Here is a 56973-nt window from a genome sequence, read left to right as displayed (position 1 = left end):
AGCCGTCACCCACCACGGGAGCTCGCCGAGGATCGAGAGGGAGACGAGGGCCCCGCCGATGAGGACCTTGTCGGCGATCGGGTCGACGATCTTGCCGAAGTCGGTGACGAGGTCGAGACCCCGGGCGAGCATGCCGTCGAGGCTGTCGGTGAGGATGGCGACCACGAACAGCGCGGCCGCGGCGATGCGCAACGAGCCGTCGGCGCCGTCGTCGATGAGGAGCCACGCCATGAACAGCGGCGCCATGAGGATGCGCACCACGGTGATGATGTTGGCGATGTTGGCTGTGCTCGCCGGGCCGGGGCCTCGGCGGGCCACCCGGCCTCGGAAGGGGAAGGTCGCGCCGCGGGGGGCGCCGTCGCTGCGGTCGCTGTCGGTCACGTCAGTCTCTCCCGGTGAGGTTCCAGGCGTCTTCCGACCCCTCGTCGTCGTCGACCTCGGCGTAACCCCGCGTCATCGCCTCGACGGGGTCGTCGTCGATGGCCGCCCCGGCTCCGCCTCGACCGGGCTGCGCCGGACCGGCATCGCCGCCGCCGCGGATCTTCGTCAGGACACCCGACAGCTGCTCGGTCGTCACGAGGACGTCGCGGGCCTTCGACCCCTCGGAAGGACCCACGATGTCGCGGGACTCCATGAGGTCCATCAGGCGCCCCGCCTTGGCGAAGCCCACCCGCAGCTTCCGCTGCAGCATCGAGGTCGATCCGAACTGCGTGCTGACCACCAGTTCGACGGCGGCGAGCAGCAGCTCGAGGTCGTCGCCGATGTCGCCGTCGATCTCCTTCTTCTCGACGACGGCCGCGACGTCCGGTCGGTAGTCGGGACGGGCCTGACGGGTCACGTGCGCGACCACCTGGGCGATCTCGCTCTCTTGCACCCAGGCGCCCTGCACACGCATCGCCTTGGACGCACCCATCGGGAGGAACAGCCCGTCACCCTGGCCGATGAGCTTGTCGGCGCCGGGCTGGTCGAGGATGACGCGGGAGTCGGTGACGCTCGAGACGGCGAACGCGAACCGCGAGGGGACGTTGGCCTTGATCAGGCCCGTCACGACGTCGACCGACGGACGCTGGGTCGCGAGCACCAGGTGGATGCCGGAGGCGCGGGCCAGCTGGGTGATGCGCACGATGCTGTCTTCGACGTCACGCGGCGCGACCATCATGAGGTCGGCCAGCTCGTCGACGACGACGAGGAGATAGGGGTAGGGCTTCAACGTGCGAGCGCTGCCCGCAGGCAGCACGATCTCGTCGTTGACCACGGCGCGGTTGAAGTCGTCGATGTGCCTGAACCCGAAGCTGGCCAGGTCGTCGTAACGCATGTCCATCTCTTTGACGACCCACTGCAGCGCCTCGGCCGCCTTCTTCGGGTTCGTGATGATGGGGGTGATGAGATGCGGCACGCCGGCGTAGATCGAGAGCTCGACGCGCTTCGGGTCGATGAGCACCATGCGGACGTCGGCCGGCTTGGCGCGCATCAGCAGCGAGGTGATCATCGAGTTGACGAAGCTCGACTTGCCCGAGCCGGTGGCACCCGCGACCAGGAGGTGCGGCATCTTCGCGAGGTTCGCGACGACGTAACCGCCCTCGACGTCCTTGCCCACGCCGATGGTCATGGGGTGGGTGCTCTTGGCGGCGGCCGACGACCGGAGCACGTCGCCGAGGGCGACGATCTCCTTGTCGGTGTTCGGGATCTCCACCCCGATGGCGCTCTTGCCAGGGATGGGCGACAGGATGCGCACCTCGTTCGAGGCGACGGCGTACGCGAGGTTCTTGGTGAGCGCTGTCACTCGCTCGACCTTGACGCCGGGACCGAGTTCGATCTCGTAGCGGGTGACCGTGGGGCCGCGCTTGAGACCGGTCACCTTGGCGTCGACGTTGAACTGGTCGAGCACAGAGGTGATCGAGGCGACGATGGCGTCGTTGGCCTCGCTGCGGGCCTTCGCGGGCTCGCCGACGGCGAGGGTCGTCACGGCCGGTAGACGATAGGGCACGTCGTCGGCGGACGGGTCGACGGACTCGAGCGACGGAGGCGCCGGCTCGTCGAGGTCGGGGGCGAGGAACGCGGAGGCGGCGTCGCTCTCGCCCTCGGCGGGGATGGCCTCGGGGACGGGGACAGGGACGGGGAGGACGGTCGTCGCCGGGGTGGGCTCGGGGTGCAGGGGGATGTCGATGCCCTGGGCGCGGACGGCGTCTTCGGCCCGGTCGAGATCGGCCAGGAGGTCGGAGGAGAAGACGTCGGTCTCGGCCGTGGCGGGAGACGCCTGGGGAACGGGCGGTGCGGCCGGGGTCGTGTCGAGCTCTTCGAACGCCGGTCGGCGCTTCTTGCGGCGGCCGATCACCTCGGTCGGAGCGGTCGCGGCGGCGGGCCGGACGAGCGGGGTGTCGTACGCCGGGTCGTCTTCGCGCTGCCGGGGGTTGCCCCGCCACCAGGGCAACGCCTCCGGCTCGCCGCCCGCGTCGGCGGACCCGGCGGCGGCCGCCGCCGCAGCCGCCCGGTCGTCGACGGTCTCGCCGAAGAGGTACGAGTAGAGCTCGCCGAGTCGACGACCGATGCGGTTCGGCGGCGTCTTGGTGATGATCAGGATCGAGAAGGCGAGCAGGACGACGACCAGCGGGACCGCCACCCACTCGGTGGCCAGGGCGACGAGCCAGGATGCGACGACCCAGCCGAGGACCCCTCCCCCGGTGGCGAGGGCCGGCATGCCGTCGGAGGCCTCGGGCTGACCCCCGAAGATGTGGCAGAGGGCGCTGATCGACACGAGCGACAGACCCAGCCCGATGCCGATGCGCGTGTTGTCGTGGACCGAGGAGGGATGCCGGAAGAGCCACCCCGCGAAGAGGATCATGATGACCGGCAGGGCGTAGGCCACCCGGCCGAAGAGACCGCCGAACGTGTACGCGTCGAAGCCGATCGCGAGGGGACTGGTCGGGTTCAGCCACTCGACGACACCCCCGGCGATCGCCAGGAGCACGAGGAAGAACGGCACGCCGTCTCGACGCTCGCTCTTGTCGAGCGTCTCGCGGCCCAGCAGCCGGAATGCGGCGCCGGTCATGTGCGCCAGCCCCATCCAGGCCGCCGCGAGCGGGTTCGGCCCCTCTCGGGCGGGCGCGGGCGCCGGCGTGGTGGGCAGCTTCTTGGTGGCCTTGGTCGCGTCACGCGCCGAGGACGCACGCGAGCCCGAGCGGGAGCGCGGGGTCGACTTCGTGGGCGTGGCCATGGGCTCCACGGTACCGCCCACCACCGACGCCGGTCGGATCCGGTCGCGTGTGTCCGGGTGCCCGACCGGGAGGCGACCTCAGACGGCGATGACGACCGGCACGATCATCGGTCGGCGCCGGTGCTTCGTGTTGACCCAGCGACCCACCGTCCGTCGCACGACCTGACTGAAGGCGTGGGTGTCGCGCACGCCGTTCTCAGCCGCCTCGGCGAGGGCCGCGACGATCTTCGGGGCGACGTCGTCGAAGACCCGGTCGTCTTCGGCGAACCCTCGCGACTGGATCTCGGGGCCGACGACGACCTGGCCGGTGGACGCGTCGATGGCGACGAAGACCGAGATGAAGCCCTCTTCGGACAGGATGCGTCGGTCTTTCAGATCGGCGTCGGTTATCTCGCCCACGGTCGAGCCGTCGACGTAGACGAAGCCCAGGTCGAGCTGCCCGACGACTCGGGCGATCCCGTCGCGGAGGTCGACGACGACGCCGTCCTGGCCGAGGATCGTGTTGCCGGGCGCCACACCCGTTCGTTGAGCCAGGGCGGCGTTGGCGTACAGGTGGCGGTGCTCCCCGTGCACGGGCAGGACGTTCTTCGGCCGGAGCACGTTGTAGCAGTACAGCAGCTCGCCCGCCGAGGCGTGCCCTGACACGTGCACCTTCGCGTTGCCCTTGTGGACGACCTTCGCCCCGAGCTTCGTCAGCCCGTCGATCACGCGGTACACCGCGTTCTCGTTGCCCGGGATGAGGCTCGACGCGAGGATGATCGTGTCGTCGGCGCCGATCTCGATCTGGTGCTCGAGGTTGGCCATGCGAGCCAGCACGGCCATCGGCTCGCCCTGCGATCCCGTGCTCATGTAGACGATGCGGTCGTCGGGCAGGTCTCGCGCCTTCTTCGCGTCGATCAGCACCCCGTCGGGCACCGTCAGGTACCCGAGGTCGGCCGCGATGCCCATGTTGCGGACCATCGACCGACCCATGAACGCGACCCGGCGACCGTTGGCGTGGGCCGCGTCGAGCACCTGCTGCACGCGGTGCACGTGACTGGAGAAGCTCGCCACGACCACGCGCCGGGGAGCCCGCCGGATGACGTCGTCGAGCACCGGTCCGATGTCGCGCTCGAGAGCGGTGAAACCGGGCACGTCGGCGTTCGTCGAGTCGGGGAGGAAGAGATCGACCCCCTCTTCGCCGAGCCGGGCGAAGGCGCGCAGGTCGGTGATCCGCCCGTCGAGGGGCAGCTGGTCCATCTTGAAGTCGCCGGTGTGCAGCACCAGACCGGCGGAGGTGCGGATGGCGACGGCGAGGGCGTCGGGGATCGAGTGGTTGACCGCCACGAACTCGAGCTCGAACGGCCCGAGCGTCTCGCGTCCGCCCTCGGCGACCGTGAGGGTGTACGGGCTGATGCGATGCTCCTTGAGCTTCGCCTCGATCAACGCGAGCGTCAGCTGCGAGCCGATCAGCGGGATGTCGGCCCGCAGCCGCAGAAGATACGGCACGGCGCCGATGTGGTCTTCGTGACCGTGCGTCAGCACCACGGCCAGGATGTCGTCGAGCCGGTCGCGGATCGGCGCGAAGTCGGGGAGGATCAGATCGACGCCCGGCTGGTGCTCTTCGGGGAAGAGCACCCCGCAGTCGACCACGAGCAGCTTGCCGTCGATCTCGTAGACGGTCATGTTGCGACCGATCTCGCCCAGACCGCCCACCGGGATGACGCGGAGCGTGCCGTCTTCGAGCGGCGGCGGGGTCTGGATCGTGACGGGCATGAGGTCCTTCGGGAGTGGTGGGGCTCGAGCCCCGGGATGTCGCGGCGACCGAGGAGGCGCGGCTCAGCGGGTCGTGCCGTGCACCTTGGGCAGGGCGCCACCCGCCGCGGCGTTGCGATCGGGTCGGAACCGGCTGAGGTCGAGCCCCGGGATGGCGCCGACGTGCGCGAGCTCGTCTTCGATGAGGGCGGCCTCGCTGTCTTCGGGGCCGACGAGGGGCAGTCGGACGCGCGGGCTCGAGATGCGACCCAGCCCGTGCAGGATGTACTTGGCCGCGACCGTGCCGGGCACGTGCGTCATGACCGCGCGGACGAGCGGTTCGAGCATCTGGTGGGCCTGGGTCGCCGTGTGCAGGTCGCCAGCGTTGACCGCGTCGACGATGGTGCGGTACGGGGCCGCGGCGATGTTGGCCGTGACGCCGATGAGGCCCGAGGCGCCGATGGCCAGGTGCGGCAGCACGTTGGCGTCGTCGCCGGAGAAGTAGAGCAGGTCGGTCTGGTTCAGCACCCGGCTGACCTCGGAGAAGTCGCCCTTCGCGTCTTTGACCGCGACGATGTTCGGGTGCTTGGCCGCGCGGAGGATCGTCTCGTACTTGATCGGGATGCCGGTGCGACCGGGGATGTCGTAGAGGATGACGGGCAGGTCGGTCGCGTCGGCGATCATGCGGAAGTGCGTGAGCACACCGGCCTGCGTCGGCTTGTTGTAGTACGGGGTGACGATCATGACGCCGTCGGCGCCGGCCTTCTCGCTGGCCTTGTAGAGCTGGATCGCGTGGGCGGTCTCGTTCGACCCGCCGCCCGTGATGATCTTGGCGCGCCCAGCCGAGACGGACTTGCCGACCTCGACGAGACGGAGCTTCTCGGGGTCGGTCAGGGTGCTGGTCTCGCCCGTGGTGCCGGTGACCACGATGCCGTCCGCCCCGGCGGTGATGCAGTCGTCGATGTGCTTCTCGACGGCCGGCCAGTCGACCTCCCCGTCTGCGGTGAAGGGGGTGACGAGGGCCACGAGGACCTGACCGAAGGGGTTGATGATGTTCGACACGGAACCAGCGTACTTGCTCTCGTCGGCGGCGAGGCGGGGACGGGCCGGAGCGCCGTCCCCGCCTCTCGGCGCTCAGGGCGCGACGCGACCGTTCGTGCCGAACGCGGCGTACGTGAGCGGCATGAGCTCCGCCCAGATGTCTTCCATCTTCTCGGCGCACATCTCGATCTCGCGCTGAGGGAACGACGGGAAGTGCGTGCCCTCGCGCTTGGTCCGCAGGCTGAGGAAGTTCATCAGCGACCGCGCGTTGACCGTGACGTACATCGACGAGTAGATGTTCAGCGGCAGGACGATGCGGGCGACCTCGCGGGCGACCCCGGCGTCGAGCATGCGCTTGTACGAGGCGTACGCCTCGCGCGAGGTGCGCTCGGTCTCGGCGCGCACGAGCTCGCTCTGCTCGGGGGTGCCGGGCAGGAAGTCGTAGGCGCCGGGCTTGCCGACCTGCTGCAGGTTGCGCTGCGCGGAGGGGACGTAGAAGACCGGGTTCAGCTCGCGGTAGCGGCCGCTCTCCTCGTTGTAGCTCGCCATGCGGTGCCGCATGAACTCGCGGAAGACGAAGATCGGCGCCTGGACGTAGAAGGTCATCGAGTTGTGCTCGAACGGCGAACCGTGGCGGTCGCGCATCAGGTAGTTGATGAGCCCGGCGCCCTTGGTCGCCTGGGCGCCGTCGGCGGACGCCTGCGCGCCGTCGAGGGTCAGCTCGCCCATGGTCGAGACGCGGGCGGCGAAGAGGACGTCGGAGTCGTGGGCGCTCGACCGGACCAGCTCGACGGTCACGTCGGAGCGGAACTCGACGGCGGATTCGGGGGTGGACGGGGCGAGGGGTTCGGCATCGGTCACGGCGTCGACTCTACAACCGGTGACGGGGTGCTCCGAGGGCGACCGACGGACCCGCACCGCGCCTCCTCGGCACCCGGTCGACACCGAGGAGGCGCGCCTAGGCTCTCGAGGAGGGCGCGGTCGCGCCTCGCCGCCGATCGAGAGCAGGACCCATGAACGACGCCCCCCGGACGGTCCTGATCGCCGGAGCCTCCGGCCTGATCGGCACCGAGCTCTCGACCCAGCTGCGCGCCGCCGGTCACACCGTGCTCTCGCTCGTCCGCGGCGAACCGCGCGACGACACGCAGTTCACCTGGATCCCCTCGGCCGGAGTCGTCGACACGACCCTGTTCGACCGAGCGGACGTCGTCGTGAACCTGTCGGGCGCCTCCCTGGGCCGTCTGCCCTGGACCCGCGGTTACAAGCGCGAGATCGTCGGCTCGAGGGTCGACGCCACCCGGACTCTCGTCGCGGGCATGCGCGCCGCGTCGACGCCGCCCACGGTTTTCCTCAGCGGCTCGGCCGTCGGGATCTACGGCGACCGCCCCGGCGACCGGCTGACCGAGTCGAGCCCACGCGGCACCGGGTTCCTCAGCGACGTCGTCGCCGAATGGGAGCGGACCGCGCTGACCGCACCCGACGGCGTGCGGGTCGCGCTGATGCGCACCGGGCTCGTCGTGGGCCCCGGCGGCGCGCTCGCGCCCCTGCTCCCCCTCACCCGCTTCGGTCTCGGCTCGCGGCTCGGCACCGGCGATCAGTTCTGGCCGTGGATCAGCCTGCACGACGAGGCGGCCGCGTTCGTCCACGTGATGGCCTCCGAGCTCGACGGCCCGATCAACCTGGCCGGACCCACCCCGGCGACGAGCGACGCCCTGACGCGTCGACTCGCGCACGACCTGTCGAAGCCGTACGCCCTCACGGTGCCCGAGTTCGTCATCTCGACCGCGATGCAGGAGGCCGGTCGCGAACTGCTGCTGCTCAGCCAGCAGGTCGTGCCCGAGAAGCTGCTCGCCGACGGCTTCGTGTTCCGTCACCGGACGGTCGACGAAGCCGTCGACGCGCTCGCCGCCGGTCTCTGACGGGTCGACGACGAGGCGCAGGCCGGAGAGCCGAGGAGGCGCGGGTCAGGCCCTGCCGCGCCGACGCAGCGTGATGGCCCAGCGGATCGCCTGTCGTGCCCGACGCCGATCACCGCATGCATCGTAGGCGAGACCCAGCCGGAACCAGGCGCGGTAGTCGTCGGGGGCCTGCTCGACCGCCTCGCGGTAGGCCGGGAAGGCCTCGTCGGCGGCGGCGCGGTCGTACCGGCCCGAGGGCCTGCGCGGCACGTCGTCGACGGGCAGCTGGTCGGCGGCGCCCAGCTCGCGCACGATCGCCTGGGTCGCCAGACCGAAGCGGATCTCGGCCACGAGGGCGAAGACCCCGAGGAGCGGCAGGACCACGAGACCCACGCCGAGACCGACGGCGACCGCCTCGCCCGTGGCGAAGAGGGCGACGGCCCGCTGACCGACCAGCACGATGTAGAGCACGAGCAGGGCGGCCATCACGAGGGCCGCGACACGGCCCTTCACGGGCAGACGCGCATCGGTCGGCGGGCGCGCAGGGGTCGGCGGGCGCGCATCAGTCGAGGGGCAGGACGCTGTCGAGCCCCACGACGACACCGCTGACGGTCGGCGCGGCCGACATCGCGACGAGCAGCCCCTGCTCGTAGGCGCGCTGAGACAGCGTGTCGTGCGTGAGCGTGAGGGTCTCGCCCTCGCCGCCGAAGACGACCTCCTGCTTGGCGACGACCCCGCGGAGGCGGAGGCTGTGCACCGGCACGCTCGCCACCTGCTGCCCGCGGGCCCTCTGATCGGACGAGGGGGCCGAGACCGGCCCGAGATCACGACGCGCCTCGGCGATCAGCTCGGCGGTCCGCACCGCCGTGCCCGACGGGGAGTCGACCTTGCCCTGGTGGTGGGTCTCGACGATCTCGACCGACTCGTAGAACCGGGCGGCCATCGTCGCGAAGCGGGTCGCGAGCACCGATCCGAGCGAGAAGTTGGGGACGACCAGCACACCGGGGCCGTCGACGTCGGCGACGATCGTCGAGAGGCGGGCGATGCGCTCGGCGCTCCAGCCCGACGTGCCGACGAGCACGGGGATGCCCGCCCGCACGACGTGCTCGACGATGCCGGGGCTCACGGCCGGGTGCGTGACGTCGACGACGAGATCGGCCCCGACGACACGGTCGAGATCGTCTCGGGACGAGAGCCCGGCGTGGAGCTCGAGGTCGGGCGTGCGCTCGATGAGATCGACGATGAAGCCCCCGAGCGTGCCCGTGGCCCCGACGACGGCGATGCGGGAAGTCATTGGTCAAACCTACCGGGCGACGGACCGTCGAATACGATCGGGGGATGCCTCGATTCCGCGAGATGCCCGTGAGCTCGACCCCCGTCTCCTCGTTGCTGTCGGAGTACTTCGACGAGCGGGCCGCGACGTTCCCGGTCGCGCAGGGCAGCTATCACACGGCCACGCCGGTCGACGCGACCTTCACTCCCCCGGCCGGCGTGTTCGTCGTGGCCGTCGCCGACGGGGCGGCCGACGCGAGCGTCCGCGACGCGGGAGGCGTCGGCGACGTCACACCCGACGGCGACCACGCGCTGGCCTGCGGCGGTGTCCGCCGACTCGAGCCGGGCGCCGACGGTCGGGTCCGCTACGAGGTCAAGCACCTCTTCGTGCGACCCGTCGCCCGCGGTCGGGGTCTCGGTCGTCTCGTGCTCGCCGAGCTCGAGCGCCGCGCGATCGACCTCGGCGCCGAGCAGCTCGTGCTCGACACGAACGACAGCCTGGAGGCGGCCGGCGCCCTCTACCGCGCAGCGGGCTACTCGCTGATCGAGCCGTACAACGACAACCCGAACGCGACCGCCTGGTACGGCAAGACCGCCCGCTGACCGGTCGGTCGAGCGATCGGACCGAGGGCTCTGACCGACCGCTGGGACCGTTCGGTCAGATCGACTGGTCGACGGGCAGGCCCGTCCGCAGCTCGACGGGCAAATGCCCGAGGTCGTTGTGGGTGACCAGCTCGGGCGGCTTCGCCGAGCGCACGCGGATGATCGTCAGACCGGCGTTGGCCTGGTTGACGCCCATCCAGCGCCAGGCCGGCGCCCCGAAGACCTCGCGGACGAACCAGCCGATGACGAAGTTGTGGGTGATCAGCAGATCGTGCCGGTCGTCGCGCGCGGGCGTCAGCCACTCGGAGACGGCGTCGGCCATCTGCGCCTGACCGGCTTCGATCTCGTCTTCGGTGACTCCGCCGAAGAACGGCTTGTACGCCGCCGGCATGTCGGGGGTCGGCCCCGACGGCACACAGTCGAAGAGCAGCGTCGACGGCTGGGATTCGAGGGCGGGCAGTCGCTCGGTCATGATGCGCGCGGTCTCGGCCGCCCGCTCGAGGGGCGAGTGCCAGGCCGCGTCGAACGGCACGCCGCCGAGGCGCTCGGCGATGAGTCGCGCCTGACGCTTGCCGCGCTCGGAGAGCGGACCGTCGGGCAGCCCGTGCTCGGCGTCCTGCTGTTCGCCGTGGCGCACGAGGTAGAGGTAGTGGGACACCGTCGTCTCCTGGTTCATCGGATGGCGGACGACGTCGGGACCGTCGCCGCTCGGGTGGGGAGCGTCGTCTCGTCGACCTCGCCGACGACCACGGTCGACAGCGGGCCCGAGCGCAGGGCGGCGGCCAGGTCGCGGACGTCGTCGGTCGGCACGGCCGCGAGTCGGGCCAGCGAGGCGTCGAGATCGACGAACTCGCCCATCGACAGCTCGGCGCGACCGAGGCGGTTCATCCGGGTGTCGCTGTCTTCGAGAGCGAGAGCCGCGGCGCCGCCCAGCTGACCGAGCGCACGGCGGTGCTCGTCGGCCGTGATGCCGTCGGTCGCGACCTCGTCGAGCTGCTCGAGCATCAGGCGGGCCACGTCGCCCGCGTTGGCCGGCGCGCACCCCGCGTAGAGGCCGAACAGACCGGCGTCGGAGTAGCTCGGGGCGAACGAGTACACCGAGTAGGCCAGACCGCGGCGCTCTCGCACCTCTTGGAAGAGCCTCGAGGACATGCCGCCGCCGAGCACGGAGTTCAGCACGGCCATGGCCGAGCGGCGGTCGTCGGTCACCGGGAGGCCCGGGAAGCCGAGGAGGAGCGTCGTCTGCTCGAGGGGTCGGCGCACGACGACGAGGGGCTCGCCCTGCTGCGGCGCCGTCTCGGCGCCGGTCGCCGGACGACGGGGCACGGGAGGCGCGGTGTCGGTGGACCAGTCGGACCGCCCGATCGCGGCCTGGAGACGCTGGACGAGGTGATCGTGGTCGACGGCGCCCGCGACCGTCACGACGAGGTCGCGCGGGCGGTACGTGCGGAGGTAGTGCCGGTGGACCTCGTCTCGTGAGGCCCTCCGGATGCTGTCGGGCGACCCGCCGATCGGTCGACCGAGCGAGTGGTCGCCGAAGACCGACTCGAAGAGGCGCTCGCCGCCGACGTCGCTCGGGTCGTCGTCGGCCATCGCGAGCTCGTCGAGGATGACGCCGCGCTCGGTCTCGAACTCGAGGGGATCGAGGACCGACGAGGTCACCATGTCGGCGAGGGAGTCGACCGCGTCGTCGAGGTCGACGTCGCGGACCCTGGCGTAATAGCAGGTGCTCTCTTTGCCGGTGGCGGCGTTGTGCTCGCCCCCGACGGACTCGAAGGCCACGGCGATGTCGAGGGCCGACCGGGTGGGTGTGCCCTTGAAGAGCAGATGCTCGAGGAAGTGGGTCGACCCCCGGTCGCCGTCGCCCTCGTCACGGCTGCCGACGGCGACCCAGAAGCCGACCGTGGCGCTGCGGGCCCCGGGCATGCTCTCGCTGAGGATGCGCACCCCCGTGGGGAGCACCGTCCGCCGCACGAGCGAGCCGCCCGTCGCCTCGAAGGAGAGCTCGACCTCGTCGAGGGGCAGTGCGACCGGTCCGTTCATCGTGGTGAGCCTACCGCCCGCCCCTGACACCCGAATTGGGGGACGGAATGCGGACAAACAGACGGGTTGGTCTGTCCTCATCGGTGTTACAGTCGTCACACCGCAGTCGACCCGTCCCCCCACGAGAGACGGCTGCGGCGGCTGGTCGGACATCATCGCAAGGTCCGGAGCGCGCGTCCCCCACGCGGCTCTAAGCCGATATGTTCCAAGGAGCCACGCTGTGACGGTCGATTCCCCCCAACCGGCCGTCCAGCGTCTCCCTGGCCGACCCCGCGCCGACCAGAAGACGCCCGGCGCCCGCGCCCGCGTCCTCACGACCGCCGACCGCCTCTTCTACGACGAGGGCATCCGCGTCGTGGGCGTCGACCGCCTCATCGCCGAGTCGTCGGTCACGAAGGCGACCTTCTACAAGCACTTCGGCGCGAAGGACACCCTCGTGCTCCAGTTCCTCGCCGTGCGGCACGATCGCGACGTGGCCGCTCTCGCCGAGACCGTGTCGTCCGCTCCCGACGGCGTCGCCGCCGTCCGCAGCTTCGTCGACGCCTTCGCGACCCGACTCCAGGAGCCCGGCTTCCGCGGCTCCGCCTACGCCAACGCGGCGGCCGAGTTCAGCGACCCGACCCACCCCGTCCGCGTCGCCATCAGCGAGCACCGCGAATGGCTCACCGACGCGCTCGTCGAGCTCTTCAAGAACGCCGGCCACCCGATGCCGGGCGATGCCGCCGACGACTTCCAGCTCGCACTCGACGGCGCCGAGGTCGGCGCCTACGCCGGTGACGCCATCGCCGCCTCCGCGTCACTGCGCCGCACCGCGGACCGCCTGCTCGACGCCTGACGCGCGCCGCACCTCCTCGGCCCTCCCCCGACCTCTCCCCCGCTCACGTCACGCACGCGATCCCGCGCCTGACCGGAAGGGTGTGCAGATCGCGACCGTTTCGTCTCGCGAGGGGGCTCAGGGCGCTGCTGGTCGGTGTTTTCGGCACGATCGGTCGGGTTCGGCACGCCGGAGCGAGCCGCGCCGGTCGGGTTCGGCACGCCGAAGCGAGCCGCGCCGGTCGGGTTCGGCACGCCGAAGCGCCTCGCGCCGGTCGCCTCTGTGAGCCGACGCCGGAACCGCCGGTGCACCCCGGGAGCGGACCGTGCCCGAGGTGGGCGGTCGTCTTACGCGGAGACCCGATCGAGGTCGAGCACCTGGAGGCGCGTCAACTGCACGCGGACGGCCTGCGCCAGCTCGTACACCTGCTTCGCATTCGTCGCGCTCGCGACCGGGGCCACGACGTTGGGCTTCGTGAGCAGCCAGGCCAACGAGATCGCGGCGGTCGACACCTCGTGCACCGAGGCGATCCGGTCGAGCTCGTGCAGGATGCGCAGCCCGCGTTTGGTCAGCTGCTTCGCGAGATCCGGACGACGCTGCGACCCGGCGAAGTCGGCACGGGTGCGGTACTTGCCGGAGAGGAATCCGCTCGCCAGGGCGAAGCGCGGCATCACACCGAGACCCAGCTGCCCGGCCACCCGGGCCAGACCCTTCTCGTACTCGCCGCGGTTCAGCAGGTTGTACTGGTTCTGGAGCGCGACCATCGGCGCGACCCCGAGCATTCCCGCGGCGATCCGGGCCTCGTAGAGCCGGTTGCCCGAATGATGGGAACCGCCGAAGTACCGGACCTTGCCGGCGCGGATCAGGTGGTCGACGGCGAGGAGGGTGCGCTCGAACGCCACCTCGGTGTCGTCGACGTGGAGGTACAGCAGATCGATGCGGTCGGTGCCGAGGCGCTCGAGCGAGGCCTCGACGGCGCGCTCGATCGCCTTCGGCGTGAGACCCGGGTTGTCGGCGCTCTTGCCGACCTTCGTCGAGACGACCATGTCGTCACGCGATCGGCGATCGCGCATCCAGGAGCCGATCATGATCTCGCTGCGCCCCCCGGCGTACGAGTCGGCGGTGTCGACGAAGTTGCCGCCGAGATCGAAGTAGGTGTCGAGGACCGCGCGCGTCTCGGTCTGGTCGGCCGTCCAGCCGAAGACGTTGCCGCCGAGAGCGAGGGGGAACACCCGGAGATCGGACGTGCCGAGTCGACGGCGCGGCTGGATGATGCCCAGATCGACCGGAACAGTCGCCTGGTCGACCGTGGCGGCGTGCTGCGACCCGGCGCGGACGGCATGGGAGGGGACGACTTCGGAGCGGACGGCCGCGTCGGGCTCGGCGGCGGCCGCCTGTGCGGTCGTGGCCGTCGAGTCGGTCACCGACAGTCCTCCTCCGCTGGCGCACCCTCACCCGTCTGAGCTGGACGGATGCCAGGGTCTGCGCCTCATCGTCAGAATACGACCCCGGCCCTCGTCGCGCGCGCCGCCGCACCGAATCGTTACGTGAAGAATCGTCCTATTTCCACTCGAGCCTGAGACGACCCGCTCATGGGCCCGGAACGCCGACGAGCCCGCCGCGACACGAGGTCGCGACGGGCTCGTCGGTTCAGGCGGGTGCTACGCGTCGACCGATTCGTCGGTCGACGTCTCGGTGGCGCCGCTCGAGTCGGTGTCGGCCGACTCGGCGACGACCGGAGCGAGCGAGAGCTTGCCGCGGTCGTCCGTCTTCGTGATCTCGACCAGGATCTTCTGGCCGACTCCGAGCACGTCCTCGACGTTCTCGACGCGCTTGCCACCGGCGAGCTTGCGGACCTCGCTGATGTGCAGCAGGCCGTCCTTGCCGGGGAGGAGCGAGACGAAGGCACCGAACGACGCGATCTTGACGACGGTTCCGAGGAACTGCTCGCCGACCTCGGGGTTGGTGGGGTTCGCGATCGCGTTGACCTGGGCACGCGCAGCCTCGGCCGACGGGCCGTCGACGGCACCGATGTAGACGGTTCCGTCTTCTTCGATGCTGATGTCGGCGCCGGTGGTGTCCTGGATGGAGTTGATCGTCTTGCCCTTCGGGCCGATCAGCTCGCCGATCTTGTCCTGCGGGATCTGGACCGAGATCACGCGGGGCGCGGTCGGGGCCATCTCGTCGGGAGCGTCGATCGCGGAGTTCAGGACGCCGAGGATGGCGGTGCGCGCCTCCTTGGCCTGCTTCAGCGCGGCGTCGAGTACGGCGGTCGGCAGACCGTCGAGCTTCGTGTCGAGCTGGATGGCCGTGACGAACTCGGACGTGCCGGCGACCTTGAAGTCCATGTCGCCCAGGGCGTCCTCGGCGCCGAGGATGTCGGTCAGCGCCGCGTAGCGCGTCTGGCCGTCGACCTCGTCGGAGACGAGGCCCATGGCGATGCCGGCGACGGGGGCCTTGAGGGGCACACCGGCGTTCAGCAGCGACAGGGTCGAGGCGCAGACGGAGCCCATCGACGTCGAACCGTTCGAACCGAGGGCCTCGGACACCTGACGGATGGCGTAGGGGAACTCCTCGCGGCTCGGCAGCACCGGCACGAGGGCGCGCTCGGCCAGGAAGCCGTGCCCGATCTCGCGACGCTTCGGCGAACCGACGCGGCCGGTCTCACCGGTCGAGTAGGGCGGGAAGTTGTAGTGGTGCAGGTAGCGCTTCTTGGTGACGGGGCTCAGCGAGTCGATCTGCTGCTCCATCTTGAGCATGTTCAGCGTGGTGACGCCCATGATCTGGGTCTCGCCGCGCTGGAAGATGGCCGAGCCGTGAACGCGCGGGATGACCTGGACCTCGGCGTCGAGCGGGCGGATGTCGGCCAGGCCGCGCCCGTCCATGCGGATCTGCTCGGTGAGGATGCGGTCGCGGACGACCTTCTTCGTCGCCGACTTGTAGGCGGCGCCCACCTGGCCGTTGGCCGTCTCGGGCAGCTCGCCCGCGGCGACCTTGGCCGCGATGGCGTCCTTGACGGTCGCCTTGAGGGCGTCGTCGGCGTCCTGGCGCTCGATCTTGCCGGCGATCTTGTAGACCTCGGCGAGCTCGGTGCCCGCGGCGGCCGTGACGGCCTCGAGGACCTCGTCGGTGTAGGGCAGGAAGACCGGGTAGTCGGCGATCTCCTTGGCGGCCTGCGCGGCCATCTGGGCCTGGGCCTCGACGAGCTGCTTGAGGAACGGCTTGGCGGCTTCGAGACCCTGGGCGACGACGGCCTCGTCGGGCTTCGTCGCGCCGCCCTGGATGAGACCCCAGGCGTGCTCGGTGGCCTCGGCCTCGACCATCATGATCGCGACGTCGTCGTTGCCGGCGGCGTCGGTGACGACGCGACCCGCGACCGTGAGGTCGAAGACGGCGTCGGCCAGCTGCGAGGCCTTCGGGAAGGCGACCCACTGGTCGCCGATCAGCGCGAGGCGCACACCGGCGATGGGGCCGGAGAACGGCAGACCGGAGATCTGGGTGGAGGCGCTGGCCGCGTTGATCGCGAGAGCGTCGTAGAACTCGTCGGGAGCGATGCTGAGCACCGTGATGACGACCTGGACCTCGTTGCGGAGACCCTCGACGAACGAGGGACGCAGGGGCCGGTCGATGAGACGGCAGACGAGGATGGCCTCGGTCGAGGGGCGGCCCTCGCGACGGAAGAACGAGCCGGGGATCTTGCCCGCGGCGTACGAGCGCTCTTCGACGTCGATGGTCAGCGGGAAGAAGTCGAAGTTGTCCTTCGGCTTCTTGCTGGCGCTGGTGGCGGACAGCAGCATGGTGTCGTCGTCGAGGTAGGCGGCGACGGCTCCCTGGGCCTGCTGGGCGAGACGACCGGTCTCGAATCGGATGGTGCGCTTGCCGAACTTGCCGTTGTCGAGCACGGCTTCGCCGAACTTGATCTCTGGACCCTCCATGTGGGGGTTTCTCCTCTTTGTTTTGAATCGATGCCCCGTGTGGGCCTCGATGTCGTACCGGGAGCGGGCGGCGTGGGCGGCATGAGGACATGCACGTGCAGCAACGCGACGGAGGCGGTGGCACGTCTGGCCAACAGTGAAGACGGTCGGACCCCGCCTCCGATCGCGACTCGATGCGTCGATCGGGGCATTCCGCCTGCCACCACCGGTGACCAGCAGCCGTACCGGCCTGCTCCGAGCGCGATCCTAGCACCCGGGTGTGATCGCCTCACGGAGCCGGAGCGGGCGGCGCGCCCCGAGGACGCGGAACGACCCGGGGAGAAAGACCGCCCCCCGCCCGGCTGAGCGGGACGGGGGCCGTCGTCGAGACGTTCGGAGCGCGAAGACTAGCGGCGCAGGCCGAGACGACCGATGAGCGTGCGGTAGCGCTCGATGTCGACCCGGGACAGGTAGCCCAGGAGTCGGCGGCGCTGACCCACGAGGAGCAGCAGACCACGACGCGAGTGGTGGTCGTGCTTGTGCTCTTTGAGGTGCTCGGTGAGGTCGAGGATGCGCTGCGTCATCATGGCGACCTGGACCTCGGGGGATCCGGTGTCGCCGGGGTGGGTCGCGTATTCTTCGATGATCCGGGTCTTGACGTCAGGTGCGAGTGCCATAGGTGGATCCCCTTTCAGTTCGTTGCGCGGTGCCCGTCACCGGATGTGCGAGCTCTCTTATTCCGCGGCCGTTCAGACGGCAACCTGAGGAGCTTACCAGACAGGGGCGGCGGACTGGGCGCCCGCGGGTCGACGCCGGCGGCGACGGGGCAGGGCCAGACCCACGAACACGGCGCCGATGACCGCGCCCAGCGTGTTCATGACCAGGTCTTGCGGGTCGGAGAACCGGGTGGCCGACAGGTAGGCCGCCTGGTACCACTCGATGCCCACGGTCGCCGCGAAGCCGACCACGATGCCGACCCACCAGAACCGCCTGGGCAGCAGCAGCGCCGGGAACATGCCCATCGGCACGAACATGGCGACGTTCGCCGCGGCCTCGACCCGGGCGAAGGTGATCCACGACGTCTCGTCGTGCCGGGCGAAGAGGTCGAGGGCGCGCCAGAGCAGCTCGGTCGTGCCGGGCCCGTAGACGCTGGGGCGCAGCGTCATCCATGCGACACCCGCCAGATAGACGAGGGTGAGCAGGAGGAGGACGGCACGACGCATGACTCCATGGTGACGGACGCGACCTGGGGATCGGGGCCGCGGCGGCGGAGTTCATCCTCCAGGACGACGCCGGGCGGGCGGGTGCGGGGCCGGCGACCCGAGGAGGTGCGGTGCCAGGGAGCCGCGCACCGCGCCTCCTAGGCTCGTCGCGTGGACCTCGTCGCCGAACTCTGGAGCCGCGTCACCCTCGTGGCGCAGCCGCTCCCCCTCCCCTGGCTGCTCGCGGCCGTCGCCGCCGGCCTCGCGGCCGTGCTCGTGCCGGGCGCCTGGCACACCGTGCGGCACGCCGTGACCGTCGTGCACGAGGGCGGCCACGGACTCGCCGCGGTGCTCACGGGGCGGCGGCTGTCGGGGATCCGCCTGCACTCGGACACCTCCGGGCTGACCGTGTCGCGCGGGCCGCGCACCGGCCCCGGCATGGTGCTGACGCTGCTCGCGGGCTACACCGCGCCGGCGATCGCGTCGCTCGGCGCGGCCTGGCTGCTGTCGGCCGGGTACGCCGCCGGGCTGCTCTGGGCGCTGCTGCTGCTGTTGGCGCTGATGCTCGTGCAGATCCGCAACTGGTTCGGTCTCTGGGTGGTGCTCGTCGGGGCGGCCATCGTCGTCGCCGTCACCTTCTTCGCCTCGCCGCCCTGGCAGAGCGCCTTCGGCCTCGCCCTGACGGCCGTGCTCGGCTTCGGCGCCCTGCGGACCTCGCTCGAGCTGCAGCGGAGTCGCCGCCGCTCGCGCACGACGGGATCGGACGCCGACCAGCTGGCCGCCCTGACCCGCGTGCCCGGGGTCGTCTGGGTCGGCGTGTTCGTGATCGTCGCCCTGGTCTGCCTGGGCGGCTCGGCCGGGCTGATCTTCCCCCAGACGATCGAGCTGGCGCGCTCGCTCGGCTGAGCCGGGTCTCCGGCGGCTGAGTCGGGTCTCGGCCGCTCGGGTCAGGCCGGGCGGGTCGGGCCGGGCCGGGCCGGCGCGGATCAGGCCGGGGCGGAGCCGAGCGCGTGGACGGGGAGGCGCGGCGCCAGGCGGTCGCGCCCGCCGAGACCGTCCAGCTCGAGCAGCACGGCCAGCCCGACGACCTCGTACCCGGCGCGCTCGAGCAGCGTGACGGTCGCCTCGGCGGTGCCGCCGGTGGCCAGGACGTCGTCGACGACCAGCACCCGCGTGCCCTTCGGCAGCTGACTGGGGCGCAGCTCGAGGGTCGCCTCGCCGTACTCGAGGGCGTAGCTCTCGCTCAGCACCTCGCCGGGCAGCTTGCCCGCCTTGCGGACGGTGAGGACTCCGACGCCCTGCTCGATCGCGATGCCGCCGGCGAGCGCGAAGCCGCGGGCCTCGATGCCTGCGACCGCCTGGAACGACCCGTCGAACGGTTCGCTGAGGGCCGTGGTCACGGTCGCGAAGGCGTCGGCGTGGGAGAAGAGCGGGGTCACGTCGCGGAAGAGGATGCCCGGTTTCGGGAAGTCGGGGACGACGGCGATGAGGTCGTCGAGGAGGGCGGAGACGTCGGTGGTGGACATTCACACGAATGTACCGGGCGTAGCATCGCGCCATGAATGTGGGACAGTCCCCCCGCCTGCTGGGCCTCGTCGCCGCCGCCGTCGTCATCGCCGGCGGCGTCGCGATCGGGGTCGTCCAGTCCGGCCTGCCGAACCGGGTCTCGGGTGCGGACACCGCGCCTCCCTGGCCGGTTCCCGCCGTGGCCGATCGACCCGCCCGCGCGGCGGCGGCCGGTCTGACGAACGTCTGGGGCGAGGACCTCGCGATGCACGTGCACAGCCACCTGTCGATCACGGTCGACGGCGAGCCCGTCACCCTGCCCGGCGACATCGGCCACGACGCCGATACGAAGTTCGCGGCGCCGCTGCACACCCACGACACGACGGGCATCGTCCACGTCGAGTCGCCCCGGCGGGAGACCCTCGTGCTCGGGCAGCTCTTCACCGAGTGGGACGTCGACCTCGACGCGACGAGCATCGGCTCGCTGGGCGCGGACGACGGGTACGCGCTGACGACATTCGTCGGCGGTTCCCGCTACCCGGGCGACCCGGCGGGCATCCCCCTCGGCGACTTCGACGACATCGCGCTGGTGCTCGCGCCGACGGGCGAGACCGTCACCGCGCCTCCCGCCTTCGACTGGCCCGACGAGTACCGCTGACGCCCGCCGCCGCCCGACCTCACCCGGGGCCGGGAGCGCCGGGCCAGCGGACCGGGACGGGGAGACGGAGCGGCGTCGCCTCGGCGGGCGCACCGGAGGCGATCGCCGCGATGAGTCGTGAGGCGGCGACACGGCCGAGGTGCTCGCCGTCGACGTCGATCGCGGGGACGCCCTGCAGACCGAGGGCGTCGACGACCATCCGCTCGGAGCTGACGACGGGCGCCGCGGTGACGCCTGCCCCTCCGCCGCGGAGGACGAACATCACGCCGAGGCCGATGGCCGTGGCGTAGGGCACGACGGCATCGGCGCCCGAGGCCATGACGTCGGCCGCCGCCCGCACGCCGGCCTCGAACGTCGCCGGGTACGGACCGAGGACGGTCAGCTCGGCCCGGCCCCGGGCGGCCTCGACGACCGCGACCGTCCGCTGCAGGTTCTGCCACGAGCCGTCGGGGCCGCCGAGGTAGACGATGCGCCGGCGGCCCTCGTCGGCGAACCGCGAGACGAGCGACCCGAAGGCCGTGGCCGTGTCGGCGACCACCGAGGAGGCGCCGGTCACCTCCCGATCGACCAGCACGGTGGGCTTGTGGGCGATCGCCGCCCGCACGACGTCGTCGGGCCCGCGGGGCGCCACGACGATGAATCCGTCGACCTGGTGCGACAGGCGCTCGAACGCCGTGAGCTCGGCGACCCCGGCGAGGGGGTGCACGGCCACCGTGAGCTGCAGGTCGGCCTCGCCCGCCTCGGCCTGAGCCCCGGCGATGATGGGGGTGAAGAACGCGTTGTCGAGCGTGGGCACGACGACCGCGACGACGCCCGTGCGACCGCGGGCGAGCTGGCGGGCCGCGCGGTTGGGCACGAACCCGAGCTTCTGGGCCGCCGACAGCACCCTGGTCGCGGTCTCGGGGGCCACGAGCTCGGGGCGGCTCAGCACCCGCGAGGCGGTCGCCTTCGAGACCCCGGCGAGCGTCGCGACGTCGGCGAGCGTCGCCAGTCGCCCCGGGCCGCTCATCGCCCGCCCCCGCCGCTCGCGCGCCACCCCGTCGTCATGCCGTCAGCCTAGGGCGTCGGCTGAAACCGGTCTCGCAGGGTGCGTCGCGGGTTTTACACGTTGTTTACACGGACGGGACGGTTCGGGCGCCGCACGCCCCTAGGGTCGATGTAACCGGTTGCATCGCTCGAACGCCTGAGCGGCGAGCCTGACACCGGCCGCACCCGCCACACCGATCGGAGGCACCCCGTGACGTCCCGCAAACCCGCGCTGCTCCTGCTGCTGCCGGGTCTCCTCCTCCTCGTCGTGGGGTTCGCCGTGCCGTCCCTCGCGATGCTGTTCGCGCCTCCCGGGGTCACCGCCGTCGAGATCGTCGGTCGCCTCGGCGGGATGCTCACCGACCCCTACGATCTCCGCATCATCGGTCGCACGGTCGGGCTCGGCCTGATCGTCACGGCGATCTGCGTCTCGCTCGGCTTCCCGATCGCGTACCTGCTCGCCCGCTCGACGTCGCGCTGGTCGGGCGTGCTGCTGGCCCTCGCGATCTTCCCCCTGCTGCTGAGCAACGTCGTCCGCACCTTCGGCTGGCTCGTGCTGCTCGGCAAGAACGGCGCCATCGGGCAGCTGCTGACCACCCTCGGACTCGTCGACGAGGCGCCGCAGCTGCTCTACACCGAGCTCGCCATCGTGCTCGGCCTGACGCAGCTCTTCCTGCCGCTCGCGATCATCTCGTGCTACTCGGCGGTGGCCCAGGTCGACCCCGGTCTCGACGACGCCGCGCGCGGTCTCGGCGCGAGCCGCATCCGCACCTTCTGGAGCATCGTCGTGCCGTTGTCCCTGCCGGGGGTCGTCGTCGCCGCGACCCTCGTCTTCGCCGGTTCGGTGACGGCGTACACGACGCCCTACCTGCTCGGGGGCTCCGGTCAGCGGATGCTCGCCACCCAGCTCTTCTCGTACTCGAGCGTCACGATCGACTGGGCCGGCGCCTCCGCCACCGCCCTGATCATGACCGTGCTCGTCTTCGCCGTCTCGGGGCTGTCGACCCTCGTCGCCCGGAAGGGAGCCACCTCGTGAAGACCCGCCGCCCCGTCGCCGGTTCGCTCGCCGTCGCCGGCTACGTCGTCATGATCGTTCCGATCCTGTTCGTCGTCGCCACCGCCTTCACCTCGGGCAGCACGCTGAGGTTCCCGCCGCAGGGCTTCTCGCTGCGCTGGTTCGAGGCCGCACTCGGCTACGACCCGTTCGTCTCGGCGCTGCTGTCGAGCCTGCAGCTCGCCCTCGTCGCCACCGTGCTCGCGCTCGCCGTCGGGGTGCCCGCCACGCTGGCGATCCACCGCGGCCGACTGCCCGGCAAGGGGCTGGTCGAGGGGCTGTTCCTGTCGCCGCTGATCGTGCCCGAGCTCGTCGTCGGGCTCGCGCTCTACCAGCAGCTCGTGATCGGGTTCCGGCTCGACAACTTCCCGGTGCTGCTGATCGGGCACACCGTGCTGATGCTGCCCTACGCCGTGCGGGTGACCGGGGCCTCGCTCGCCCTCGCCGACCCGGCGCTCGAGGAGGCCGCCCGCGGTCTCGGCGCCTCGCCCCTCCGCGCCTTCTTCACCGTGACGCTGCCCCTGCTGCGACCCGGCATCTTCTCCGCCGCGCTGCTCAGCTTCGTCACGTCGTTCAACAACGTGCCGCTGTCGCTGCTGCTGCAGAGCCGCGACTTCCGCACCCTTCCCGTCACGATGCTCGACTACGTGCAGCAGAGCTACGACCCCATGGTCGCGGCGATGGCCACGCTGATCCTCGCGGGCACCGTCGTCATCGCCGTCATCGCCGAACGCACCGTCGGCTTCGCCAAGATCTTCGGAGGCATCAACAGATGAGCACCGCAGCAGAATTCGTCGCCGTGAGCCAGGTCTTCGGCGACTTCACCGCCGTCGACTCGATCGACCTCGCCATCTCCGAGGGCAGGCTCACCACGCTGCTCGGCCCGAGCGGCTGCGGCAAGACCACGAGCCTCCGCATGCTCGCCGGCTACTCGGCGCCGACGTCGGGCACGATCAGGATCGGCGGGGTCGACAGCACCCGCACCCCGCCCGAGAAGCGCGACCTCGGCATGGTGTTCCAGTCGTACGCGCTGTTCCCCCACCTGTCGGTCGCCGAGAACGTCGGGTACGGCCTCAAGCTGCGCGGCGTCGACACCGCCGAACGCCGTCGGCGCGTGATGGAGACCCTCGACCTCGTCGGGCTCGCGCACCTCGCGGGCAGCAAGCCGAAGAAGCTGTCCGGCGGTCAGCAGCAGCGCGTGGCGCTGGCCCGGGCCATCGCGATCCGCCCGAAGCTGCTGCTGCTCGACGAGCCCCTGTCGAACCTCGACGCCCGGCTGCGGGTGCAGATGCGGGCCGAGATCCGCCGCATCCAGGGCGAGACCGGTCTCACCGTCGTGCTGGTCACCCACGACCAGGACGAAGCGCTCGAGATGAGCGACGACATGGTGCTGATGCGCGCCGGTCGCATCATGCAGCAGGGCGCCCCGCAGCAGGTGTTCCCGAACCCCGCGAACCGCTTCGTCGCCGAGTTCCTCGGGTACGAGAACTTCGTCACCGCGGCCGACGGCACCTCGTTCGCCGTCCGACCCGAGCACCTCGCGGTCACCCCCGGCGGCCCCGCAGGAGGCGCGGCGCACGACGGTCTGCAGCTCGCCGGACGCGTCACCGACGTCGCGTACCGCGGGGTGGACCTCCTGGTGACCGTGCAGGCCGTCGACGCCGCCGGAGCGGACGTCCGACTCGTCTCCGACGTCCGCAGCACCGGCGTGGAGACGATCGCGATCGGCGACCCGGTGACCGTCTCGGCGCCGGCCGGGCGACTCGTCGCGGTCGCCGACTGACACCCGGGGGCTGCGGGGCCGACCCGCGCCTCCTCGGCTCCCCCTCCCTCTGCTCTTCAGCGTTCCCCTCCCGACCGGTCTCACCGAGACCGCCCCGAAAGGACACGACCATGACCACCACCATCCGCACCCGACTGGCGCTCGTCGCCGGCGTCGCCGTGACCACCCTCGTGCTCGCCGGCTGCTCGTCGAGCGGCGACGAGCCCGACGCGAACAGCATCACCGTCAGCACCTTCCCGTTCGGGGTGGAGGAGTTCCAGGAGGCGGTGATCGACCCGTTCACGGAGGAGACCGGCATCGAGGTCGTCGTCGACACCGGATCGAACTCCGACCGCCTGTCGCAGCTGCAGCTCGCCGGCGGCGAGCCCGAGGTCGACGTGATGCTCATCTCGGACTACTACGCGGCGCTCGGGCAGGAGGACGAGATCTTCCAGCAGGTCGACGCCTCGGCCGTCCCGTCGCTCGACGAGATCGCCGAGTTCGCGACGGAGGAGGAGTACGTCGGGCCGGCCTACAGCTACCAGCTGAACGGCACGATGTACTCGACCGACGAGCTGACCGCCGACGAGGCCGCCTCGTGGAGCCTCTACGGCGACGACGACCTGTCGGGCCGGGTCGCCCTGCCCGACATCTCCGTCACCGCCGGCCAGCTGATGGTCTCGGGCGTCGCCGACGAGTACGGCGACGGACCCTACGACATCGACGCCGCCCTCGAGCAGCTCGGCGAGTGGGCCCCCGGCGTGTTGCAGTTCTACAGCTCGTCGACCGAGGTCACGAACCTGCTGACCCAGGGCGAGATCGTCGCCGCGGACTCGCTGAGCGGGTTCGCGACCGACCTCGTCGCCTCGGGCGAGCCCGTCGCCTGGACCGCCCCCGAGACAGGGCGCTACATGGCGACCAACCGCGCGATGATCCCCACCGGCGCCGAGAACGTGGACGGCGCGAACCGCTTCATCGACTACCTGCTGTCGGAGGAGGCGCAGACCGCGTCCGCCGAGATCGTCGGCGACCTGCCCGTCAACCCGTCGGCCACGGTGCCCGACTCGATCGAGGCCGTCGTGGGCGACATCGCCGCCGACCCCGTCGCCGCCGGCTACTCGACCCTCGACCCCACCGAGCTGGTGCCGACCCGCTCGGAGTGGGTCGACCGCTTCGCCCGCGAGGTGACGTCGCGCTGATGGGTGAGACCGCACTGCCCGGACGCGACCTGCCCGGGGCGGCACTGCCCGGACGCGACCTGCCCGGGGCCTACCTCGACCGACTGCCGAAGACCGATCTGCACTGCCACCTGATCGGCACGGTACGGGCCGGCACGTTCGCCGAGCTCGCCCGTCGCGAGGGGCTCGCCCTGCCGGCCGAGCCCGAGCGCATCTTCGCCGACATCAACTCGCTGCCGCCCGACCCCGCCCTGTACCGCGACACCCGCATCCCGGTGCCGCAGGGGCGGAGCGCCGACGAGCCCGAGGTGTCGTACTCGCTGTTCCAGGCGTCGAACTGGGTCGTCGAGGTGCTGCGCGATGCCGACGACCTGACGCGCATCGTCTACGAGGCCTTCGAGGACGCCCACCGCAGCAGCTCGACGCGTCACCTCGAGCTGTTCTTCGACGCGGTGCCACCGCACCTGGAGTCGCTCGGGTACGCGGGCTCGGTCGAGGCGTACGCCGAGGGCATCCGGATGGCCGAGCGCGACTTCGGCATGACCGGCCGGATGATCCAGGGCATCGACCGCAGCCGGAGCGGCGAGCACGCGCTCGCCCTCGTGCGGCAGGTGGTCGAGAACCCGCACGAGTACGTCGCGGGCATCGGTCTCGACAACCTCGAGACCTCGGGCCCGCCCGAGCGGTTCGTCGACGCCTACCGGCTCGCGGGCGAGGCCGGGCTCGGCCGGACGGCGCACTCGTCGGAGCACTCCCCCACGGCCGTCAACACCGTCACCTGCCTCGATCTGCTCGGCTGCGACCGCATCGACCACGGGTACTACGTGCTCGAGGACGACGACGTCGTGGCGCGGATGCGCGACGAGCAGGTGGCCTTCACCGTCGTCTCGACCACGTCACGTCGCTCGTGGCGACCGTGGCGACGCGCCTCGATCGAGGCGATGCTCGCCGCGGGCCTGAACGTCGTGCCCGCGTCGGACGACCCGGGCATGTTCCCGACGACCCTCGCCGCCGAGTACCGCATCGTGCACGAGCAGATCGGCGCCACCGCCGACCAGGTGCGGGCCATGGCCCTCGCCGGGGTCGACGCGAGCTGGCTGCCCGCCGCCGAGAAGAAGACGCTGCGCGCGGACTTCGAGCGCGACATCGCCGCGCTCGACAGCGAGTTCGCGCTCGTCGGCTGACGAGGCGCGCGCTCGTCGGCTGACGAGGGTCGCGCCCGTCGACCGACGAGGCGCGCCTCGTCAGCTGACGACGGTCAGACGCTGGGTGGGGCGCGTCATCGCCACGTACAGGCTGGCGTTGCCCCGCTCGGCACCGGTCCGGATGCGCTCGGGGTCGACGACGACGACGGAGTCGAACTCGAGGCCCTTCGCGGTCGCTGGGCTGAGCACCGACACCGGCTTGGTCAGCGAGGCCGTGCCCGCGGCGACCAGGCCGGGCAGCGCCGCCGACAACGCGTCGACGAGCGTCGCGACGGCCTGCGCGGGGGCGACGACCGCGAGGGTCCCGTCGCCGTCGATCTCACGGTCGGCCCGGACGGCGTCGACCGTGGCGCGGACGAAGTCGTCTCTCGAGGAGGCGCCGGTCACCTCGAGCACCGGCCACTCGCTCGAGCGCACCGACCTGCTCGGGGTGATGCGCAGACCGGTCGCCTTCGCGACGTCCTCGGCGTACTGCACGATCTGCGTCGGGGTCCGGTAGTTGACCGTGAGCTCTTCGAGAGTCCATGGGGCGCTGGTCGGGGCCTCGGTACCGCGACGACGACGACCCAGGAGGCTCTGCAGGGCGCGGTCCCACGAGTCGGCCGACGCCGGGCTCGACGCCTGCGCGATGTCGCCGACGACGGTGAACGACCGCAGCGGGCACCGACGCGACAGCAGACGCCACTGCATCGGCGAGAGCTCCTGCGCCTCGTCGACCACCACGTGGCCGAAGGCCCAGGTGCGGTCGCCGGCCGCACGCTCGGCGGTCGTCATCGACGCGGCCCGCTCGGCGAACCCGCCCGCGATCTGCTCGGCCGACACCATGCCCTCGACGCCCATGTTCTCGATCGCGCGCTCGGCGTTCTCGATGTCGCGCTTGCGCTGCTGCTTGCGGGCCAGCTTGTCGGGGTCGACGCCGGCCTGGAACTCGCCGAGCAGCTCGGCCGCCTCGTCGAGGAGGGGGACGTCGGAGATCGTGAACTCCGAGCCGCGGGGGCGCTGCAGCAGGGCGCGCTCGGCGTGGCTCCAGCGCGGGGTCAACGACGCCAGCCAGTTCGGCCGGGCGTAGAGGTCTTCGACGAGCTTCTCGGCCGACAGTGGCATCCACGCCGTGTTCAGCAGCACCCGCACGTCGTACGACTGGCGGATGTCCTCGCGGAGCACCGCCTCGTCCGACTCGTCGACGGTCGTGCCGTGCTCGCGCATCTGAGCGACGAGCAACCGGGTGAGGGCCGACAGGGCGCCCTTGTTGAACGTGACGCGAGCCTCGTTGTGCGGCTTGCCCCGTTCTTGGGCACGACGCATCGCGTCGCCCACGAGGTCGGGCTGGACGACGAGGCGCTCGCCGTTGATGTCGATCGTCGTCGACTCGGTCGGGCGCACCTGCCGCGAGCGGACCGCGCGGCGGATCAGATCGGCCATCTCGGCGCGGCCCTTGACGGCCGCCGTCTCGGGCGCGTCGTCGAGCTGGGTCTCGAGACCGGGGTAGAGACCGCCGAGGCTCGACAGCACGACGCCGCTCTCGCCGAGCGACGGCAGCACCTGCTCGATGTACCGGAGGAACGACCGCGACGGGCCGACCACGAGCACACCCGCGCCGCGGAGGCGCTCGCGGTGCGAGTAGAGGAGGTACGCGGCGCGGTGCAGCGCGACGGCGGTCTTGCCCGTGCCCGGCCCGCCCTGGACGACGAGCACGCCGTCGAGAGGTGCGCGGATGATGCGGTCCTGCTCGGCCTGGATGGTCGCCACGATGTCGGTCATGCGCCCGGTGCGCTGCGCGGTGAGGGCGGCCATCAGCGCGCCCTCGCCCTGCAGCTGCACGTCGTCGCGGTCGAGCAGGTCGGGGTCGAAGACCTCGTCCTCGAGCCGGGTGACGGTGCGCCCGTCGAGGGTCAGGTGACGCCGGGCCCGCACGCCCTGCGGAGTCGCCGCGGTCGCCTGGTAGAAGGCGGCCGCACCCGGCACGCGCCAGTCGAGCAGGATCGGGTGGTGCGACCGGTCGCGGAGGCCGATGCGGCCGATGTAGCGGTACCGACCGCCCTCGCCGGCCTCGGCCGGGGCGTCGACGTCGCCGCTCTGACCGAGCTCGTCGGGCTCCTCCAGCTCGAGGCGCCCGAAGGCGAGCCGCTCGTCGACGGCGCCGAGCTGGGCGATCGTGTCCTCGTAGAGCCGCGCGTACGAGTCGCGCTCGCTGCGGCTCTGGTGATTGCCCCCGACGGTCTCGCGCCGCACGGTCTCGAGACGCCCTCGGGCGTCGGCTTTCAACTCGTCGAGTCGCGAGTAGAGCGTGCCCACGTAGGCGCGTTCGCGGTCCAGCTCAGAAGACAACAGTCACTCAACCCTTCGGGAAAGTCGGCGTGTCAGTCTACCTGCCGCCGGACGACCGAACGCCCCCGCCGGGTGGCTGGGGGCGCTCGGTCGACACGGCGGTGTGCCGGTCAGAACTCCTCGTGGGTCTCGGGGTCGCCGTCCCACAGCCGACCGCGCTCGAGGCCGCTGATGGCCTCGACCTCGGCCGCCGTCAGCTCGAAGTCGAAGACGTCGAGGTTCTCGCGCTGGCGACCGGGATCGGCCGACTTCGGCACCGGGACGGCGCCGAGCTGGACGTGCCAACGGAGCACGACCTGCGTCGGGGTCTTCCCGTGCGCGGCAGCGATGTCCGTGATGACCGTCTCGCTGAGCAGCTCGCTCTGCTTCGCGAGGGGGCTCCAGCTCTCGGTCACGATGCCCATCCGCTCGTGGACGGCCCGGAGGCCGGCCTGCGGGAAGTACGGGTGCAGCTCGATCTGGTTGACCGCCGGCACGACGCCGGTCTCGTCGGCCAGCCGCTGGAGGTGAGCCTCGGTGAAGTTCGAGACGCCGACGGACGAGACGAGGCCGTCCTCCTGCAGCTTCACGAAGGCGCGGAACGAGTCGACGTACTTGTCCACCCGCGGCAGCGGCCAGTGGATCAGGTAGAGATCGACCCGCTCGAGACCGAGGGTGCCGAGGCTCTCGTGGAAGCTCGCGATGGTCTCGTCGTAACCGTGGTGCCGACCGGGCAGCTTGGTCGTGATCACGAGCTCGTCGCGGGGCACGTCGACCCGTCGGACGGCCTCGGCCACGGCGTCTTCGTTGCCGTAGTTGAGCGCCGTGTCGATCAGGCGGTAGCCCGACTCGATGGCCGTGGCGATCTGCCCGGCGCCCTCGGCGCCGTTCATCCCGTACGTGCCGAGCCCGAGGCTCGGGAGGGTGCGACCGTCGTTCAACCCGACGGAGGGTGCCGAGGCCGCCGTCATCAGCTGACGCCGAGCAGGTCGATCACGAAGATGAGGGTCTTGCCCGAGAGCGAGTGACCGCCGCCGGCGGGACCGTACGCGAGGTGCGGGGGGAGGACGAGCTTGCGACGTCCGCCGACCTTCATGCCGGGGATGCCCTCCTGCCAGCCGAGCACGAGCGCCGCGAGCGGGAAGTTGATCGGCTCGCCGCGGCTCCACGACGAGTCGAACTCCTCGCCGGAGTCGTACTCGACGCCGAGGTAGTGCACGTTGACGGTCGAACCGGACTTCGCCTCGTCGCCGTCGCCGACGGTGATGTCGACGATCTGCAGCTCGGTGGGGGCGGGGCCCTCGGGGGCGTCGATCTCGGGCTTGATGCTGGGGTCGTGAGTCATACCGACCATCCAACCACCGACGGACCCGACCAGACGAAGGAGGGTCGACCGCTCGTGTCCTCCCTGCGAGGCTCGAGTGGTCGACCCACCGTCCGTTCGCACCGAGATCTGCTCATCGATGCGAACGAATGGACGATACCTCCGCTCCCGGGCCGCGCAAAATCGACGATGATGGAGTCTTGTCCACTCCTCCCGGCGCACCGCGACGACCGCTCTTCGTCGACCTGACGCCCCTCCGCGCGAGCCCCGCCTTCGCCCGGCTCTTCGTCGGCAACACCGTCAGCGGCATCGGCACGCAGCTCACCGTCGTCGCCGTCGGCCTCGAGGTCTACGACATCACCCGCTCGACCTTCGCCGTGGCCCTCGTCGGCGTGTTCTCGCTCGTGCCGATGATCGTGGCGGGCCTCTACGGCGGGATGCTCGCCGACGCGTTCGACCGCCGGAAGGTGGCCCTCGTCGCGGCCGTCTTCGCCTGGCTGTCGACGGCGGCGATCGCCCTGCACGCCTGGCTCGGGGTCCGCGAGGTCGCGCTGCTCTACCTGCTCGCCTGCGTCAACGCCGTCGCCGGGACGATGATCGCGACCTCGCGGGCGGCGATCGTGCCCCGCCTGCTGCCCACGCGCCTCCTCCCGGCCGCCGCAGCCCTCGGCGGCATCGGCACCGGCCTGATGCTGACCGTCGGCCCCGCTCTGGCCGGGGTGCTGGTCGCGGGGGTGGGGTTCCCGCTCACGTACAGCGTCGACGTCGTGCTCTTCTCCTTCGCATTCGTCGGCATCCTCACGCTGCCGCCCATCCGACCCGAGGGCGAGACCAGCCGACCCGGCCTGTCGTCGCTCGCCCAGGGCCTGCGGTTCCTGCGGAGCTCGCCGAACATCCGCACCACGTTCGTCGTCGACCTGATCGCCATGACCTTCGGACAGCCGCGGGTGCTGTACCCGGTCGTCGGCACCCTGGTGATCGGAGGAGGCGCGGTGACCGTCGGAGCCCTCACCGCCTCCTACGCCGTCGGCTCGCTGCTCAGCAGCGTGTTCTCCGGCCGTCTGGGGCAGGTGCGGCTGCAGGGCCGGGCGGTCAACCGCTCCATCGCGGTCTACGGCGCTTTCATAGCGGCCTTCGGGGTCGTCCTGGCGCTGACGCCGATGCGAGCGGGCGGCGCTCTCGGCGACGGTCTGGCCGACGCCCGACCGGTCGCCCTCGTCGCGGCCGCGATCGCCTTGGCCGGGGCGGGTGCGGCCGACAACGTCAGCTCGATCTTCCGCTCGACGATCCTGCAGGCCGCGGCGCCCGACTCGATGCGCGGGCGCCTGCAGGGGATCTTCATCGTCGTCGTCACCGGCGGGCCCCGCCTCGGCGACCTGTTCGTCGGACTCGTCGCCGCGGTCGGCGTCGCCTGGCCGCCGCTGCTCGGCGGAGCGCTCGTCGTCGTCCTGCTCGGGGTGGTGGCCCGGCTGACGCCGTCGTTCCGCCGTTACGACGCGACCGCGCCGACGCCCTGAAGGCGCGCGCGGCGGGACGACCGGCGCGGTCGGCGAGCGAGGTGCGCGGCCGTCACCACTGCGGAGGCAGCGGACGCCCCCACTGGTCGTAGTACACCGGCTGCCGCCCCCGGTCCGCGCCGTCGTAGCCGCTGCCCATCGGGCGCCCCGATCCGTCGACCCAGGGCGTGCCGTCGGGCCGCGGCGCGTGATCGGCGAACGCGGTGACGGGCGCCTGCAACGCGGCCCGGCTGGCGCCGAGCGCCTGCAGCAGCTCGGCCTCGTCGCGGCCGGCTACCGCGTCGCGCTCTCGGCGCCCCTTGAGCATCCGCTGCCGGGTCGACGCCAGCCGGGTGGCGTCCGACACGAAGCGCTTCATGGCGGGGCCGAGGCCGTTCGCCGCGGCCCAGCGGCGGGCGCGGCGACGCCCGGCGGAGGTCGAGAGCATGGCGACCTCGTCGGCGCTGAACCAGCCGACGGCCGCGTACTCGGCGAGGCGGGCGTGGGTGGTGCGGCGCTCGCTTCGGCGCAGGAAGATGACGAGCCCCACCATGGCCACGAAGATCGGCACCTGCACGAGCAGGTAGTAGGCGAAGAACGCCCCGCCGACGACGATGAGCGCGCCGTTCCAGAGGGCGTGCAGCGCGATGGCCGGGACGAGACCCGCGAAGAAGAAGCCGATGGCGCCGAACGGGCCCGTGCGGCGGACGGCGTAGCCGAGGGCGACGCCGGTGCAGGCCGTGTACATGACGTGGGCGAAGGGCGACATGATCGCCCGCACCAGGAACGTGAACACGAGCCCCTGACTGCCGGTCGCGAGGTCGTCGGCGACCTGCACGGCGAAGTACTGGATGTTCTCGACGAAGGCGAAGCCGGCCGCGACCGTGGCGGCGTAGACGATGCCGTCGACCGGGCCGTCGAAGTGGCGGCGGAAGATCCAGAGCACCAGCAGCACCCCGAACCCCTTGGCCGCCTCCTCGACGAGGGGCGCCTGCACGACCGCCCCGAAGAGATCGGCCGAGTCGCCGTCGGCGAGACCGAAGACCGCCCGGACGTTACCGACCACGATGTCGACCACGAGTGCGGTGCTCACGGCGACGGCGGCGCCCCAGAGGAACGCGAACAGCAGCGCGACCCGGGGCTCGGGCTCCCACCGGTCGACGAGCCAGATGCCGACCAGCACGATCGCGAGCGGCACGAAGGCGAGCAGCGCGCCGGCCGCGATCAGCGACGGGCGGAGGAAGATGAGGAAGTACACGACCACGGCGAGCGCGAACACCCCGATGACGGTGAACCCGACCGCGAGCGCCACCGTGCTCGCGACGCGGGGCCGAGGAGGCGCGGGTCGACTGAACACCGGCTGCACCGGGTACCACACCGGCTGCGGGTTCGGCGTGACGATCGACGACCTGGGGTGGTCGTGGCCGCGGGGATCGTTCCAGGTCATGCCTCGACCTTAGGGGCAGCCGGGATCGGCCGAGCTGCCGGGGCGGGTCACGGGCCGGCGGTATCCTCGGGGGATGTCGTCGACCCGGTCCCTGCCCGAGGACCCGACGATGCTCCGCTACGTCGTCATGCGGGTCTGGCACGACTTCCTCCGGCACCGCACGATCGATGCGGCGGCCTCGCTGACGTTCTTCGCCCTGCTCGCCCTGGTGCCCACGGCCCTGGCGCTCGTGTCGGGCGTCGCCCTGTTCGTCGACGACGGACGTGACGCGGTCGAGGAGATCCTCGTGGTCGCGAGGTACATCCTCACGCCGAACGCGGTCGAGTCGCTGCGCAGCCCGCTCGAGCAGATGCTGAGCCTGTCGAGCCCGGGGCTCGCGTTCGCCATCGGCCTGTGGCTGACCCTCTGGTCGCTGTCGGCCTACGCGACGGCGTTCGGTCGGGCGATGAACACCGCCTACGAGGTCGAGGAGGGGCGACGCATCTGGAAGTTCCGCGGCCACATGATGATCGTGACGCTCGTGCTGATGGTCTCGCTCGCGCTGATCGCGGTCATCCTGCTGGTGACCCCGACCCTCAGCGACGCGGTCGCCGGTCGTCTCGGCATCGGCCGCCCCTGGACGGACCTCTACAACGTGCTCAAGTGGCCGGTGCTGGTCGCCCTCGCCGTGCTGTCGGTGGCCGTCCTCTACTTCTTCACGCCGAACGTCCGACCGCCTCGCCTGCGCTGGGTGTCGTACGGCGCCATGGTGGCGCTCGGCGGCTGGGCGCTCGCGACCGCGGGCTTCGCGACCTACGTGCTGACGGTCTCCAACTACGACCGCTTCTACGGCTGGGTCGGCGGTGTCGTCGTCGTGCTGCTCTACGCGTACATCAGCAACTTCGTGCTGATCATCGGGGGCGAGCTCGACAGCGAGATCCTCCGCATGCGTCAGCTGCGGCGAGGGGTGAAGGCCGAGGAGGTCATCCCGCTGCCGATGCGCGACACGGCGCGCAATCACATCCTGGCTCGCAACCTCGCCTGGGACATCCGGGTCGGCAGGGCCATCCGCGAACGGTCGCTGCGCGAGAACGGCGGAGTGCTCGACCCGGACGAGCTGCGGCGGCTGCACCTGCGCTCCGAGCACGGGCAGGCGGCGGCAGACGCCGAGCGGGAGCACGCGGCGGAGCGCTCCGAGCAGACAGACACGACCAGCCACGCGCCCTCGACCCCCTGATCGGAAGGCTCCGGTCGGGAGGCTCCGGTCGGGAGGCTGGTGTCCCCAGGAGGCGCGGTGCTGGTCCGACCGGCACCGCGCCTCCTTCGCCGCCGTCGCCTCCGGCCTGCCGCGCCCGCCTCAGCCGGCGGTCTCGTCGGCGGGGTTGCGCGCCCCGGCCGAGTTGGCCGCCCGGGCCACCGCCGCGGCGGGGTCGTCGACGTCGATGATCGGGATCGAGCTCGTGACGGCCTCGAGCCCCGAGAGGCGCGCGGGCGACAGGACCTTCTGCACCTGCGCCTCGCTCATGAGGCCCGCGGCGACGACGAGCGCCGAGATGGAGCCGTTCGTGGTCAGCGCCGTGTGGGCGATCGCCGCGGCGGCCGCGTAGCCGATGTAGGGCGTGAGCGCCGTGACGCTGCCGACGTTGGTGTCGACCTGCTGGCTGAGCCGCGCGCGGTTGGCCTCGATGCCGTCGACGCAGTTGACCCGGAGCGTGCGGCAGGCGTAGGTCATCCACTGCAGGCTCTGCATCACCGAGTGCGTGATGACCGGTTCGAAGGCGTTCAACTGCAGCTGACCGGCCTCGGCCGCCATCGTGACGGTGAGGTCGGCCCCGGCCACCGAGAACGCGACCTGGTTGACGACCTCGGGGATCACGGGGTTGACCTTGCCGGGCATGATCGACGAGCCCGCCTGGCGGGGCGGCAGGGTGATCTCGCCGAGGCCCGCCTGCGGCCCGGACGACAGCAGCCGCAGGTCGTTGCAGATCTTCGAGAGCTTGATGGCGCTGCGCTTGAGGGCGCCCATCAGCGTCATGAAGACGCCCGTGTCGCTCGTCGCCTCGATGAGGTCGGGTGCGGTGACGAGGTCCATGCCCGACAGCTCGCCGAGGTGGCGGCGGACGGCTTCGGCGTACTGCGGGTCGGCGGTGATCCCGGTGCCGATGGCGGTCGCGCCCAGGTTGATCTCGCCGAGCAGCGGCACGACGTCGCGCAGCCGCTGCACGTCTTCGCCGAGGGTGTGGGCGAAGCCGACGAACTCCTGGCCGAGGGTCATCGGCACGGCGTCCTGCAGCTGGGTGCGACCGACCTTCAGCACGTCGTGGAACTCGGCGCCCTTCGTCGCGAACGACGTCGCCAGCAGGTCGAGCTCGTCGAGCAGGCGGCGGAGCGTCAGCACCATGCCGATCTTGATCGACGTCGGGTACGTGTCGTTCGTGCTCTGGCTGCGATTGACGTCGTCGATCGGGTGCAGCCGCGCGTAGTCGCCCTTCGCGTGACCGAGCAGCTCGAGCGCCCGGTTCGCGATGACCTCGTTGCTGTTCATGTTGGTCGACGTGCCGGCGCCGCCCTGGATGACCCCGACCGCGAACTGGTCGTGCAGCGCCCCGCCGCGGATCTCGACGCACGCGCGTTCGATGGCCTCGGCCTTGGTGCGGTCGAGCACGCCGATCTCGACGTTGGCGCGGGCCGCCGCCTGCTTGACGAGCGCGAGGGCGATGACGAGGTCGGGGTAGACCGAGATCGGCCGTTGCGAGATCGGGAAGTTCTCGAGCGCGCGAGACGTGTGGATGCCCCAGTAGGCGTCTGCGGGGACCTCCCGACTGCCCAGCGAATCGGTCTCGGTGCGGGTGGCTGCTGCTGTCTCGTGCGTCACGGGTGGTGCGCCTCCGGTCGTCAGTCGGGCCCGGTCGTCGTCGATCGGGCGGTGACCACGACTGTACCGGCGCGGGCCCTCGCGGGGCGGCGGGCCGAGGAGGCGCGGGTCGGCTCGACCCGCGCCGGTTCAGCTGTGGAGGGCGGGCACGATCAGGTAGATGCCGAACAGGACGCCGAGCGCGCAGACCACGAAGCAGGCGTAGCCGCCGATCGTGCGCACCCGCGCGCGGTCGTCGACGGCGAGCAGGCGCAACCCGAACGAGTAGAGCGACACCAGGGCGGCGGCGGAGAAGAGCGCGACGAGCGCCACCACGACGAATGCGGACCAGTCGATCATCAGCGCACCTCGTCGTCGGTGGTGGAGCCGCTGCGCGTCGCGGCGGGAGCCGGTGGATCGTCCATCCGGACGAACGGCGCCTCGACACCGGCCGCCGGCGTGTCGACGCGTCCGCGGCGGTCGGCCCGGCGGGCCCGACGCCGCGAGAGGACGGACGTAGCGGCGACGTCGACCTCGATGGCCGAGCCCTGGTCGTGCGGCCGACGGCGCGAGACGACGAAGATCCCGGCGATGACCGTGGCACCGACGACGGCGTCGATCACGAGGCCGGGGAGACCCCACGACGCGATGAACGCGGCGACGGCGCCCACGGCGGCGGACGCCGGGAGCGTGATGAACCAGGCGACGACGATCTTGCCGGCCGTGCCCCACTGGATCTTCGAGCCGCGGCGGCCGAGACCGGCGCCGATGATGGAGCCGCTGGCGACCTGCGTCGTGGACAGGGCGAAGCCGAGGTGGCTCGACGCGAGCACGGTGGCCGTCGTGGACGCCTCGGCCGAGAAGCCCTGCGTGGGCTTGACCTCGGTGAGACCGCCTCCCATGGTCTGGATGATGCGCCAGCCCCCGGTGTAGGTGCCCAGCGCGATGGCGAACGCGCAGACCACGACGACCCAGAACGGCGGGCCCGAGTCGGGGGCGAGCAGGCCGCCCGCGATCAGCGTCAGGGTGATGACGCCCATGGTCTTCTGCGCGTCGTTCGTGCCGTGCGCCAGGGCGACCAGCGACGAGGTGAAGATCTGGCCGTAGCGGAACCCGCCCCGCTCGCTCTTGTCGTCGCGCCGTCGGGTGATCGTGTACGCCAGGCGCGTCGCCGTGTACCCGACCACCCCGGCGATGAGCGGAGCGAGCAGCGCCGGCAGCACGACCTTCGACAGGACGACGCCGAAGTCGACCGAGCCGAGCCCGGCGCCGACCAGCGCGGCTCCGATCAGGCCGCCGAAGAGCGCGTGCGACGAGCTGGACGGCAGACCGCGCAGCCAGGTGAACATGTTCCAGACCACGGCGCCGATCAGCCCGGCGAAGATCATCTCGGGGGTGATCAGGACTCCCCCGTCGCCCTCCCGGATGATGCCGCCCGAGACGGTCTTGGCGACCTCGGTGCTGAGGAACGCGCCGACGAGGTTCAGCACCGCGGCCACGGTGACCGCGACCCGGGGCTTCATCGCCCCGGTGGCGATCGGCGTCGCCATCGCGTTCGCGGTGTCGTGGAACCCGTTGGTGAAGTCGAAGAAGAGGGCCACCGCGATGACCAGGACGACGATGAGCGTGATATCCACCGGCTGAGTGTCACAGCTGGGTGAACGGCGGTCAACTCGGAGGTGGCCGGGAGGTGTCTCGCGGGCGGTGCCGAGCGGTGGTCGTCGGTCGTCAGACGTGCGGCACGAACTCCTGCCAGGCACGGCGGCGCTCGCCCCGGGGATCGTGCTCGACGCGGTCGCGCACGTCGATGATCAGGGTCCGACGCCGGAACGGGTCGTAGGTGGGCCAGCCCTCGACCGACCCCGTGCGGACGAACTCGAGCCACCGTGCGCGGGTCCGGGCCGAGGCCCGCACGAACGCACGACGCCCGCCGAGCAGGCTGAGCGCCCAGCCGAACGGGGAGCGCATCCGGTCGTACACGCCCCAGAGCTCGAGCCCGTGAAACGCGTCGAGACCCGCGACCCGCAGGATCCGCGTGGTCGCGTCGAACCGGTAGAAGCGGACGGGCTGGTGCACCGCGTGCCGCTCGGCCACCTTGACGCTCGGGAACCAGAACGCGAAGTCCCCGCCGAAGTCGAGGGCGGCGGGGCGCGACGGGAGCCCCGGGTAGTGCTTCTTGATCTCGCGTCGCGACTTCTTCTTCGTCGCCGCGAAGATCGCCCGGATGCGCGGCTTGGTCGTGGCGAGGATGTCGCGTCGCCCCGTGAAGACCGAGCCCTCGCGGTCGTTCGTCCCGATGATCAGCGGCACGGGATGCGCCCGCCCCGCCTTGAACGCGTCGAGCGGGCGTTCGGGCAGGAACCCGCCGTCGATGACGGGGCTGAAGCAGATCGTGCCCGGGTCCTCGTCGGGGATCCTCAGCTGCAGCTGACTCGCGGCCCGGACGATCGCCCCGGTCGGCGCGACGGCGAGCAGCTCGGCCGCGTCGTCGACCGAGGTCGACTCGAGGTCGTCGTCCCGCAGGGCGTGGGTGAGGATCTCGAGGAACTCCCCCGCCCAGCGCCGGGTGACTTCGGGCGGGTAGACGGCGTTCGGCGGCGAGCTCTGAGCGATCACCCCGGCGAACAGCCCGCGAGCGCGCGGCACCGTCATGAGCGTCGTCACGGCGTTGCCGCCCGAGCTCTCGCCCGAGAGCGTCACGCGATCGGGGTCGCCGCCGAACGACCGGATCGCGTCGCGGATCCACTCGAGGGCGGCGACCTGGTCGCGCAGCCCGAGATTGGACTCGAGCGGGCGCTCGGGGGTGGCCCAGTGCGTGAAGTCGAGGTAGCCGAACGCGCCCAGCCGGTAGTTGAAGCTCACGTAGACGACGCCGCCCTCGCGGACGAGCGTCTCGCCCTGCCTCGGGTGCTCGCGCGACGAACCGACGCTGTACGCGCCTCCGTGCACGAAGACCAGCACGGGCAGGTCGTCTCCCGCGGCGCTGCCGTCGGGCGCGATCACGTTGATCGTGAGGCAGTCCTCGCTGAGCGGCGTCGTGGCGTCGACGCCGACGAACTGCACTCTGTCCTGCGGGGCGGCGGGCCCGAACCGGGTCGCGTCGCGGACGCCCGTCCAGCCCGGGGCGGGCTCGGGGGCTCGGAACCGGAGGGGCCCGACAGGAGGCGCGGCATAGGGGATCCCGCGCCACGCGACGATGCCGCGCTCGCGGAGTCCGCGGACGGACCCCTGCGGGGTCGTTCGGACGAGGTCGTCGGCGGGGGCGCTCACCCGACGATGCTACGAGGGCGGAGGCGCCGGTTCGGCCGCGTTCATCCGACGTTCTCCTAGCGGCGCGCTGACAGGATGGAGGCATCTCCTTGCAGTCGCTGCATCCGACGCGGCTGCCCGACACGACGGGACGGTCGCCTCCGCATGGAACTCGCCGAGCTGCTGATCATCCTCACGGGCTCTCTGATCGTCACCGCCTTCGCCCGCTGGCGCGGCCTGCCGGCCCCGTTGCTGACCGTCGGCGTCGCACTGCTCGTCTCGTTGATCCCCGGTGTGCCCGACGTCGAGATCGACTCGGAGCTGATCCTGACCGTGGTGCTGCCGCCGCTGCTCTACTCGGCCGCCCTCGACGTGTCGCTGCTCAACTTCCGCGAGAGCCGGGCCCAGATCGCCCGGCTGGGCGTCGGCGCCGTCGTCGTCACCGCCTTCGCCGTGGGCGGCGTGGCGTACCTGATGATCCCCGACATGACCCTGCCGGCCGCACTGCTCGTCGGGGCCGTGGTCGCGCCTCCTGACGCGGTGTCGGCCGCCGCCATCGGGCGGAGGCTCGGCCTGCCCCGCAAGGTGATGACCGTGCTGTCGGGCGAGAGCCTCATCAACGACGCCGCGTCGCTGACGCTCGTGAAGGTGTTCCTCGCCATCGTCGGCGGGGCCAGCCTCACGGTGTGGGACGACCTCGGCATCTTCGCTCTGGCGATCGGGGTGGGGGTGGCCGTCGGTCTCGTGCTCGGCTTCGTCGCGCACCGGGTGCGGATGCGCATCGACGACCCGGTCATCGAGAACGTCATCGGACTGCTCCTGCCGTTCGTCGCCTACATCACGGCGGAGGAGCTCGGCGGATCGGGCGTGCTCGGCGTCGTCGCCGCCGGGCTCTACGTCGGCTTCAACTCGCCGCGGACGGGCTACGCGACCCGGCTGCAGGAGCGCCCGTTCTGGTCGGCGGCGGACGTCGTCCTCGAGGGCTTCGTCTTCGCCCTCATCGGGCTGCAGCTGCGGGCCGTGGTGCTCGACGTCGCCGACAGCGAGCGGGGTCTGGGGCAGAGCGTCGGGGTCGCGCTCGCCGTGCTCGCGGTCGTCGTGCTCGTCCGCCCCGTGTTCGTCTTCGGCAGCCACTACGCCGCGCGCGCCGCCCGCTACGTGTTCCTGTCGCCTCTGCTGCGGAGGCTCCGCAGGGTGCCCGCGCTGCGGAGGGCCCGGGCCGCGCCCGCTCTCCGCGCGGTCCGCTACCGGCCGCAGCCCCGGATGGACTGGCGGCAGCTCACGGTCATCTCGTGGACGGGCATGCGCGGCGTGGTGACGCTGGCCGCGGCCGTGTCGATCCCCGCCGTCACCCAGTCGAGCATCGCGGTTCCGGCCCGCGACACGATGTTCCTGATCGCGTTCATCGTGACCGTAGGGACCCTGCTGATCCAGGGGCTGACCCTGCCCGTCGTGATCCGGGCCCTCGGGGTCCGCGACGAGACCCAGCGCGACCGCGACCTCGCCGCCGAGCTCGAGATCTTCGCGACCAGCACGGAGGAGACGATGGCGTACGTCGAACGCCGCCGACCCGTGTGGGAGGAGCGCTGGGGCGCGGAGCTCACCGACCGCGCCGTCCGCTCGACCACCACGCGCCTGCTGCGTCAGAACGAGGCCCTGCAGCGCACCGCGGTCGACGACGCCGACGAACGCGAGGCGAACGGCCCGACGGACGACCAGGCCCGCAGGAGGCGCGAGGCACCGCACGCGATCGGCACCATCCGTCGGGAGCTGCTGGCCAAGCGTCGCGAGGTCGTGCTCCGCGAACGCGACGCGGGCAACCTCGACGAGGAGGTCATGCGGCGGGTGCTGCTCGGGCTCGACGCGGAGGAGCTCGCCATGGACACCTCGGCGCTCGCCAGCACGAGGTCCTGAGGGGGTCGACGGGCGGAGACCGCGGCGTACCCTGGAGGACGGCGGACGAGGCGAGAGCAGGCGGCAGTGACGGACACGACGGCGGGATCGACGACGGGCGGATCGGCGGGAGGCGCGGCGGACGACGGCGCGGGCGGCGCGGATCGAGCCGGTCGGACCGGGCCCGGCCGCTTCCGTCGGTGGTACTCGACCCTCCACCCGTCGCTGCAGCTGATCGGGCTGCAGCTCTGGCTGCCGCTGTTCTTCATCGTCGGCTTCTGCCTCTGCTACATCGCGGCGTTCCATGCGCCGCATCCGCACGACGTGCCGGTGGCGATCGTCGGCTCGTCGTCCGAGCTGCAGACGACCCTCGACGAGCGGCTGCCCGGCGCGATCGAGCTGCGCTCGTACGACGACGTGGCGGAGGCGCGGTCGGCGGTCACGAGCGGTCGCGTGGCGGTCGCCTACGATCCGGGCGACGACGCCCTCTACACGGCGAGCGCGCACCAGTACCAGGTCGCCGCCCTGATCCCGGCCATGCTGACGCCGGTGATCGAGGCGGAGGGGGCGGCGGCGCCCGCGGTGACCGACCTCGCCCCGCTGCCCGCCTACGACGAGTACGGCACGGTCTCGCTCTACCTGATGCTCGCCTGGTGCATCGGCGGCTACATGGTCGCCATGTTCATCGGGCTGATGGGCGCGCCGCTGCGTCACCGCACCCGCACGACCGTGATCGTCGTCGGCGGGGCGGTCATCTCGCTGATCACGAACGTCCTGGCCGGGCCGGTGGTCGGCGCCGTGCAGGGTCACTTCCTCGAGCTCTTCCTGCTGGGCTGGGGATGGATCATCGCGATCGGCCTCGCCGTCAACGGCATCAGCTACTTCGTCGGTCGGTTCGTCGCCCTGCCCGCGATGATCGTCTTCGTCTTCCTGTCGATGCCGGCCTCGGGCGGGGCCTACCCGTCGTGGTTCATGCCCCAGCCGTTCGCCTGGCTGAACAACGTCGTGGTGGGCAGCGGCATCACCGAGATGCTGAAGCGGGCCCTCTACGACGTCGGCCCCGGCTACGGTCGCGGACTCACGATGATGCTGGCCTACGCGGTCGCGGGGGTCGTGCTGATGGTCACCGGCAAGAAGTGGTGGGAGCGACGTCGGATCCGCCGCATCGTGACGGGTCGCACGACCATGTTCGCGGACGCCCAGAACGCGAACCGCGACTTCCTGGTCGCCGAGCGCGACGAGGTGCTGCGACGCCACGGGCTCGTCTCGACCGACACCGGCACGATCAACACCGTCGGCGTCGACGAGCGCGGCGACCTGGACGACGGCACATCGGGCGACATGTTCCTCGGTTCGCCCGGCGGCCTCGAAGACGACACCCTCGACACGCGGCCGATCCCGACGAGACCCCGCCGGTAGGCTGAGCGGTCGTGAACCGATCCGCCCTGCACCGCCTGCTCGTCGCGGTCGTCGTCGTCCTGCTGGTCGCCGCCGCCGCCCTCTACGTCCTGAGCGTCACGCTCGCACCGGGCGGCCGTGACGTCGCCGGTCTCTTCGTGGGCTACGCGTGGGGCGCGGTCGTGCTGGCCGTGCTGGTCGGCGTGGTCGACTTCTTCGTCCGCTCGAGCGGCTCCCGGTCGCACCGCGGCGAGCGCTGACCCCGGCCGATCAGGCGGACGGAGCGCCGACGGGCGGCACGCCGTCGGGCAGAGGCCGATCGGAGGCGACGCTCGCGAGGTCCTCGCCGAAGGTGAACTCGTGCGAGACGGCGCCGCCGGCGAGCACGGCCGGGAGCCACGCGCGCGCGTCGCTCCACATCTCGTCGAGCGGCAGATCGTCGAGCGCGAACCAGGCGGGGGCGAGCTCGTCGCTCTCGACGGGCTCGCCCGACCAGCGCGTCGTGACGAACACCGTCGAGCGCTGACTCCACGACTCGCGGTGCGGGAACAGATAGAGCAGATCCCCGCGGCGGTCGAGGTCGCCCGGCTGCACGACCACGCCCGCCTCCTCCGCGATCTCGCGGACGATCGCGTCGAGCGCCGACTCCCCCGCCTCGAGCTTGCCGCCGAGACCGACGTACCGCCCCGTGCCGAGACCGCGCTTCTTACGACCGAGCAGCACCTCCGTCCGCCCCTCGACCCTGCGGAGGAGGTAGGCGACGCACACTCGGTAGACCATGCGCCGAGGCTAGCGGCCCCGCGACCGTCGAGGCGCTCGCGCGTAGGCTCGTCCGCATGCCCGAGACACCCGACGCGCCCCGAGGGGGCGTGCCCGAGTTCCGTGGGACCGGTCGCAGCCTCGAGGTGCTGCGGGCCGAGGCGCACGACGAGCTCGCGGCCCTGATCGAGCTCCGGTGCCGCAACGGCGAGGACCCGTGGGACGTCATCCCCGGTCTGCCCACCGTCGACGAGCAGGTCGTCATCTCGATCCGCGCCGCGGCGCGAGGCGTCGACGGGGTGCCCGTCGCGGGCGGGCTGGGCACGACCGACGAGCTGAGGTTCCTCCGGACGGTCGCGCTCTGGCACCCCGAGCTGTCGCGCGCCGTGTGGTCGCTGATGGGCCGGATCGACGCCGCTTCGCACTGAGCGCCCACCGCGGCCTTCAGTAGGGTTGGCGGATGGCTTCCGTCCCCGCGCCCCGTGCTCCGAAGAGACCCGTCACTCGCAGCCACCACGGCCACGACTTCGTCGACGACTACGAATGGCTGAGGGCGAAGGAGGACCCGGAGGTCCTCGCGCATCTCGAGGCCGAGAACGCCCACACGACCGCCGAGACCGCGCATCTCGCGGGTCTCCGCGAGACCGTGTTCGACGAGATCAGGAGCCGCGTCCAAGAGACGGACCTCGGCGTCCCCGTCCGTGAGGGCTCGTGGTGGTACTACTCGCGGACGGCCGAGGGCTCGCAGTACGGCATCCACTGCCGGGCGCCCATCGCGGGCCCCGACGACTGGACTCCCCCGGTCTTCGGCGCCGACCGCCCCGCCGAGGGCGAGCAGGTCCTCCTCGACGGCAACGTCGAGGCCGACGGACACGACTTCTTCTCGCTCGGCAGCTTCGACGTCTCCCCCGACGGCCGACTGCTGGCCTACGCGGTCGACACCGAGGGCGACGAGCGCTACACCCTGCGGATCCGCGACCTCGAGTCCGGCTCCGACCTGGACGACGAGATCGCCGACACCGCCCCGGGCGCCCTCTTCGACGCCACCGGTCGCTACGTCTTCTACCCCACGGTCGACGAGTCGTGGCGCCCCGACACCATCTGGCGTCACGAGGTCGGCCGGGCGGCCGACGACGTCACCGTCTTCACCGAGCCCGACGACCGCTACTGGATCGGCGTGGGCCTGACCCGCAGCCGCCAGTACCTCGTGATCGACATCGGCTCCAAGATCACCAGCGAGACCTGGCTGCTCGACTCGAGCGACCCGACGGGCGAGTTCCGCGTCGTGTGGCCGCGCCGCGAGGGCGTCGAGTACGAGGTCGAGCACGCGATCGTCGCGGGCAGCGACCGCCTCCTCGTCGTCCACAACGACGGCGCCGAGAACTTCGAGCTGGTCGACGTGCCGGCCGACGACCCCACCTCGACCACCGACCGCCGCGTGATCATGCCGCACCGCGCCTCCGTCCGGCTCGAATCGGTCGACGCGTTCGCCGGCCATCTGGTCGTCGAGTACCGTCGCGATGCGCTGCCCCGCTTCGCGGTCGTCCCGCTCGACGCCGACGGCTACGGCGACGTGACCGAGGTCGCGTTCGACGAGCCGCTCTTCGCCGCGGGCGTCGGCGGCAACCCCGAGTTCGCCCAGCCCACCGTCCGATTCGGCTACACCTCGTTCGTCACCCCGTCGACCGTGTACGACCTCGACGTGCGCACCGGCGAGCGTCGCCTGCTCAAGCGGCAGAACGTGCTCGGCGGCTACGACCCCGCCGACTACGAGCAGTCGCGCGAATGGGCCACCGCGGCCGACGGCACGCGCGTGCCCGTGTCGCTGGTCTGGCGCCGCGACGCCGTGCCGACCTCGGGCCCCTCGCCTGTCCACCTCTACGGCTACGGCTCGTACGAGCACAGCATCGACCCCGGCTTCAGCGTCGCCCGTCTGTCGCTGCTCGACCGTGGCGTCGTCTTCGCCGTGGCGCACGTGCGCGGCGGCGGCGAGCTGGGTCGCGCCTGGTACGAAGGGGGCAAGACGCTGACGAAGAAGAACACGTTCACCGACTTCGTGGACGTCGCCGACCACCTCATCGCCGAGGGCCGCACCACGCCCGAGCTGCTCGTCGCCGAGGGCGGCAGCGCGGGCGGCCTGCTGATGGGCGCGGTCGCCAACCTCGCGCCCGACCGCTTCGCGGGGATCGTCGCCGCCGTGCCCTTCGTCGACGCGCTCACGAGCATCCTCGACCCCGATCTGCCCCTCACGGTGATCGAGTGGGACGAATGGGGCGACCCGCTGCACGACGCCGAGGTCTACGAGTACATGCGCGGCTACAGCCCCTACGAGAACGTGCGCGAGGGCGTCGCCTACCCGCGCATCCTCGCCGTGACCTCGCTCAACGACACCCGCGTGCTCTACGTCGAACCCGCCAAGTGGGTCGCCCGGCTGCGCGACGTCGGCGCGCCCGTGCTGCTGAAGACCGAGATGTCGGCCGGGCACGGCGGCGTGAGCGGTCGCTACGAGTCGTGGCGCGAGCGCGCCGTCGAGATCGCGTGGATCCTCGACGTGCTCGGTCGCGCCTAGGCGGCCGTCGGCAGGTCAGCCCTCGGCCCCGAGGCCCCTCGCCAGCTTCGACCGCGACGACGAGACGACGGCCCCGGCGGCGAGGACACGCTGCTCGACCGCGTCGAGCAGACCCTCGCCCGGCTCGCCGTCGACACCCGGCGCGAGCTCGACCTCCCACTCGCGCCAGCGACGCTCGGCGCCCGACGCGAGTCGCGTCGCGGTGACCACGTCGTCGGCGACCTCGGCGAGGGCCGAGTCGTCGTCTGCCAGCAGCATCAGCACCGAGCGGTTCGTCGCCAGCCGGAGCACGGGGCGCACCGAGCGCCCGTCGAGCACGCCGGCGACGAGTGCCAGCAGGTCAGCGGGCACCGGCTCGTCGGCGGATCCGAGCGGCCAGTGCACCTCACGACGGCCCGTCGTGCCGGCCTGCGGCGGCAGCTTGAGGTGCCAGCCCTCGTCGCCTCCGCCCTCTCGCCTCCTCAGGGTCGTCCGGGCGGCGACGAGCGCGTGGTCGTCGGTGTCCCAGTAGGTCGCCACCAGCTCGACGGCGGGTCGCGGCTCGGTGCGCCCGACGACGAGCCCTCCCCCGGCGACCCCGCCCAGGTCGGGGACGACGGCCGTCTGGTCGACGTCGTACTTGCGCTCGATCTCGGTCTGCTCGGTGCGGCTCATGCCTCCAGTTGTAGCCGGTCGCCGGGTGCGGGGCGAGCGGCCCGGCCCGTGAAGGAGGCGGGACGACGTCGTCGAGCCGCGCGCGCCTCCTCGGGGGCTCGCCGCGCCTCCTCTGCCACGCCGCCTCGGGGGCTCGCCCCGCGCCTCCTCGGCCACGCCGCCTCGGGGGCTCGCGCCGCGCTTCCTCGGCCGGGCGGGCGTAGGGTCGTCGCATGAGCGACGTGGCACCGAGTCTGGCCGGATGGATGGCGCGACAGCGCTGGTACGCGACGAAGGGGCGGACGCCCGCGTTGCGGGTCATCGGGTCGTACGAATCGGATCTCGGCGAGGCGCTCGCCCTGACGCTGCTGATCATCGACGAGGCCGGCGACACCCCCGTGCTGTACCAGGTGCCGCTGGTGAGCCGCGACGCACCGCTCCCCGGCGGCGACGCGGCCTTCATCGGCTCGGCCGACGGCCGCTACCTCTACGACGGGCCGCACGACCCCGCCTACGCCCGCGAGCTGCTCCGCACGATGACCGACGAGGCCCGCATCGACGGCGCCGACGTGGCCGTCGAGGGCACCCGCATCGTCGACCCCGGCACGGTGCGGCGCTCGCGCGTGCTGTCGGGCGAGCAGTCGAACACCTCGATCATCTACGACGTCGAGGGCGGGCCGGTCGAGCACGTGATCGCCAAGGTCTTCCGCGTGCTGCACCACGGCGACAACCCCGACGTCACCACCCAGGCGTCGCTGACCCGCGGCGGCTCGACCCACGTGCCGTCGTCGTTCGGCTCGCTGCGCGCCACCTGGACCGACCCGGGCCGAGACGGCGGGACCGCCACCGGGCACCTCGCGTTCTCGCAGGAGTTCCTGCCCGGGCTCGACGACGCCTGGCGCGTCGCGCTCGCGGCCGCGGCGGCCGGGACCGACTTCACCGCCGAGGCGCACGACCTCGGCGTGGCCGTCGCCGAGATGCACGCCACCCTCGCCGTCGAGCTCGGCAGCGTCGCCGCGGGGCCCGACGAGATCGACGGCGCCCTCGTCAGCATGCGCCGGCGCATCGCCACGGCGGCCCGAGAGGTGCCCGAGATCGCCGAGCACGAAGCCGCCATCTCGCGCGTCTACGACGCGGCCGGTCATCTCGCCTGGCCCGACCTGCAGCGCATCCACGGCGACCTGCACCTCGGACAGGCGCTGCTGTCGCCCGAGCGCGGCTGGATGCTGATCGACTTCGAGGGCGAGCCGCTGCGCCCCATGCCCGAGCGCTCGCGCCCCGACCTGCCGATCCGCGACATCGCCGGGATGCTGCGCTCGTTCGACTACGTCGCCGGGTCGCTCGCCCACGAGTCGACGCCGGTCGACGCGCGCGACTGGGCCCACGACGCCCGCAAGGCCTTCGTCGACGGCTACATCGCATCGTCGGGTGTCGACATCCGCGCGGCCCGCGCACTGCTCGACGCCTTCGAGATCGACAAGGCCGTGTACGAGGCGATCTACGAGAGCCGCAACCGGCCCGACTGGATCAGCATCCCGCTGACCGCGGTCGCCCGCCTGGCCGCGCGGAGCACGCCCGCCGCCGGCTGACGGTCGCGCCTGCCGAGCCGAGCCGAGGAGGCGCGGTGCCGGCCGTCGAGCACCGGCACCGCGCCTCCTGACGTAGCAAACGAAGTGACGCGAAGCGGCGCCTCGGCTCACCCGAAGGGGCCCTTCGAGTCACCTCGATGCACAGGGGGCCGCGGCCCCTGCAACGAAGTGACGCGAAGAGGCGCCTTTGAGTCCCGAAAGGGCCGTTTCGAGTCACATCGATGGGGGGCGGACGCGGGGCGCGGGGCGGCGCGGCGCCTGGGCTCGCCAGAGCGCCCGTTCGAGCCACCTCGATGCGCTCGGGCCACCTCCCCCGAAACGAGGTGACTCGAAACAGCGCTTCGACGCCCCGGAGGGGTCGTTTCGAGTCACCTCGACGCGGCGCGGCGCGCGGCGCGCGCCTACGGCCGGGGGATGTTGCGCAGGTTCGACCGGGCCATCGCGACGGCCTCCCCCGCGCCGCCGTTCATGACGATCTTCGACAGGGCGAGCGAGAACCCCTTGACTTGAGCGCCGCTGATCGTCGGCGGCAGAGACAGCGCCTTCGGGTCGGTGGCGATGTCGACGAGGGCGGGTCCGTCGTGCTCGAACGCCGCCTCCAACGCCGTGCGGAGATCGCGCGGGTCGTCGACGTGCACCGCGTGGATGCCGATCGCCCTCGCGACGGCCGCGTAGTCGGTGTACGGCACGTCGACGCCGAAGTCGGGCAGCCCGTCGACGAGCATCTCGAGCTTGACGAGCCCCAGCGTGCTGTTGTTGAACACGACGATCTTCACCGGCAGCCGGTACATCTGCGCCGTGACCAGCTCGCCCATCAGCATCGACAGCCCGCCGTCGCCCGAGATCGACACGACCTGCCGCTCGGGGAACGCCATCTGCGCTCCGAGCGCATGCGGCAGCGCGTTCGCCATCGACCCGTGCAGGTACGACCCGAAGATGCGGCGCTCGGGCGTCGAAGTGATGTACCGGGCGGCCCAGACGTTGCCCATGCCGGTGTCCGCGGTGAAGATCGCGTCGTCGGCGGCGACCTCGTCGAGCAGCGAGGCCGCGTACTCGGGGTGGATCGGCCGCATCCCCTCGACGTCCTTCGTGTAGGCGCCGACGACGCCCGACATCAGCCGGTCGTGCTTCTTGAGGGTCTTCTCGAGGAACCTCCGGCTCCTCTTGCGGCGGACTAGGGGCATCAGCGCACGGAGGGTCGGCGCGATCGCCCCGTGGACGGGCACGTGCACGTCGGCCCGACGACCGATCACCTCGGCCTTGACGTCGACCTGCGCGATCGTCACCTCGTCGCCGTCCGGCAGGAACTGCGGGTACGGGAAGTCCGTGCCGAGCAGCACGAGCAGGTCGGCGTCGTGGATGCCCGCGTGGGCCGCCCCGTAGCCGAGCAGCCCGGTCATGCCGACGTCGAACGGGTTGTCGTACTGGATGACGTCCTTGCCGCGCAGACTGTGCCCGATCGGCGCGCCGATCAGGTCGGCGAGCTCGATGATCTCGTCGTGCGAGCCCCGACCGCCCTCGCCGACGAACAGCGCCACCGTCTTCGCCCGGTTGATGGCATCCCCCAGAGCCTCGACGTCCGCGGCGGCGGGGACGAGCTCGGCGGCCCCGACGGTCACGGGGGCGGGCACGCGACCGGCGGCGTCCAGCTCGGCGACGTCTCCGGGCAGCGTGATCACGCTGACTCCCTCGCCCGCCAGGGTGTGGCGGATCGCCGACGCGACGACGCCGGGCGACTGCGGCGCCGTCGAGATCATCTCGCTGTAGCCCGAGCACTCGACGAAGAGTCGGTCGGGGTGGGTCTCCTGGAAGTACCCCGAGCCGATCATCGTGCTCGGGATGTGACTCGCGATCGCCAGGACCTTCGCCCGGCTGCGATGGGCGTCGTAGAGACCGTTGATCAGGTGCAGGTTGCCGGGGCCGCACGACCCCGCGCAGACGGCCAGCTCGCCGCTCATCTGCGCGTCGCCGGAGGCCATGAACGCGGCGGCCTCCTCGTTGCGGACGTGCACCCAGTCGATGCCGCCCTTCGCCGACCCCCCGGTCCGCCGGACGGCGTCGACGATCGGGTTGAGGCTGTCGCCGACGATGCCGTAGATGCGCCGGACCCCGGCGGAGACGAGCTGGGCGATGATCTGATCGGCGACCGTGTCGGCCATGGGGTTCCTCCTCGTGGTGTGCCTGATGCGGCTCCCAGCCAACTCCCCCGCCGCTCACCGGCGACCAGGCTTAGGCTCGGGTCATGAGTGACACCGCCACCGCCTACGTCCCCGCCGCCGGATCGATCACGATGTTCAGCACCTCGTGGTGCGGCTACTGCGCCCGCCTCAAGCAGCAGCTCGGCAAGCAGGGCATCGCCTACACCGAGGTGAACATCGAGGAGGTCCCCGGCACCGCCGAGATCGTCCAGAGCGTCAACGACGGCAACCAGACCGTGCCGACGATCATCTACCCCGACGGCTCGACGGCCACGAACCCGTCGCTCGCCGACGTGCAGGCGAAGCTCGGACTGTAACCGCGCCTCCTTCGCCATCCCGACGGACCGACGGCTGCCTCGCATCGATGCGAGGCAGCCGTTCGTCATGCCGCGGGCGGACCCGACCGGAGCCGAGGAGGCGCGGTGCGGGCCCTGCGGATCAGCTCTGCGCGCGCGGGGCGAAGAACTCGATCTGGTTGCCGTCCGGGTCCTTCACCATGAGGGCGTGACCGAAGTCGGCGTCCTGCAGGTCGGACTCGATGCCGGCCGCCGTGGCCTGCTCCTGCCAGGCGACGACGCCGTCGCGGTCGGCGACGGCGAGACCGATGTGGTCGAGCCCGGGGGTGGTCGGGTTCGAGACGTCGGCCGAGCCGTGCGTGTAGGCGGTCACGCCGAGGATCTGCCCGTTGCCCACCGGGAACAGGTGGCGGTCGAGGCCGTCGAGCTGGATGCGGCCGACGGGCTCGGCGCCGAGCAGCTTCTCGTAGAACGGCAGGCTCGTGTCGAGGTCGGACACGGTGATGGCGACGTGGGCGTAGCCCTGGATCTCGGGCATGGTGTGCTCCTAGGGGTCGAGTGCGGGTTCAGGATCCACTGAACCCGCGCTCTCTGGGAGGCGACCCCCGCACTGCGCGCAGGGGACAGCGGCCGGCTCGCTGCCGGTCGCGCCGCGCGTCAGCCGCCGAGGGCCTCGGTCAGCAGCGCGATCAGGGCGTCGAGCTGCACGTCGGTCGACGCCGCGAGCTCGCTGTCGTCGCCGTCGAGTGCCCGGGCGGCGAGCCCCGCCTTGCTGTCGATCAGCTCGGCGATCTTGGTGTCGATCGTCTGGGCGGCGATGACGCGCCACGCGGTGACCGGCTCCTCTTGGCCGATGCGGTGCACGCGGTCGATGGCCTGCGTCTGCTCGGCGTCCGTCCACGACAGCTCGGCGAGCACGACGTTCGAGGCGACCTGCAGGTTGAGCCCGACGCCGGCCGCGGTCAGCGAGCAGACCACGACGGCGACCTCGGGGTCGTTCACGAAGGCGTCGATCTGGCGCTGGCGCACCGCCGGCGTCTGGTCGCCGCGGATCGACGCGTACTTGATCCCGCGCTTGGCGAAGGTCGCCTCGGCGGTGTCCATGACGTCGATGTGCTTGGCGAAGAAGACGACCTTGCCGACGTTCCGTGCCAGCTGCGCGGTGTAGTCGGCGGCGAGCCCGGCCTTCGCCTGCCCGATGCGGCGCACCATGCTGAAGACGTTCTCGCCCGACGACGACGAGCGGCTGTCTTCGAGCTCCCATCGGGCGACCTGGCGGACGAGGTCGTGGTCGACGCCGTCGACGCGGACGCCGGAGGTGCGGGTCGACAGGGCGGACCGGTACCGCTCGACGAGGCGGCGGGCCAGCTCGCGCTCCGCCTCGCGGATCGAGCGGCCGACCTCGTCGTCGAGCTCGACGGGCAGGTCGGCGACGCGGCGGGCCGGGATGTCGGCGGCGACGTCGACCTTGCGGCGGCGGACGATGCCCATGTCGATGACGATCTCGCGGGCCGACGAGAAGAAGCCGGGGTCGGCCGGGGTGAGACCGGCGTCTTCGAGGCGTTCGAGCAGCTCGGCGTTCGGCTTCTTCTCGCCGATCCAGCCGAGGAACTCCCAGATGGCTCTGAAGTCTTCGATGTCGTTGATCAGCGGCGTGCCGGTGAGGGCCATCAGCAGCGGGTGGGCCGTGCGCTGACGGATGCGCTGCGACAGCTGCATCACGTGGCGGGACCGCTGCGACTCCTTGTTCTTGATGAAGTGGGCCTCGTCGACGATCATGCCCTTGAAGCCGAGCTCGCCGAGCCAGCCGACGTGGCGGTCGAGCACCTCGTAGTTGACGATGACGACGTCGGCGAACGCGTCGAGGTTCTCGCCGTCGCCGTGGATGACGGTGGCGCTGCGCGTCGGGGTCCACAGCTGGACCTCGCGGGCCCAGTTCGTCTTCACGACGTTGGGGACGACGACCAGCAGCGGATAGGCGTCCGCCGCCTGGGCGGCGAGGAGGGCCTGGGCGGTCTTGCCGAGACCCGGCTCGTCGGCGAGCAGGTAGGTGCGGTGACCCTGTCGGGCCGACTCGACGAGCTGCGCCTGGTGCTGCATCAGCGTTGCGCCGGCCGGAGCGTCGACGGTGGTGGGGTCGGGCAGCGGCATGCAGGCGGGCCCGCCGCCGGCGCCGTACTCGAACGACTTGAAGAGGGGGCCGAAGAGCTCCCAGTTGGCGAGTCGCACGGGGTGCGCCTCGCGGGCGACCTCGGCCAGCGAGAAGTCGGGCGGCAGGAACGGGTTGGCCAGCTGACGCGAGATGACCGACTGCGGCACGACCTGACGCTCGGAGGCGACGGGGGCCGGGGCCTTCTCGGTGACGATGACCAGCTCTTCGGGGGCGAGCTCGAGACCGGCCGACATCTGCAGATCGCGCTTCAGCGCCTTCGCGGCCTCGGAGACGACGGCCTCCTCGGCGAGGAGCGCGATCAGCGATGTGTCGCGGGCCGCGGTCTTGGCGAGGATCTGCGCGACGCCGTCGAGGCGCTTCATCTGCTCGGCGCGCTCGGAGTCGCTGATCGCCTTGTCGACCTTGACACGCGCGCGCTCCTCTCGCATGAGCAGCGCGACGACCTGGAACTTGGTGCGCGACGAGGGCTTCACCTGGCCCCGCTGGGCCGCGGCCTCGACCTCGCGCACGGCGCGGGCCAGGACGGGGATCAGCCCGTCGTTGTCGACCTCGCGGCGACGGTTCGAACGGGTGGCGGTGCGTGTTCCGCCCGATTGACGTTGGCCTGGTCGAGCCAAGGCTCCTCCTCGTGGTCGACGCGGGCGTCGACGGTGCTGTGTCGTCGTGGCGACGACGGTGCGAGCAGGTCGGCGCCCGATGCGCGCGACCGTGCCCGCGGTGGGGCTGGACGTGGATGCAGCTGTGGTGTCCGTAGAGAGACGGGTCACCACGCCCCGACGGGACCGACGGGCACGAGCGGACCGGACGAGGGCGGGGCCTCGTGGCGGGCCGGGTCGGTCGACGACGCGGGCGGTGATGCTGCGGTCAGTTTACGCGCACGCGGGCGACCGACGCCACCCGCGCCTCCTCGTGTGTCGCGACGGTCAGTCGCCGGCGTCCGACTCGGCGACCGGCAGCCGCAGAGCCCCGACGGCGGCGGCGATCAGCTGCACGGCCTTGCGGCGACCGGTCTCGGTTCCGAGGGTCGCCTGTCCGCCGGCGTGGGCGAGCAGCTGCGAGGCGACGGCCGGCGCCAGGCGCTCGGCCCACTGCGGCACGCGGTCGCTCCAGACACGGGCGACCTCGTCGGCCAGGCGCTCGCAGGCGCGTGCCTCGGGGTCGTCGCCGTTGCCGCGGTGCCACTGGCCGGTGACGACGAGATGCGCGACGAGGGCCGCCGCGTCGCGGGCCGGGTGACCCACCCCGGCCGTGTCGATGTCGAGCACGCCGGTGACGCGCCACGGCTCGGCCGGGTCGACGAAGAGCTGCTCGAGATGGAGGTCGCCGTGGATGACGGTCAGCGGGTCGCCGACCCAGCTCGCGCGGCGCCGGTCGATCTCGGCGTAGACCGCGTCGATCTCGGCGGCCCGCCGCGGCAGCTGCCCGAGCAGCGTGGCGCGGTGCCAGCCGCCGTGGTCGAGCGCGTCGGACTGCGCGGGCGCCACCACCGGCACGGTGGACGTCAGGCGCCCGATCTCGACGAGCTGGTCGACGAAGCGCGGGTCGTCGGCGAGGGCGAGCACATGCCGCCCCGCCGGCTCGCCGGGCACCCGCTCGAGCACGAGCAGCCCGTCGGCGCGTGAGGCGAGCACGGCCGGCACCGGGACGCCGCTGCTGCGGAACGCCGTGTGCAGGTCGACGATCGGGGCCACGCGATCGGGGCGGATCACCTTGAGGAACAGCGTCGCCTCGGCGGAGTCGAGCCGGATGACGGCGCGCTTGCCCGGTCGGTACGCCGCGACCGTCAGCGTCGGCGACGTCACGACGATGCCGAGGGCGGCGAGCGACTCGACCACGCGGTCGGGGAACGTGACGCCGGCGAGCGCGGGCAGCATCGGGTCGGCCGGGTAGGCCCAGACGGCGAGGGGCCGCCCGGTGCCGGGGTCGGTGGCGATCACCGACGAGCCGTCGGCGGCGCGGGCGTCGGTGTCGATGAAGGTCAGCACGGTGGCCGTCGCACCGAGGGCGTCGACGGTGTCGACCTCGTAGCCGTAGAGGAACCCGGCGCCGGAGGGCTCGACGGAGTGCGGTCGGAACGAGACGACGGTCACACCGGAGTTCGCGAACGCTGCAGGGAGGATCTCAGCCGAGTTGGGCCACACCCCGTCAGTGAACCAGCCCGCGCGACGGGCACCGTGCGCGCAGGGCCGCGGGGTGACCGAATCGTGATGGACCGCTCACGGCGATCGGTAGTCTGGGCCCGTGCCGTCCCGTCGCGTGAGACCCCTGCCGAGGGGGTTGCCGCGCATGGGAGTGGCGTCGCGCATCCGCCAGTCGAAGCGGACGCCCCTGCTGCAGGTCGTCAAGACCTCGGCGGCGGTCATCGCCGCCTGGTTCGTCTCGGTGGCCCTGCTGCAGCAGCCGCTGCCGATCTTCGCCGCCATCGCCGCGCTGCTCGTGGTGCTGCCGAGCGTCAACCAGTCGTTCGTCCGCGGTCTCGAACGGAGCGTGGGCGTCATCGCGGGGGTGCTGATCGCCTTCGCCGCCGGTCTCGTCTTCGGCGACGCGACCTGGATCGTGCTCGTGATCGTCGTCGTCAGCCTGCTGGTCGCGTGGGCGTTCCGGCTCACGCCGAGCTCGGCGAACCAGGTGCCGATCTCGGCCATGCTCGTGCTCGCCATCGGCGCGCAGACCCCCGACTACGCGCTCGACCGGGTGCTCGAGACGATCATCGGCGCGGCGATCGCCCTCGCGGTGAACGCCCTGATCGTGCCGCCGGTGCTGCTCGCGCCCGCGCATCTCGCGGTGGGCCGTCTCGCCCGCGACATCGCGTCGGTGCTCGACGAGACCGCCGCCGTGCTCTCCGAGCCGGTCGACGCGGCGCGGCTGCGGGCGGGACTCGACGACGCCCGTGCGCTGCGCGCAGCCCAGGCCCGCGCCTCCTCGGCGGTCACGGCCGGTGTCGAGAGTCTGCAGCTGAACCCCCGGGCCAGCCGCAACCGCTCGGTGCTCGAGGCCGACGGGGCGCTGCTCGACCGCCTGACCGTGCTGGTGAACCGCGTGGTCGGCATGGTCCGCTCGGTGCACGACAACTACGACCCGGGGCTGGCGGACGACCCCGTGGTGCAGAGCATCGCCGAAGACCTCCGTCGTGCGGCGCACGACGTCCGCATCCTGGCCCGGACCACCGAGGAGGCGCGCCCGGCCGACACGGGCCGGCCCGCCTCGTCGACGCCGTCGCCCGACGACACCCCGGCACTGACCTCGCCGGTGCAGGTGCTCCGCCCCGACCCCGACAACTGGGTGCTGGTCGGGTCGCTGCTCGAGGACCTCCGCCGTGTTCGCGAGGAGATCATCGGCTGACCGGCCCCGCGCCTCCTCCGGGCCCGCCCTGCACCGCTCGGATGAGGAGCGCCTGGCAGCGCGCGTTCCCGAGCGGGCGGAAGTGCCCGTCGACCGGGAACTCGAGATTGGTCGCACCGGGCAGCACGCTGCCCTCGGTGACGTGCGCGTCGAACCGCGACGCCATCGAGGTGATCCGCGCGTTCGCGTCGACCTGGTCGGCCAGGCGGAGGAGGGCCGCGTCGCGCGGCGAGAACGCCCGCAGCGCCGGGTTCGGCAGCACCGTCGACCACCGCGTGCCCGAGAACGGGCTGTTGACCGTCACCATGCGGGCGATGCGCCGGTCGACGTCGGTCGAGACCATCATGGTCTTGCCGATGAGACCGCCCTTGCTGTGTCCGAGCACGATGACGTCGCGGAGGTCGTGCGCATCGAGCACCGCCTGGGCCGCCTCGGCGGTCGTCGCGATCGGGCGCCGGTTGTGGCGCATCCCCGGCACGACCACCACCGGATGCCCCAGGGCGTTCAGCCGATCGGCGATCGGCCGGAGGAACCGCCACGTCTCGTAGACGCCCGGCAGCAGCAGCACGGGGGCGCGATCGCCCTCGCGGTAGGCCCGGGGGACGGATCGCTTCGACGGCGGGTCGAGATGGACCCGCCAGACGAAGGCGTAGTCGAGCACGAGGCACCGGACGAACCGGCGGAGACCGACCCGGCGTCGCCCCGGCCGTTCGCGGGAGGGGGCGTTCGTCATGACCTCAGGCTAGGCGCGGCGGTGGGTCCGTGCCTCAGAGCTGGCCGAGCAGTTCGCTCTCGGAGCAGGCGAGGCTCTCGACGATCTCGACCGACATGGCCAGGGCGGCGTCCCATTTGCTGCAGATGCTCGCCCACGGCGGCGGGAAGAGCGCGGCGTCGTGCAGCAGCTGCAGCGCGAAGTCGCCGTGCCCGGCCCGGGCGGCAGCGCTCGCGGCGTCGGGCAGCGACCCGACGATGCTCCGCACGACCAGCACGCGGTGGTCCCACTCCATCAGCTCGATGTCGTCGAAGGCGCCCCAGGCGCTCTCGATCTCGCGCCGCAGTCGGACGATCTCCGTCGACTCCGCGGCCGTGACCGTCGTCCTCGCAACCATGCGCCCCCCTCAAGGCCTGACCGACCCGACTCCGCGGGCCCATCGATGTCGTCCGATGCCGACGGGTATCGACTCGTCCGCTATCGAGAAACTATCACCCGCGCACGCAGCAGGGAACCGGTTCCCTCGCCGCCCCTCCCCCCAGAACTGGGAGCACGCCGCCCATCACCCCCGGGGTCGTCCCCCGCAATCTGAGAGGACCCGGCCCCGGGGGTCTATCGTCCACGACGCACC

General features: G+C 71.8%; 51 protein-coding genes (1 of these 51 cut by a window edge). 20 read left to right on the top strand and 31 right to left on the bottom strand.

Features of this window, described 5'->3' with window-relative positions:
• The 5 genes from pgsA to thyX form a co-directional block, all read right to left on the bottom strand.
• Positions 1-381: the 5' portion of a CDP-diacylglycerol--glycerol-3-phosphate 3-phosphatidyltransferase gene (gene pgsA / locus SOM11_RS11030; RefSeq protein WP_320478028.1), read on the bottom strand. The gene continues 264 nt to the left of window position 1, outside the view; only the first 381 of its 645 coding nucleotides appear in the window; it begins with the start codon at positions 379-381; its stop codon lies off the left edge, out of view.
• Position 382: 1 nt separating this feature from the next.
• Entirely contained in the window at positions 383-3214 is a 2832-nt protein-coding gene (locus tag SOM11_RS11025) for a DNA translocase FtsK (RefSeq protein WP_320478027.1), read from the bottom strand.
• A 78-nt stretch (positions 3215-3292) separates the two neighbouring features.
• On the bottom strand, positions 3293-4969 hold the full coding sequence (locus SOM11_RS11020) for a ribonuclease J (RefSeq protein WP_320478026.1): 1677 nt from the start codon (positions 4967-4969) through the stop codon (positions 3293-3295).
• A gap of 63 nt (positions 4970-5032) precedes the next feature.
• On the bottom strand, positions 5033-6010 hold the full coding sequence (gene dapA, locus SOM11_RS11015) for a 4-hydroxy-tetrahydrodipicolinate synthase (protein ID WP_192060131.1): 978 nt from the start codon (positions 6008-6010) through the stop codon (positions 5033-5035).
• A gap of 72 nt (positions 6011-6082) precedes the next feature.
• Entirely contained in the window at positions 6083-6850 is a 768-nt protein-coding gene (thyX, locus tag SOM11_RS11010) for an FAD-dependent thymidylate synthase (protein ID WP_192060130.1), read from the bottom strand.
• Positions 6851-7002: 152 nt separating this feature from the next.
• Here thyX and SOM11_RS11005 point away from each other — a divergent pair, with 152 nt between their 5' ends.
• A complete protein-coding gene (locus tag SOM11_RS11005) occupies positions 7003-7908 on the top strand; it encodes a TIGR01777 family oxidoreductase (RefSeq protein WP_320478025.1) in 906 nt (301 codons plus the stop codon).
• 45 nt (positions 7909-7953) lie between these two features.
• On the opposite strand, the gene SOM11_RS11000 is transcribed toward SOM11_RS11005, so the two are convergent.
• Positions 7954-8400, bottom strand: coding sequence for a tetratricopeptide repeat protein (locus SOM11_RS11000; protein WP_371740706.1), 447 nt, complete (start codon positions 8398-8400; stop codon positions 7954-7956).
• A 49-nt stretch (positions 8401-8449) separates the two neighbouring features.
• Complete coding sequence (gene dapB, locus SOM11_RS10995; protein ID WP_243213780.1) at positions 8450-9181, bottom strand: 4-hydroxy-tetrahydrodipicolinate reductase; 732 nt, start codon at positions 9179-9181, stop codon at positions 8450-8452.
• 44 nt (positions 9182-9225) lie between these two features.
• Between dapB and SOM11_RS10990 the strand changes: the two genes are divergently transcribed.
• Positions 9226-9762 (top strand): GNAT family N-acetyltransferase, encoded by a 537-nt coding sequence (locus SOM11_RS10990; protein WP_320478024.1) that lies wholly within the window; start codon positions 9226-9228, stop codon positions 9760-9762.
• Positions 9763-9817: 55 nt separating this feature from the next.
• Here SOM11_RS10990 and SOM11_RS10985 read toward each other — a convergent pair whose 3' ends face one another.
• Both SOM11_RS10985 and SOM11_RS10980 read right to left on the bottom strand, forming a co-directional pair.
• Entirely contained in the window at positions 9818-10420 is a 603-nt protein-coding gene (locus SOM11_RS10985; RefSeq protein ID WP_192060126.1) for a histidine phosphatase family protein, read from the bottom strand.
• A 14-nt stretch (positions 10421-10434) separates the two neighbouring features.
• Positions 10435-11805, bottom strand: coding sequence for a M16 family metallopeptidase (locus SOM11_RS10980; RefSeq protein WP_192060125.1), 1371 nt, complete (start codon positions 11803-11805; stop codon positions 10435-10437).
• A 220-nt stretch (positions 11806-12025) separates the two neighbouring features.
• On the opposite strand from SOM11_RS10980, the gene SOM11_RS10975 reads away from it, so the two are divergent.
• On the top strand, positions 12026-12640 hold the full coding sequence (locus tag SOM11_RS10975) for a TetR/AcrR family transcriptional regulator (protein WP_320478023.1): 615 nt from the start codon (positions 12026-12028) through the stop codon (positions 12638-12640).
• A gap of 326 nt (positions 12641-12966) precedes the next feature.
• Here the strand turns inward: SOM11_RS10975 and SOM11_RS10970 are convergent, their stop codons facing one another.
• The 4 genes from SOM11_RS10970 to SOM11_RS10955 all read right to left on the bottom strand — a co-directional run bounded on the left by SOM11_RS10970 (position 12967) and on the right by SOM11_RS10955 (position 17756).
• Entirely contained in the window at positions 12967-14043 is a 1077-nt protein-coding gene (locus SOM11_RS10970) for an aldo/keto reductase (RefSeq protein ID WP_320478022.1), read from the bottom strand.
• 237 nt (positions 14044-14280) lie between these two features.
• A complete protein-coding gene (locus tag SOM11_RS10965) occupies positions 14281-16554 on the bottom strand; it encodes a polyribonucleotide nucleotidyltransferase (protein ID WP_320478021.1) in 2274 nt (757 codons plus the stop codon).
• A gap of 386 nt (positions 16555-16940) precedes the next feature.
• A complete protein-coding gene (rpsO, locus tag SOM11_RS10960; RefSeq protein WP_192060122.1) occupies positions 16941-17210 on the bottom strand; it encodes a 30S ribosomal protein S15 in 270 nt (89 codons plus the stop codon).
• 93 nt (positions 17211-17303) lie between these two features.
• Positions 17304-17756: a VanZ family protein gene (locus SOM11_RS10955; protein WP_320478020.1), complete on the bottom strand. Its 453-nt coding sequence runs from the start codon at positions 17754-17756 to the stop codon at positions 17304-17306.
• 150 nt (positions 17757-17906) lie between these two features.
• On the opposite strand from SOM11_RS10955, the gene SOM11_RS10950 reads away from it, so the two are divergent.
• Positions 17907-18641, top strand: a complete 735-nt coding sequence (locus SOM11_RS10950) for a M50 family metallopeptidase (RefSeq protein WP_320478019.1) — start codon at positions 17907-17909, stop codon at positions 18639-18641.
• An 80-nt stretch (positions 18642-18721) separates the two neighbouring features.
• Here the strand turns inward: SOM11_RS10950 and SOM11_RS10945 are convergent, their stop codons facing one another.
• A complete protein-coding gene (locus SOM11_RS10945; protein ID WP_243213789.1) occupies positions 18722-19261 on the bottom strand; it encodes an adenine phosphoribosyltransferase in 540 nt (179 codons plus the stop codon).
• A 32-nt stretch (positions 19262-19293) separates the two neighbouring features.
• Between SOM11_RS10945 and SOM11_RS10940 the strand changes: the two genes are divergently transcribed.
• Positions 19294-19899, top strand: coding sequence for a hypothetical protein (locus tag SOM11_RS10940; RefSeq protein WP_320478018.1), 606 nt, complete (start codon positions 19294-19296; stop codon positions 19897-19899).
• A 19-nt stretch (positions 19900-19918) separates the two neighbouring features.
• Here the strand turns inward: SOM11_RS10940 and SOM11_RS10935 are convergent, their stop codons facing one another.
• Entirely contained in the window at positions 19919-20908 is a 990-nt protein-coding gene (locus SOM11_RS10935; protein WP_320478017.1) for a LacI family DNA-binding transcriptional regulator, read from the bottom strand.
• Between the two features lie 228 nt (positions 20909-21136).
• Between SOM11_RS10935 and SOM11_RS10930 the strand changes: the two genes are divergently transcribed.
• The 5 genes from SOM11_RS10930 (at position 21137) to SOM11_RS10910 (ending at position 26103) form a co-directional block, all read left to right on the top strand.
• A complete protein-coding gene (locus SOM11_RS10930; RefSeq protein ID WP_320478016.1) occupies positions 21137-21961 on the top strand; it encodes an ABC transporter permease in 825 nt (274 codons plus the stop codon).
• Positions 21958-22755 carry an ABC transporter permease gene (locus SOM11_RS10925; RefSeq protein ID WP_320478015.1) on the top strand — a complete coding sequence of 266 codons (798 nt, stop codon included), beginning with the start codon at positions 21958-21960 and terminating at the stop codon, positions 22753-22755. Before SOM11_RS10930 ends, SOM11_RS10925 begins: the two co-directional genes overlap by 4 nt.
• Positions 22752-23762, top strand: coding sequence for an ABC transporter ATP-binding protein (locus tag SOM11_RS10920; RefSeq protein ID WP_320478014.1), 1011 nt, complete (start codon positions 22752-22754; stop codon positions 23760-23762). The genes SOM11_RS10925 and SOM11_RS10920 overlap by 4 nt, the downstream gene beginning before the upstream one ends.
• A 110-nt stretch (positions 23763-23872) precedes the next feature.
• Positions 23873-24940 carry an extracellular solute-binding protein gene (locus SOM11_RS10915; protein WP_320478013.1) on the top strand — a complete coding sequence of 356 codons (1068 nt, stop codon included), beginning with the start codon at positions 23873-23875 and terminating at the stop codon, positions 24938-24940.
• Complete coding sequence (locus SOM11_RS10910; protein WP_320478012.1) at positions 24940-26103, top strand: hypothetical protein; 1164 nt, start codon at positions 24940-24942, stop codon at positions 26101-26103. Before SOM11_RS10915 ends, SOM11_RS10910 begins: the two co-directional genes overlap by 1 nt.
• Before the next feature lie 60 nt (positions 26104-26163).
• Here the strand turns inward: SOM11_RS10910 and SOM11_RS10905 are convergent, their stop codons facing one another.
• From SOM11_RS10905 to SOM11_RS10895, 3 genes are all read right to left on the bottom strand, one after another.
• A complete protein-coding gene (locus SOM11_RS10905; protein WP_320478055.1) occupies positions 26164-28455 on the bottom strand; it encodes a HelD family protein in 2292 nt (763 codons plus the stop codon).
• A 107-nt stretch (positions 28456-28562) separates the two neighbouring features.
• Positions 28563-29402 carry an aldo/keto reductase gene (locus SOM11_RS10900; protein WP_320478011.1) on the bottom strand — a complete coding sequence of 280 codons (840 nt, stop codon included), beginning with the start codon at positions 29400-29402 and terminating at the stop codon, positions 28563-28565.
• Complete coding sequence (locus tag SOM11_RS10895) at positions 29402-29776, bottom strand: FKBP-type peptidyl-prolyl cis-trans isomerase (RefSeq protein ID WP_243213800.1); 375 nt, start codon at positions 29774-29776, stop codon at positions 29402-29404. The genes SOM11_RS10900 and SOM11_RS10895 overlap by 1 nt, the downstream gene beginning before the upstream one ends.
• 179 nt (positions 29777-29955) lie before the next feature.
• Here SOM11_RS10895 and SOM11_RS10890 point away from each other — a divergent pair, with 179 nt between their 5' ends.
• A complete protein-coding gene (locus SOM11_RS10890; protein WP_243213801.1) occupies positions 29956-31272 on the top strand; it encodes an MFS transporter in 1317 nt (438 codons plus the stop codon).
• 52 nt (positions 31273-31324) lie between these two features.
• On the opposite strand, the gene SOM11_RS10885 is transcribed toward SOM11_RS10890, so the two are convergent.
• A complete protein-coding gene (locus tag SOM11_RS10885) occupies positions 31325-32698 on the bottom strand; it encodes a PrsW family intramembrane metalloprotease (RefSeq protein ID WP_320478010.1) in 1374 nt (457 codons plus the stop codon).
• Between the two features lie 73 nt (positions 32699-32771).
• On the opposite strand from SOM11_RS10885, the gene SOM11_RS10880 reads away from it, so the two are divergent.
• Positions 32772-33914 carry a YihY/virulence factor BrkB family protein gene (locus tag SOM11_RS10880; protein ID WP_320478009.1) on the top strand — a complete coding sequence of 381 codons (1143 nt, stop codon included), beginning with the start codon at positions 32772-32774 and terminating at the stop codon, positions 33912-33914.
• Positions 33915-34034: 120 nt separating this feature from the next.
• Here the strand turns inward: SOM11_RS10880 and SOM11_RS10875 are convergent, their stop codons facing one another.
• The 4 genes from SOM11_RS10875 to SOM11_RS10860 form a co-directional block, all read right to left on the bottom strand.
• Positions 34035-35552, bottom strand: coding sequence for an aspartate ammonia-lyase (locus tag SOM11_RS10875; protein WP_192060104.1), 1518 nt, complete (start codon positions 35550-35552; stop codon positions 34035-34037).
• Positions 35553-35681: 129 nt separating this feature from the next.
• Entirely contained in the window at positions 35682-35891 is a 210-nt protein-coding gene (locus SOM11_RS10870; protein WP_320478008.1) for a hypothetical protein, read from the bottom strand.
• The gene (locus tag SOM11_RS10865) at positions 35891-37168 is read right to left on the bottom strand and encodes an inorganic phosphate transporter (RefSeq protein ID WP_192060099.1); all 1278 of its coding nucleotides are present in this window, start codon (positions 37166-37168) and stop codon (positions 35891-35893) included. The genes SOM11_RS10870 and SOM11_RS10865 overlap by 1 nt, the downstream gene beginning before the upstream one ends.
• A 91-nt stretch (positions 37169-37259) precedes the next feature.
• The gene (locus tag SOM11_RS10860; RefSeq protein WP_320478007.1) at positions 37260-38801 is read right to left on the bottom strand and encodes a carboxylesterase/lipase family protein; all 1542 of its coding nucleotides are present in this window, start codon (positions 38799-38801) and stop codon (positions 37260-37262) included.
• A 144-nt stretch (positions 38802-38945) separates the two neighbouring features.
• Here SOM11_RS10860 and SOM11_RS10855 point away from each other — a divergent pair, with 144 nt between their 5' ends.
• The 3 genes from SOM11_RS10855 (at position 38946) to SOM11_RS10845 (ending at position 42331) form a co-directional block, all read left to right on the top strand.
• Positions 38946-40694 carry a cation:proton antiporter gene (locus SOM11_RS10855; protein WP_192060095.1) on the top strand — a complete coding sequence of 583 codons (1749 nt, stop codon included), beginning with the start codon at positions 38946-38948 and terminating at the stop codon, positions 40692-40694.
• 66 nt (positions 40695-40760) lie between these two features.
• The gene (locus SOM11_RS10850) at positions 40761-42092 is read left to right on the top strand and encodes an ABC transporter permease (RefSeq protein WP_320478006.1); all 1332 of its coding nucleotides are present in this window, start codon (positions 40761-40763) and stop codon (positions 42090-42092) included.
• Between the two features lie 11 nt (positions 42093-42103).
• On the top strand, positions 42104-42331 hold the full coding sequence (locus SOM11_RS10845; RefSeq protein ID WP_192060091.1) for a hypothetical protein: 228 nt from the start codon (positions 42104-42106) through the stop codon (positions 42329-42331).
• 10 nt (positions 42332-42341) lie between these two features.
• Here the strand turns inward: SOM11_RS10845 and SOM11_RS10840 are convergent, their stop codons facing one another.
• Positions 42342-42851 carry an 8-oxo-dGTP diphosphatase gene (locus tag SOM11_RS10840; protein WP_320478005.1) on the bottom strand — a complete coding sequence of 170 codons (510 nt, stop codon included), beginning with the start codon at positions 42849-42851 and terminating at the stop codon, positions 42342-42344.
• A gap of 56 nt (positions 42852-42907) precedes the next feature.
• Between SOM11_RS10840 and SOM11_RS10835 the strand changes: the two genes are divergently transcribed.
• Together SOM11_RS10835 and SOM11_RS10830 are read left to right on the top strand one after the other, a co-directional pair.
• Positions 42908-43258, top strand: a complete 351-nt coding sequence (locus SOM11_RS10835) for a hypothetical protein (protein ID WP_320478004.1) — start codon at positions 42908-42910, stop codon at positions 43256-43258.
• A 32-nt stretch (positions 43259-43290) separates the two neighbouring features.
• Complete coding sequence (locus SOM11_RS10830; protein ID WP_320478003.1) at positions 43291-45399, top strand: S9 family peptidase; 2109 nt, start codon at positions 43291-43293, stop codon at positions 45397-45399.
• 15 nt (positions 45400-45414) lie between these two features.
• On the opposite strand, the gene SOM11_RS10825 is transcribed toward SOM11_RS10830, so the two are convergent.
• Positions 45415-46053, bottom strand: a complete 639-nt coding sequence (locus SOM11_RS10825) for a CYTH domain-containing protein (RefSeq protein WP_192060082.1) — start codon at positions 46051-46053, stop codon at positions 45415-45417.
• Between the two features lie 212 nt (positions 46054-46265).
• On the opposite strand from SOM11_RS10825, the gene SOM11_RS10820 reads away from it, so the two are divergent.
• Complete coding sequence (locus SOM11_RS10820; protein ID WP_320478002.1) at positions 46266-47621, top strand: maltokinase N-terminal cap-like domain-containing protein; 1356 nt, start codon at positions 46266-46268, stop codon at positions 47619-47621.
• Positions 47622-48022: 401 nt separating this feature from the next.
• Here SOM11_RS10820 and SOM11_RS10815 read toward each other — a convergent pair whose 3' ends face one another.
• Positions 48023-49780 (bottom strand): pyruvate dehydrogenase, encoded by a 1758-nt coding sequence (locus SOM11_RS10815; protein ID WP_320478001.1) that lies wholly within the window; start codon positions 49778-49780, stop codon positions 48023-48025.
• An 83-nt stretch (positions 49781-49863) separates the two neighbouring features.
• Between SOM11_RS10815 and SOM11_RS10810 the strand changes: the two genes are divergently transcribed.
• Positions 49864-50136, top strand: coding sequence for a mycoredoxin (locus SOM11_RS10810; RefSeq protein WP_055794805.1), 273 nt, complete (start codon positions 49864-49866; stop codon positions 50134-50136).
• A 121-nt stretch (positions 50137-50257) separates the two neighbouring features.
• Here SOM11_RS10810 and SOM11_RS10805 read toward each other — a convergent pair whose 3' ends face one another.
• The 3 genes from SOM11_RS10805 to SOM11_RS10795 all read right to left on the bottom strand — a co-directional run bounded on the left by SOM11_RS10805 (position 50258) and on the right by SOM11_RS10795 (position 54429).
• On the bottom strand, positions 50258-50653 hold the full coding sequence (locus SOM11_RS10805) for a VOC family protein (RefSeq protein WP_320478000.1): 396 nt from the start codon (positions 50651-50653) through the stop codon (positions 50258-50260).
• Positions 50654-50772: 119 nt separating this feature from the next.
• A complete protein-coding gene (locus SOM11_RS10800; protein ID WP_192060073.1) occupies positions 50773-52905 on the bottom strand; it encodes a DEAD/DEAH box helicase in 2133 nt (710 codons plus the stop codon).
• Between the two features lie 306 nt (positions 52906-53211).
• Complete coding sequence (locus SOM11_RS10795) at positions 53212-54429, bottom strand: aminoglycoside phosphotransferase family protein (protein WP_320477999.1); 1218 nt, start codon at positions 54427-54429, stop codon at positions 53212-53214.
• Between the two features lie 145 nt (positions 54430-54574).
• Here SOM11_RS10795 and SOM11_RS10790 point away from each other — a divergent pair, with 145 nt between their 5' ends.
• Entirely contained in the window at positions 54575-55630 is a 1056-nt protein-coding gene (locus tag SOM11_RS10790) for an FUSC family protein (RefSeq protein ID WP_320477998.1), read from the top strand.
• On the opposite strand, the gene SOM11_RS10785 is transcribed toward SOM11_RS10790, so the two are convergent.
• Both SOM11_RS10785 and SOM11_RS10780 read right to left on the bottom strand, forming a co-directional pair.
• Positions 55620-56363, bottom strand: a complete 744-nt coding sequence (locus tag SOM11_RS10785; protein WP_192060069.1) for an esterase/lipase family protein — start codon at positions 56361-56363, stop codon at positions 55620-55622. The genes SOM11_RS10790 and SOM11_RS10785 overlap by 11 nt on opposite strands.
• Before the next feature lie 34 nt (positions 56364-56397).
• Complete coding sequence (locus SOM11_RS10780) at positions 56398-56739, bottom strand: hypothetical protein (protein ID WP_192060067.1); 342 nt, start codon at positions 56737-56739, stop codon at positions 56398-56400.
• Positions 56740-56973: the final 234 nt, after the last annotated feature.

Source organism: Frigoribacterium sp. CFBP9029 (assembly GCF_034045305.1).
Lineage (GTDB): Bacteria > Actinomycetota > Actinomycetes > Actinomycetales > Microbacteriaceae > Frigoribacterium.
Note: the sequence above shows the minus strand (reverse complement) of the source record. Positions and strands in the feature narration are given on the sequence as shown.

Excerpts from the sequence above, each read along its gene's own strand:
- SOM11_RS10805 (WP_320478000.1), bottom strand. The coding sequence starts at position 50,653 with ATGCCCGAGATCCAGGGCTACGCCCACGTCGCCATCACCGTGTCCGAC.
- SOM11_RS10820 (WP_320478002.1), top strand. The coding sequence starts at position 46,266 with ATGAGCGACGTGGCACCGAGTCTGGCCGGATGGATGGCGCGACAGCGC.
- SOM11_RS10915 (WP_320478013.1), top strand. The coding sequence starts at position 23,873 with ATGACCACCACCATCCGCACCCGACTGGCGCTCGTCGCCGGCGTCGCC.
- SOM11_RS10945 (WP_243213789.1), bottom strand. The coding sequence starts at position 19,261 with ATGTCCACCACCGACGTCTCCGCCCTCCTCGACGACCTCATCGCCGTC.
- SOM11_RS10910 (WP_320478012.1), top strand. The coding sequence starts at position 24,940 with ATGGGTGAGACCGCACTGCCCGGACGCGACCTGCCCGGGGCGGCACTG.
- SOM11_RS10815 (WP_320478001.1), bottom strand. The coding sequence starts at position 49,780 with ATGGCCGACACGGTCGCCGATCAGATCATCGCCCAGCTCGTCTCCGCC.
- SOM11_RS10990 (WP_320478024.1), top strand. The coding sequence starts at position 9,226 with ATGCCTCGATTCCGCGAGATGCCCGTGAGCTCGACCCCCGTCTCCTCG.
- SOM11_RS11005 (WP_320478025.1), top strand. The coding sequence starts at position 7,003 with ATGAACGACGCCCCCCGGACGGTCCTGATCGCCGGAGCCTCCGGCCTG.
- SOM11_RS10840 (WP_320478005.1), bottom strand. The coding sequence starts at position 42,851 with ATGGTCTACCGAGTGTGCGTCGCCTACCTCCTCCGCAGGGTCGAGGGG.
- SOM11_RS10870 (WP_320478008.1), bottom strand. The coding sequence starts at position 35,891 with ATGATCGACTGGTCCGCATTCGTCGTGGTGGCGCTCGTCGCGCTCTTC.
- SOM11_RS10785 (WP_192060069.1), bottom strand. The coding sequence starts at position 56,363 with ATGACGAACGCCCCCTCCCGCGAACGGCCGGGGCGACGCCGGGTCGGT.
- SOM11_RS10935 (WP_320478017.1), bottom strand. The coding sequence starts at position 20,908 with ATGAGCGGCCCGGGGCGACTGGCGACGCTCGCCGACGTCGCGACGCTC.
- SOM11_RS10940 (WP_320478018.1), top strand. The coding sequence starts at position 19,294 with ATGAATGTGGGACAGTCCCCCCGCCTGCTGGGCCTCGTCGCCGCCGCC.
- SOM11_RS10895 (WP_243213800.1), bottom strand. The coding sequence starts at position 29,776 with ATGACTCACGACCCCAGCATCAAGCCCGAGATCGACGCCCCCGAGGGC.
- SOM11_RS10780 (WP_192060067.1), bottom strand. The coding sequence starts at position 56,739 with ATGGTTGCGAGGACGACGGTCACGGCCGCGGAGTCGACGGAGATCGTC.
- SOM11_RS11025 (WP_320478027.1), bottom strand. The coding sequence starts at position 3,214 with ATGGCCACGCCCACGAAGTCGACCCCGCGCTCCCGCTCGGGCTCGCGT.
- SOM11_RS10880 (WP_320478009.1), top strand. The coding sequence starts at position 32,772 with ATGTCGTCGACCCGGTCCCTGCCCGAGGACCCGACGATGCTCCGCTAC.
- SOM11_RS10790 (WP_320477998.1), top strand. The coding sequence starts at position 54,575 with ATGGGAGTGGCGTCGCGCATCCGCCAGTCGAAGCGGACGCCCCTGCTG.
- SOM11_RS10965 (WP_320478021.1), bottom strand. The coding sequence starts at position 16,554 with ATGGAGGGTCCAGAGATCAAGTTCGGCGAAGCCGTGCTCGACAACGGC.
- SOM11_RS10855 (WP_192060095.1), top strand. The coding sequence starts at position 38,946 with ATGGAACTCGCCGAGCTGCTGATCATCCTCACGGGCTCTCTGATCGTC.
- SOM11_RS10900 (WP_320478011.1), bottom strand. The coding sequence starts at position 29,402 with ATGACGGCGGCCTCGGCACCCTCCGTCGGGTTGAACGACGGTCGCACC.
- SOM11_RS10810 (WP_055794805.1), top strand. The coding sequence starts at position 49,864 with ATGAGTGACACCGCCACCGCCTACGTCCCCGCCGCCGGATCGATCACG.
- SOM11_RS10825 (WP_192060082.1), bottom strand. The coding sequence starts at position 46,053 with ATGAGCCGCACCGAGCAGACCGAGATCGAGCGCAAGTACGACGTCGAC.
- SOM11_RS10920 (WP_320478014.1), top strand. The coding sequence starts at position 22,752 with ATGAGCACCGCAGCAGAATTCGTCGCCGTGAGCCAGGTCTTCGGCGAC.
- SOM11_RS10885 (WP_320478010.1), bottom strand. The coding sequence starts at position 32,698 with ATGACCTGGAACGATCCCCGCGGCCACGACCACCCCAGGTCGTCGATC.
- rpsO (WP_192060122.1), bottom strand. The coding sequence starts at position 17,210 with ATGGCACTCGCACCTGACGTCAAGACCCGGATCATCGAAGAATACGCG.
- SOM11_RS10980 (WP_192060125.1), bottom strand. The coding sequence starts at position 11,805 with ATGAACGGACCGGTCGCACTGCCCCTCGACGAGGTCGAGCTCTCCTTC.
- SOM11_RS10830 (WP_320478003.1), top strand. The coding sequence starts at position 43,291 with ATGGCTTCCGTCCCCGCGCCCCGTGCTCCGAAGAGACCCGTCACTCGC.
- SOM11_RS10835 (WP_320478004.1), top strand. The coding sequence starts at position 42,908 with ATGCCCGAGACACCCGACGCGCCCCGAGGGGGCGTGCCCGAGTTCCGT.
- dapB (WP_243213780.1), bottom strand. The coding sequence starts at position 9,181 with ATGACTTCCCGCATCGCCGTCGTCGGGGCCACGGGCACGCTCGGGGGC.
- SOM11_RS10955 (WP_320478020.1), bottom strand. The coding sequence starts at position 17,756 with ATGCGTCGTGCCGTCCTCCTCCTGCTCACCCTCGTCTATCTGGCGGGT.
- SOM11_RS11020 (WP_320478026.1), bottom strand. The coding sequence starts at position 4,969 with ATGCCCGTCACGATCCAGACCCCGCCGCCGCTCGAAGACGGCACGCTC.